The organism is Haloarcula sp. Atlit-7R (genome assembly GCF_003666065.1).
GTDB lineage: Archaea > Halobacteriota > Halobacteria > Halobacteriales > Haloarculaceae > Haloarcula > Haloarcula taiwanensis.
Genome location: NZ_QXIK01000001.1, coordinates 111028 through 164926 on the forward strand (window position 1 = coordinate 111028; position 53899 = coordinate 164926).

A 53899-nucleotide genomic window follows, 5' to 3' on the forward strand; every position below is an offset into this window, starting at 1 on the left:
GGAAGTCCGCGAGGACGTGCGAGACCGCTTCGTCCGGGCCGTACTCCTCGACTTTCTGCTGGTGGTCGAAGTCGACATACCGTTCGACAGTCTCGGCCCGCGACTCGCGCTTGGCTCGGCCGAACTCCAGACTCCGTGGGAAGAGAAGGCGTGTCTCACCGTCGTACAGCGTGATGAACGGGTCCGGCGCGTCAAAGCCCGAGAGATAGTACTGGTCTGACACCTCGGAATCCGCATCGAGAAGGTAGCCATCGACGCCGGCGTCGTCGAGATATGCGTCCAGTGCTGAGAGAGCAGGTTCCATAGTGTCAGATTGGCCCCCATCCCCATATACGTCTCCCACTGCGCCGCTCGGCGGCCCGACATATGGCCACGAATACCATACCGATGCAGTTTGGCCGCTCATTTATTGACGTTCCAGCCCCTCAGTTCTAGTAATGAGTGACTTGTCCGGTGAAGACGTGACCGTTGTCGGTGGCGGCATCGGTGGGCTCTCCGCCGCGTGCTACCTGGCGGACGCAGGCGCGGACGTCTCGCTACTGGAGAAAAACGAGCAACTCGGGGGCCGCGCCTCCCGGCTGGAGGTGGATGGATTCCGGTTCGACATGGGGCCGTCGTGGTATCTGATGCCCGACGTGTTCGAGCGCTTCTTTGCGTACTTCGGCAAGGAGCCCCGCGACTACTACGACCTCCAGCGGCTCGACCCGCACTACCGTATCTTCTTCAAGGACGGCGACCAGATCGACGTGACCGGTAACAACGACGAGATGCGCGAGAAGTTCGAGGCGTACGAACCTGGCGCGGGCGAGGCGTTCGAAGAATATCTGTCGACCAGCGAACGCCACTACGAGACGGCGATGAACAAGTTCGTCTACAAGGACCGCTCGAAGCTCCGTGACTGGGTCGACCTCGACGTGATGACCGCCGCCCCGGTCGGCCTCCAGCTCGTCGGCTCGATGCAGAGCCACGTCGAGGACTACTTCGAGCACCCGAAGCTCCAGCAGATAATGCAGTACACGCTTGTCTTCCTCGGCGGCTCACCTCGAACGACGCCAGCGCTGTACAACATGATGAGCCACGTCGATTTCAACCTCGGCGTGTACTACCCCGACGGCGGCGTCGGTGCAGTCGTCGACGGTCTGGTCGAACTCGGCGAAGAACTCGGCGTCACCTACGAGACCGACGCCGAGGTCGCGGAGATTTCCCGACGGAAGGAGGGATTCCTCGTCGAGACGGTTCATGGCGAGACGACCCACCCCGACGAAGTGGTCGTCAACGCCGATTACGCCCACGCCGAGCGTGAACTCCTCCCGGACCACGAACGCCAGTACGACGACGATTACTGGGACGACAAGACGTACGCGCCGTCTGCCTTCCTCATGTACATGGGCGTCGAGGGTGACGTGGAGCCGCTGGAACACCACACACTCGTTCTGCCGACGGACTGGGACCCTCACTTCGACGACATCTTCGAGGAACCGGCCTGGCCCGACGACCCGGCCTACTACCTCTGTGTGCCCTCGAAGACCGATGACACCGTCGCCCCAGACGGGCACTCGAACCTGTTCGTGCTGGTCCCGATTGCGCCGGGACTGCACGACGGCGACGAGATACGTGAGGAGTACCGCGAGAAGGTGCTGGCCGACATCGCCGACAACACCGGCGTCGACCTGCGCGACCGCATCGTCTACGAGAAGCAGTTCGCCGTCTCCGACTTCGGCGAGCGGTACAACGCCACGGAGGGAACGGCCCTCGGTCTGGCCCACACGCTCCGCCAGACGGCCCTGCTGCGGCCCAACAACCGCTCGTCGGCCGTCGACGGCCTCTACTTCACGGGGTCGTTCACGACGCCCGGCATCGGCGTGCCGATGTGTCTCATCAGCGGCGAACACACTGCAGAGGCGCTCATCGAGGATATCGCCTGAGTAATGCCCGAACTTCCGACCGACCGCATTACCGCCGTTATCCCGCCGGAAGAGACGCTCGTGGGCTACCTGTTGCGCCTCTCCCGGCCGCGGTTCTGGCTGTACCTCGGTGGCCCGGTCATCGTCGGCGTCAGTTATGCGGCCGACGGCCCGGGCGAACTGTTCTCGCCGCTGGCTATCGCGCTGTTTCTGTACTTCACCATCCCCGGGAACGTGTTCCTGTACGGCGTCAACGACATCTTCGACGCCGACATCGACGAACACAATCCCAAGAAAGACGAGGGCCGCGAGGTCAGCTACCGCGGGGACAGCGCTGTCACGGCCATCGTCGTTGTCAGCGGCGCGCTCGCGTTGCTGTTTATGCTCGGGCTGCCGACGCTCGGGGTCGTAGCCCTGCTCGCTTGGATTGCGCTCTCTGTCGAGTACTCGGCCCCGCCGCTGCGGTTCAAAACGACGCCCTTCCTCGACTCCATCTCGAACGGCCTGTACATCCTGCCCGGCGTCATCGGCTACACCGCTATCGAAGGCGTCGCCCCACCAGCGACGGCGGTGGTTGGCGCGTGGCTCTGGGCGATGGGGATGCACACCTTCTCGGCGATTCCCGATATCGAACCCGACCGCGAGGCCGGTATTCAGACGACGGCGACGTTCCTAGGCGAGTCAAACACCTACTACTACTGCGTGATGTGCTGGCTCATGGCGTCGTTCGCGTTCAACTTCACGCACTGGGTCTTCGGCCTGCTACTGCTCGTCTACCCCGGCCTCGTCTTCGGGATTCTCGGCGTCGGCGTCGACATCGACGAGGCCTACTGGTGGTACCCCGCGATCAACACCATCGTCGGCATGGTGTTCACGCTCATCGCGCTGTGGGTGATGCTGTATGGGTAGCGGCAAAGACCGGACGCGACCGGGCTGGACGCTCCCGGAGACAAAGACCGACGCGACCGCGCAGTTCGACCAGTTCGTCACCGAGAACCGGTTTACCATCGCCGTCGTCTTTCCGCTCGTCGGCGCGGTCACCCTGCTTGCCAGCGCTGAGGGACTCCTGCCCGACCCGCTCGCGTTCAACCCCTACTTCGTCCTCTTTGGCACGTTCGTGATGCGATTACCCCTCGTGGCCGGCGTCTTCCCGCTCGTGGACCGCCGGGCCGGGCTGGCGCTGGTCGCGCTGACGCTGTATTCCTACGGCATCGAACTTGTCGGTGTCAGGACCGGGTGGCCCTACGGCGAATTTACCTACGGTGTCGACCTCGGTCCAATGTTGCTCGGTGAGGTACCGTTCGGCCTCCCGGTCTTCTTCTTCCCGCTGGTCCTGAACGCTTACCTGCTCGTCTTGCTGTTGCTCGGCAACAGAGCGGCGTCAACCGCGGTTCGGCTGCTGGCGACGCTTTCGACGGTCATGCTTATCGATCTCGTACTCGATCCGGGTGCCGTTGCCATCGGGTTCTGGACCTACGAGGTGCCCCAGTTCTACGGCGTTCCGTGGCAGAACTACGCCGGCTGGCTCCTGTCGGGCTCGGTTGCCGTCCTGCTGTTCGACCTCGGGTTCGACCGTGCGGGGCTCCGACAGCGGCTCGAAGCGTGTCCGTTCATGCTCGATGACCTGGTGAGCTTTGTCCTGCTGTGGGGCGGTATCAACCTCTTTTACGCGAACTGGGTGCCGGTCGGTATCGCCGCGCTGCTGGGAGCGGGCCTTCTCTGGACGGACCGCTTTGACTTCGACCTCTCGGAAACGCGACTCGGCCGGGCCGTCTGGCGGTGACATCATCGCTCGCCCACCCGTCACGACCGTCGAGACAGGCCAAGCGTTTAAGCAACCGCGTAGGAAGGTGGACGTATGGATCGAATCCCGTTTGGAATCCGCCAGCTCGATTCCATCATCAACGGTGGAGCGCCCGCGGGGAGCGTCGTCCTGCTCTCCGGCGAGGCCGGGGCTGGCTCCCGGGAGTTCATGCACACGAGCGCGCTCATCAACGGGCTCGAGCAGGTAGACACGGAACTGCACGACCTCTACTACGGCGACCGCTCGGCCGACGCCGTCGCGCCGGAGGAAGTCCATTACATCTCCTTTACCGCAAGCGAGACACAGCTGGTCAGCGAGATGCGGCTGGCGATGGACGACAACGTAGTCGAAAAAGGGAGCAAAGCGGTCGAGTTCCACGACCTCTCGGAGCGGTATTTCCATATCAGCCCCGTCCCTCGGGACTGGTACGCAGACGAAACCGCGTCGATTACCGACCTCCGGGCGCGCCACGAGCGAGAGGATCTGCTCGGCACACTCGGGATGGTTCTGAACGAGGTGGCGGCGAACAACCTCGTCATCATCGACTCGCTGTCGGACCTCGTCAGCGCCATGGGTGAGGACATCGAGTGGTCGGACATCAGCTCACTCGTCCAGGGGCTTCAGAAGGCGGCTCATCAGTGGGGCTGCCTGCTCCTCTTGCATATCAATCCCGAGACGCTGTCGGCGGTTCGATACGGGCAACTCGTCGACGCATCCCACGGGACGATGGAGTTCGCGTGGGAGTCCGGCGGCTCCACCCGGGCTCGAACCCTCGTCGTTCAACAGTTCCGTGGCGTCCTCTCACAGATCGAGGACGAGGACATCGTTCAGTTCGAGACGGAACTGGGCGATGCCGGCTTCGATATCAGCGACGTCCGCAAGATTCGATAGCGATAGTCGGCGGGACAGCCGGCAGTAGCTGTCGGCAGGGAGCAACGAGAACGGCGCTTCGGAATCGCTTCAACTCTCGGTATCTGAAATCGGCGGTAAACCCTTATCAGTCTTGTTCGTCAAGGGTGTCGTAATGTCCTCCGAGTCGACTGATGACGGGGGAGTGTACGTCGAGCTATCTGCAGATCTAGACGAGTGGCTGACTGAGCAGGCCGAGACACTCGACGTGTCTCGCGATGCTGTCATGAAGCAACTGCTGGCCGCATACATGACGACGGTCGATTCGGACCGCGAAATGGGCGATCACATCCAGCCGTCGTCGGACGAACTGGATGCCGTCGTCGCCGCGACCGTGGACGAGAAGCTGAACGGCTCAGTCGAAGCGGCGACCGAGAGCGCCGTCAACGCTCGTGTCCCGGACATCGTCGACACGGTAGAACGCCAGCTTGCTGATCGGTTCGAGGCGCTGGAAGCAGACTTCCAGACGAAGATCGAAGACGTCCGCGAGCGCGTCGTACAGGTCAAACGGGAGGCCGACGCCAAAGCGCCTGCCGACCACAGCCACGAGGAGTTCGACCGCATCGATGCACTCACACAGGAGATTGAACAGATAGAGACGGAACTCGCCGCGCTTCGAAGTGACGTGACTGACTCGCTCGAAACGCAGGACGAGCGCATCGCCGACATCGACGACCGTCTCGATGATGTCGAAGACAAGCTCACCCGCGTCGCCTGGGTCGTCAGCGACCTTCGCGACGACCAGGGTGGCCGAGACCAGAATCAAAAAGCGGTCGACCGCCTGAAACGCGCCGCGGCACAGGAGAACATCTCAGCGGCACGGTGTTCGAACTGTGACGAGCAGGTCGAGATCGGGCTCCTGACCGAACCCCAGTGTCCGCACTGCAACACGACGGTGTCGGACGTGCGGCCTGAGGGCGGTATCATCCGCTCGAAGGCGCGGCTGGTGGCCGCAGCACAGCTTGAACCGGGCGAGAACAATGAGTGACGACGAGCCAGACCCCTTCGAAGCGCTCGACTCCGGTGACGACCGCGAGGGCGACCCGTTCGAGCGACTCGGGTCGGGACCTGACGACGCGGACACCTCGACAGACACACGCCAGCCGTCCGACGACGGTTGGCCGGGCAGCGAATCGAGCGACGTACCGGCCGACAGCGGGTCCAACGGTGAACCCGCTGCAACCGATGCTGACGACCTGCTCTCGGCTGTCGACACGGCGGAGTTCCGTTCGGATTCGGCGGCTGAATCGGACAGCCCTGTTTCAGAGTCGGCACCTAGCCCGAAAGACCCGTTCTCGGGGATGGACGACCGCGGCGAAGACCCCTTCGGCAGCGGTGACAGCGCATTCGAGCGGGTCGATGTCGACCACATCGACGCCGACAAGGTGTGGGCAGAAATCGCTGACGACGACGATAGCGAGACCGCGCCAGAGAGCCGTTACGCGGAGGTGTCGAAACATCGCTACTGCGAGCAGTGTGAACACTTCTCCGAACCGCCGAACGCACACTGCACGAACGAGGGGACTGAAATCGTGGAGTTCCTCGACATGGAGACGGTCCGGCTCCTGAACTGTCCGGTCGTCGCCGAGCAACACGAAATCGAGGACGAGCAGTAACGGCTTTTTGCCTCGGTGTCGGACGGGCGTGTATGCAGTTCTGCGACGACTGTGGTTCGATGATGCACGCCGACGGTGACGAGATGGTCTGTCAGTCCTGTGGCGCGCGGGTCGCGAAAGACGAGGACCGGGCGGCCGAGTTCGTCACCACGGACGAACAGAGCGGCGACGAACTGATAGAGACCGAAGAGGGCTCGAACTTCGAGGGCAAGCCGACGGCCGACGACGTGACCTGTGAGGAATGCGGGCACGGAAAAGCGTGGTACACGATCAAACAGACCGGGTCAGCCGACGAACCGCCGACACGGTTTTTCAAGTGCCAGGAGTGTGGCCACCGGTGGCGTGAGTACAACTAGAGCAGCGACTCCAGAATCTGGAGCTCTTCCTCCTCGGATATCTGCTCGGAGTTCATACACGCGTGGACGACTTTGTGGACGAGCTCGGGATCCTGAAACGGATTGGATTGCAGCGAGCCGCCACCGTCCGCGATGGTTTCGACCTGCCCTTCAAGCTCGGCCAGCTGTGCGGAGAGGTCCTCGACAGTCGACTGGAACGTAGTCAGCGTGGTATTCACCTCGCCGGCCGCTGTCTCGACCACCGCTGCCGAGCGGTCGCCGTCGTCGGGCTCGGTATCGGTCTCTGACACTTGTTCGTCCCCGGTGTCGGGGGCGTCCGGTGACTCCGGGGGTTCGCTCTCGGATGCCAGTGCTTCAGTCTCGTCAGAGGACATTGAATCGGTCTGTTCGTCGCTAAACACAGCGTTTGCGAACGTTTCGCGGTTCGCCCAGTCGAACCCGTCGATACCGTTGACACGATTGCTCACAGTCGAGGCAGTCACATCGAGCTTCTCTGCGAGGTCTCGCTGGGACGCGGTGGGGTGTTGCCGAATCGCCCGGAGCGTCTCTCGTTCTGTCGAGGAGAGGTCCTCCGGGGCCGGATGCGACTGCGTCTCCGCGGACGATTCACTCGGAGACTCGTCGGTCTCGTCGGCCTCGGCTGGGTCGCCGTGTTCTTCGAGGACCCGCTCGACCAGTTCCGCTGTCGCGCTCGGCACTTCGGACGCAAGCTCTGCGATGGACGCCTCAGGGTTCTCGGCCGCTACGTCGAGTATTTGTTTGTGACGCATCGATTTGGGGGCCGTTCGGCCGTTCGTTGATTTGCTCATTGATATCACCACATAGGGATGGTACCGCCACCCAATCCCCCGACCTGATATACGTTTGACTGAAACCAATGGAATTGTCAAAAGCTTTTGGTTAGACACAAACATTAATTAATATGTTATTTACGCAGCCAGCGCCTGAATGCTAATGATACAAACTATGCAGAGCGGGGGGACCGATCTATGGGCCGGACAGGGCACCGTTGGTCAAAACAGAACCTGAGCCTTCTGAAGGCATTTATTCAGGGCAACGCAAAGCCATGTACTGTCGTCGTGTTCTGGCACTCTGTGGACTGGCTCTCACCGGTGCAGGATGTCAGGGTGAGACTGCTGACACCGAAACAGTGACGCCGGTCCCGTCGCCGGCCATCAGCGAAACTGACACCGGGCCGCTGCCCGCGGTGACGATTACGGACTCAGTAGTGATGCCCGGCGTCGTGGTCCCGGGAACTGACTCTATCAATGTCCAGTCAGCCGATGGGCAGTACCTCGTGCTCACAGTGACTGTCGAAGGCTCCGGAGTAGACCGCGCCGCGTTCTCGCTCAGATTCAACGGGTCGACGTACAGCCCACAGACCTTCAGGAACGGGCTGTATCGCGACGGTGAGTGGGGCCAACAGTTCACCGAGGCCGGTGGACCACTGGTCTTTGATCTCCCTGAAACCGGCACAGCCAGCGACGCCCGACTCTCCTGGCCCGGCGGGGAGTGGACACCGCCAGAGACTGTCCAGAACAGGCTCAAAGCGCCGCTGCCGTCATTCGATGTCACTCTCGACGGACCGGGGCGCGTCACTGAGCCAGCCGTGCCGACGCTTGAGATAACAGTCACGAACACGGGCGACACCGCAGGTCGGTACGTCCTCGCACTCAACCGAACCGGTCCACGCGTCGCTTACACGCCCGTCGGACGGTTTGACGGTGAGCTGGCGCCGGGTGAAACAGAGAGCATTACACGCGATGGCAAGAGTCCCTACGTCGACGAGACGGAGCCGCGCGAAGTCACGTATCACCTGCGAGCCTCGGAAGACCACAACGACGCGACACACCGAATCAAACCGGTCGATGAGGAAGCTACGACCGAATCATAGAAATCCATCGCATTCGAGAGCCGCCTGTGCGCATCGAGACGACAGCAAACAGTCAGACGCTGGCACAGGAGCGCCGCCTCAGACCCCTTCCAGGTCGGACCGGTACTCGTTGATCGCGTCGTCGGCGTCTTCGATGACACCGGCTACGTCTCCCGCGTCACCGCTACTCAGGTCGTTGAGCGCCGACTGGATGCGGGCGAGCCGACCGTGGTCCGGGCCGCGTTCGGCGGTCGCGAGGGTGTCGAGCTGGTCGGCGAGTTCGGCGAGGCGCTCGCTCGCTTCGTCGCTGCTAGTGTCTTCGGACGCCGATTCGAGCAGTTCGCTTGCGGATGCGAGTTCGTCGCGTGTCATACGTGGAAGTTTACAGATGGGGACTAAAACGGTTCGGCTTACGCGAGCAGAATTCTTATAAATAAACAGCGGCCGGAGGCCGCGCAACGCTTACCCAGTCCCCGCTCCCAGACCGGGCATGGCAAACTTCCTCTTCTGTTCGCTAGATGCGGCACTTGTCGGCGACATCGCCTGGCAGGTCGCTCGAGAGGGCCACGACGTGAAGTACTACATCGAGGCCGACAGCGACAGGAAAATCGCCGACGGGTTCGTGCCGAAGACCGACGACTGGCGCACCGAAGTTGAGTGGGCCGACGTCATTATATTCGACGACATCTGGGTCGGCAGCGATGTCGGCACCGGCGAACTCGCGCGGGAACTCCGAGCCGAGGGCCACGCCGTCGTTGGAGGCACTCCGGACACGGACCGGCTCGAAGAGGACCGCGGCTACGCGATGGCGGTCCTCGAGGAACACGGTGTCAACACTATCGAACATCACGTCTTCGAGGACTTCGACGCCGGCACCCGGCACGTCCAGAAGGACTCCGCACCCTATGTAATCAAGCCGCTGGGCGAGGTCCAGAACGTCAAGCGACTCCTCTACGTCGGCAACGAGGACGACGGCAGCGATGTCGTCGACGTGCTCCGGGCGTATAAGAAGGCGTGGAGCCACCGCATGAAGGGGTTCCAGCTCCAGCGGAAGGTCGAGGGCGTCGAAATCGCCGTCTGTGGCTTCTTCAACGGCGAGTCGTTCGTCGAGCCGATCAACTTCAACTTCGAGCACAAGAAACTGTTCCCGGACAACATCGGTCCTTCGACCGGCGAGATGGGGACCTCGATGCTCTGGGCGGGGCGCAACGAACTGTTCACCGAGACGCTCGGCAAACTGGAGGGCTGGCTCGCCGGCGAGGAGTACGTCGGCAGCATCGACATCAACTGCATCGTCAACGAGGACGGTATCTATCCGCTGGAATTTACACCGCGGTTCGGGTACCCCACAGTCACGCTGCAGGAGGAGTCGTTTGAGTCGGGAACAGGGCAGTTCTTCCTCGATCTGGCGAACGGGCGCGACCCCGGGCTGGAGGTCCACCGGGGGTATCAGATCGCGGTTCGAGTCGTCCTCCCGCCGTTCCCGTTCGACGACCAAGAGACGTACGACGAGAACTCCCGCAACGCCGCAGTCGTCTTCGAATCCGACAGCCGCGATGGCATCCACATCGAGGACGCGAAGCGTGTACCCGTTGAGGGTGCGGAACGCTCGGCTGGCGAGAGAAGCGAGCCGGAAGCGGCTGTTGACGGGCAGTGGCGTGTGGCTGGTGAAAGCGGGATGCCGCTAGTCGTCACGGGGAAAGGCGAAACGATGCAGGCGGCACGGGAGCAGGCCTACGAGCGAATCGACGATATCCTCATCCCGAACTGTTACTACCGCGACGACATCGGCGAGCGCTGGATCGACGGCGACGGGGACCGCCTGCAGGCGTGGGGCTATCTCGGCCCTGCCGTCTAGCGACGTGCAGGATAGCGTTCCCGTGTGACCGAGCTTTGGCACGCGCCGAACGCGGACCTTTATGTGTGTAACACGTACCCATGATTGACGAATGGATGCACAAACTGAACGGTCGCCGCTACACGTCTCGCACACCGACCACGACGACGGCTGGACGGTCGCCGTCGACCTCGACTCGCTTCAGGTTAGCGACGACCACGTCACAGTCGACGTCATTGGAACAGAAGCCATCGTTGCCGTCGACGCCCCGCACCTCCAGACGGAGTTCGACATCGATCTACCGGCTGCCGGGGCAGTCCAGACACTCAGAAACGGCGTGCTCACGCTCTCGCAGCGAAGTTAGCGCTGTCGCGGGCTACTTTTTAGCCATACCCCGCCTTTGTGACAGTCCAGCAACACGATACGACTCCACAAGGGATTTGAGCGTGTTGCTGGAACCGTTCAGTGATGACCACCCCTCCCGACCGGGACCCGCCGACGATTCGGGGCTCGGTGCCACCGCTTCGTGCGTGGATTCGAACGTTTCTCATCGGCCTCTGTATGGGCAGTGCGGACGGCGTCCCCGGCGTCTCCGGGGGGACGATAGCGCTCATCGCCGGCGTCTACGAGCGGCTCATCGCTGCGATTACCGCCGTCACGCCGGGCCGAATACTCCGATTTCTCCGCGCGCTCACGCCGCTGGACGGCGGGATTGACCCCCGCGGCGCGTTCGCGGAACTGCTCGAACTCGACGTCTGGTTCCTCGTCGCGCTGGTCACCGGCGTCGGGACTGCCGTCGTCATCGTGACGCGAATCGTCCACGTCGCCAGCCAGGAGACGCCAGCGCTACTCTTTGGGTTCTTCTTCGGACTCATCGCCGCCTCGGCGGTCGTCTTGCTGCGCAGCCTCACCGTCGAGTCGCCGTTCCAGATAGGGGCCGGCGTCGTCGGCTTCGTCCTCGCGTTCTACGTCTCCGGCGTGTCGACATCGGCCGCGGACGGGGGCGGTCTCATGCTGGTCTTCGTCGCCGGCATGATAGGCGTCAGCGCGATGATTCTACCCGGCATCTCGGGGTCGCTGTTGCTCATCATCCTCGGGCAGTACACCCGGATGTCGACGGCGCTCAGCGAGTTCGTCGACGCGCTCATCGCGCTCGCCACCGGCGGCACGGTCGAGGACGTGACCACGACCGCCGTGCCGGTCGTGACGTTCATCCTCGGCGGACTTGTCGGGTTGTTCACCATCGCCCGCGTCGTCCGACGGGCGCTTGATTACAACCGCCGAGCGACACTGGCTTTCCTCGTCGCGCTCGTCGTCGGTGCACTGCGTGCCCCTGTCGTGGAAGTACAGGAGAAGGTCGGTTTTTCGACCGACGTTCTCATCGCGTTCGTCGCCGCTGGTGCCGTCGGCGCGGCCTTCCTGCTCGCCCTCGACTGGTACGCCGTCGACCTCGACCTCGACAAGGTCTAAGCGGTTCAGAAGCCCCAGGCGCGACGGTACTGCGGCGGTCCCTCGATCTCGTCGGTCGCGTCGAGTTCCCTCGCGGCATTCATCGTAAAGTACGGGTCCCGGAGGTGTTCGCGGCCGACGATGGCCATGTCTGCCCGGTCGTTGGCGACGACGGCTTCGGCCTGTTCGGGCGTCGTGATGCCGCCGACAGCGCCGACGGCGATGTCCGACTCCGTTTCCTCTCGGATCCGCTCGGCGTACCGGAGCTGGTAGTTCGGCCCGGCGTAGTCGGGGCGGGACTCGGGGTGGATGCCGCCGCCGCTTACGTCGATGAGGTCCACGCCGATGTCGGCGAGCCGGTCCGACAGTCGCACGGAATCCTCGACGGTCCACGAGTCGCGGTCGGGGAGCCAGTCCGTCGCAGAGATACGGACGAACACCGGCTTGTCGTCGGGCCAGACCTCGCGGACGGCGGTCGTGATTTCGCGGACCAGCCGCGTGCGGCCCTCGAAGTCGCCGCCGTAGTCGTCTTCGCGGTGGTTCGTCACCGGTGAAAGGAACTGATGCAAGAGGTAGCCGTGGGCGGCGTGGACCTCTGCGACTTCGAATCCGGCGTCGAGCGCGCGCTCAGCGGCGGTGCGGAACGAGCCGATGACAGCCTCGATGCCGCCCTGATCGAGCGCCGTTGTCGGCGGTGCCTCGCCGTCTTCGTATGGCCAGGGGTCGTCACTCGGGCCGACGACTTCCCAGCCGCCGTCGTCGGGCTGGAGCGGGTCGTGGCCATCCCACGGTCGTTCGATGGAGGCTTTCCGCCCAGCATGGGCTAACTGGATGCCCGGCACGCTTCCCTGTTCGGTGATGAACTCCGTAATCGGTTCCAGCGCTGCCGCGTGCTCGTCGCTCCAGATACCCAGATCCTCCGGAGAGATACGGCCACGGGCTTCGACAGCAGTCGCCTCGGTCATGACCAGGCCTGCGCCGCCAACGGCACGCGAACCGAGGTGCGTGCGGTGCCAGTTGGTGGCGAGGCCGTCACGAGCCTCGCAGGAGTACTGGCACATCGGAGACACCATGACGCGATTCGTGACTGTCGTCTCACGGAGTTCCAGCGGTGAGAACAGTGCAGTCATCGATGGGAGTTTGCCGTCGAGACGGATAACCGCACTGGCGGCTGCAAGAGTCGTCGTTAGTTCCGGCGGTTTCCGTCGTCACCTGGGCGTCTCGCCGCCAGCGCCCTACTCGGTCAGCGAGGCACCGGTGTTCCGGGGGGCGACCACGGTGACTGTGCCCTCGACGCCGGCCTCGTCGAGAGCTAGGACGCCAGCCTCCCTGGCCTCGGACTGGTGGGCCGCCGTCGTCAGCCCCCAGACGGTCGGGCCCCACGAGCTCTGGCCGGCCCCGGAAATAATTGGAGCGCTCGACAGCGAGTCGACGAGTTCGCCAGCGGGTGGGCGGTAGACGCCACCCTGCTCGTCGGCGTACCACGCGCCGTTGAGCCGGCCCAGCCGCGCCGCGGCCTGCCCGAAGTCGCTGTGGTCTCTGGTCGCAATCGCGGGGAGGACCCGGCGGGTCAGTAACGTCGAAATCTCGTCAGCGATGCCGGGGTCGGCGCGCTCGACGGCTTGCCGCATGCTCTGGTCTTCTGCGCTCCCGCTCTGTCCGGGGTCGGTGTCCGGGACGACGATGACAAACCGCCAGTGTGCGGGGACGTCATGACGGGCCAGCACCGGCGGCACGTCCCAGTCACCTTCGGCTGGCGGTTCGGCAGTGAACCGCTCCGTCGGGTGGCCGCCGTCGACGACGAACCCGCCCGACTCGAACGCGGCCACGCCGACGCCGCTCCGGCCGCCCCGGCCCAGTTGCGGCGCGTAGGTCCGTGCGTCGGCAGTCCGGTCGTACGCCCGGACGACGGCGATGAGCGTCGCCAGCGAGAGCTGGGTGCCGCTCCCGAGGCCAACGTGTCGCGGGAACCGCTCGTCGACGGAGACGGACGCGCCGGGTACGTCGAGCGCGTCGACGACGCGCCGAACGTACGGCTCAGTCGCCGCGTCGTCGCACCGGACCGTCTCGGCCCGGGACGCCTCGACGGTCAGCCGCGGCTTGTCGAGCGCGAGCCCGACGCCGCCGTAGAGGCGCTCGTGGGCGAGCGAGAGGTTCTGAAAGCCGAAGTGGAGTCGCGCGGCGGTCGTGACCGTCGGCATACGGCGGTGGAAGTCCCCGACGGAAAAGAAGGTACTGTCACCGGTCGGTTTCGCCGTGCTCCGTGTGAGACGGTACCGCGAGTACAAGTTATTTAAGGTTGCCCATGGCCTCGGTGAAATATGAGCAATCAGGAGCAGCAAGAACGTCCGGAAAAAGACCCGGACCTGCGGAGTACCGAGGTGACGGAGGGATACGAGAAAGCCCCCCACCGCGCGATGTTCCGCGCGATGGGCTACGACGACGAGGACCTCTCTTCGCCGATGATCGGCATCGCGAACCCGGCCGCCGACATCACCCCGTGTAACGTCCATCTGGACGACGTGGCCGATGCTGCCTACGACGGTATCGACGACACGGAGGGGATGCCCATTGAGTTCGGCACGATTACCATCTCGGACGCCATCTCGATGGGGACCGAGGGGATGAAGGCGTCACTCATCTCCCGCGAAATCATCGCCGACTCGGTCGAACTCGTCACTTTCGGTGAGCGGATGGACGGCATCGTCACCATCGGCGGCTGCGACAAGAACATGCCCGGGATGATGATGGCCGCTATCCGAACGGACCTGCCGAGCGTCTTCCTCTACGGCGGCTCCATCATGCCCGGCGAGCACGACGGCCGCGAGGTCACCATCCAGAACGTCTTCGAGGGCGTCGGCGCGGTCGCCGACGGCGAGATGACCGAGGGCGAACTGGACGAGATGGAACGCCACGCCTGCCCCGGCGCGGGCTCCTGTGGCGGGATGTTCACCGCCAACACGATGGCCTCCATCTCCGAGGCGCTCGGCTTCGCGCCGCTTGGGTCGGCCTCCCCGCCGGCCGAACACGAGTCCCGTTACGAGGAGGCCCGCCGGGCCGGCGAACTCGCCGTCGAGGTGGTCCAAGAACGCCGCCGCCCCTCGGATTTCCTCACCCGCGAGTCCTTCGAGAACGCCATCGCCCTGCAGGTCGCGGTCGGGGGCTCGACCAACGCCGTCCTCCACCTGCTCGCGCTCGCGGCGGAGGCCGGCATCGACCTCGACATCGAGACGTTCAACGACATCAGCGCCCGGACGCCCAAGATTGCCGACCTCCAGCCCGGCGGCGAGAAGGTCATGAACGACCTCCACGAGGTCGGCGGCGTCCCGGTCGTCCTGAAAGCGCTGAACGACGCCGGCCTGCTCCACGGCGACGAACTCACTGTCACTGGCAACACCATCGCAGAGGAACTCGACCGTATCGACCCGCCGGCCATCGAGGACCTCGACGCGGATTACCTGTACCCGGTCGAAGACCCGATCCACAAGCGCGGGGCTATCCGCATCCTCTCGGGCAACCTCGCGCCCGACGGCGCAGTCATCAAAATCACCGGCGAGGACCACCTCCACCACGAGGGGCCGGTCCGCGTCTTCGAGCAGGAAGAAGGAGCCATGGAGTACGTGCAAGAGGGGCACGTCGAGTCGGGCGACGTCATCTGCATCCGCAACGAGGGTCCCCAGGGCGGGCCCGGCATGCGCGAGATGCTCGGCGTCACCTCGGCCGTCGCCGGGCAAGGCCACGCCGAGGACGTGGCGCTGTTTACCGACGGCCGCTTCTCCGGCGCGACCCGCGGCTTCTCCATCGGCCACGTCGCGCCCGAAGCGTTCGTCGGCGGCCCAATCGCCGCCCTAGAGGACGGCGACACCGTCACTATCGACATCGACAACCACGAACTGTCGGTCGATCTCACTGACGAGGAGATGCAACAGCGCCTCGAAGACTACGACCCCGAGCCGACGTACGACAGCGGCGTGCTGGCGAAGTACCACAGCGATTTCGGCTCCGCCGCCAACGGTGCGGTGACAAACCCCGGCGCGAAGTGGGACTGAGACCGGATCACAGCTTCGGCGCGCGGAACGAACCGCCCGCGACGGCCCCGCTGGACCCGCCCCGAAGATTCACGTCCGCGTGACCGTGATAAGCCCTTCTTTCAGTGCCGCTTCGAACCGCTCGTCAAGCGTCATCTGCTCCCAGCCGTCTGGCCGATTCTCCGCGGCAATCTCAGCGAGCGACTCGACCAGCGACCTGTGGAGGAACCGTCCGTTCTCGCCACAGTCATCGCAGGTCTTGATTATCGACCGAACCTCGAAGTCCCGCTCGACGCCGGCCTGGCATCGGGCACACACGTACGTTTCGGACACACCTGACTATACGCCGTCCGGATACTCGGGTGTTGTGAAACATTTCACCTGGGCGTCATGAACGGCTATGGACTGTTTCTATCGACGGCACTCGTCGACTACCGTACAGTTCTCTGGGCGGGAAATAGCCCCCGTGATGTGTTATTCCCGTATAGCGGCCACTGAGCGCAGTTGCCGGGACGATTCAGACGGCGGCCGGTCGCTGCGGACGGCAGTGTCCGATATAAGTCGTGGGAGCGCATCCCGCTACTACGTCATATTTTATTTTCATCATGACTACTAAACCTATTTACAATCCCAGTACAAACCGTGGGCGTGTTGATGTCCCCGCCGACCGTCCTCCTCATCACCGCCGAGACTGCTGCCGGGAAGCGGTTACAGGCGGCACTTGAACAGGCAGCAATCGACGCCACGGTTGAGACGACCGAGCCCGAATGCGTCGATACGACACTGCTACGTACTGCGGTTGACTGCCTCGTCGTTCCGGTGACGTGTGAGGGTATGGCTGGCGGACATCTGGCGGAGGCGGCTACCGGTCTCTACCCGACCCTCCCAGTAATCATGTACGGCTCTGAGGCAGACCGTGGAGAGCACATTCAGGCGATCGCCGACGACGACCTTGGGTCGCCGGAACTGGCAGCCGCAGTCGGTGAGGCGCTCGAAAACAGTGAGACAATGGCCGCACGGCCGGCTTCCCGGCCGGAGACGATTCTCGCCACGATGTTCGAACGGAACTCCGAACACCTGTACGTAAAAGACACTGACAGGCAGTATTTGCTGCTCAACGATTCCTCGTACGCGCCCCCGGAACTGCTCGGCCGGCGGGACGAAGATGGGCTCCCCGCGGGGGCGACGTATCTGGATGCGGCGCGCGGTGACGACTTACAGGTCATCAACGACGAGACCGACATCCTCGACATCCACGAGTTCTCGCCGTCGATGGGAAAGCACCTCCGGACATCGAAGGTCCCATGGTACGACGAAACTGACGAGCTGGCCGGCCTTATCGGGATCACACAGGACATCACCGACCAGAAGGAACGCGAACGTCTTCTCAGACAGCAGAACGAACGTCTCCGGAAGGTGGCGCTGCTGGCCGCACACGAACTCCGAAACGAACTCCAGGTGTCGACTGGCCACCTCTCGCAGATTGAGGCCGACGACGAGCACATTGGCGCTGTGGAGGAGTCCATCGACCGACTCTCCAGTATCGTCGATAAAGTCGTCTCGCTGGCGTCGAGCGACTCGCCGGAGTTCGAACCCGAGCAACAGTGGCTCTCGACGGTCGCCTGGGACGTATGGAGTTCGCTGTCGCTCGAAGCCGCGTCGCTCGAAGTAACATCAGACAGGCGGGTGTTGGCGGACCCGGAATCAATGCGCCTGTTTCTCGAAATCCTGCTCTCGAACGCCGTCGAACACGGCGGGCCGGACGTGGCGATTCGGGTCGGTGCCACGTCTTCGGGGTTCTTCGTCGCGGACGATGGGCCCGGCGTCGACGTCTCGCCGCCGGAGCGGGTGTTCGAGGCGGGATACGCATCAGAGAAGCAAAACAGTGGGTTCGGACTCTACATCGCCAACCGGATCGCAAAAGAACACGGCTGGTCGCTGTCCGTCGATGACAGCGAGGCGGGCGGCGCGCGGTTTACTGTGACCGACGTGGAACGACCGGACTAGAGTTCGAAAGTCTCGTCGCCGTCGAGGACGTGGACCTCGGCGTCACTGCCGGTGCCCGCCACCTCGTTGACGAAGTCCTGTGTGTCGATTTCGATGGGCGGGAACGTGTCGTAGTGCATCGGGAACGCGTGGTCGACGTCCAGCCAGTCGACGGCGACGGCGGCCTGCATCGGTCCCATGGTGAAGTGGTCGCCGACCGGCACCGCTGCGGCGTCCGGTTCGAGGAACGGCCCGATGACGTCGCGCATCTCCGTCATGAGACCGGTGTCGCCGGCGTGGTAGAACGTCGTCGACTCCGCGTCGCTGACCTGTGTCGGCTTCGTATCGGAAATGATGAACCCGCCCGGCATCCCGCCGCTGGTGCCGTAGCTGGTGTCCATGCCGTTGGTGTGGTCGGCCCGGTGCATCGTGACGAAGGCGTCGCCGATTTCGACGGTGCCGCCGAGGTTCATCCCCATGCCGCCGACGGCGTCGAAGTCGCCGAAGTTGTCCTCGCAGTACTCGACGACTTCCGGCGTCGCCACGAGCCCACTGCCCTCGTAGCGGTCCACGTCGCCAATGTGGTCCGCGTGGCCGTGGGTCAACAGCACGTAATCGGGGTCCAGTTCCTCGGGGTCCGTATCCGTCTTGGGGTTATCGAAGAACGGATCGATGAGCAACTCGGTGTCGTCGACTGTCACGTGCCACGTCGAATGGCCGTACCATGTGAGTTCCATACCGGATGCACGCTACTCGCGGCGTCTACTTAATATTACAGTGAGTGGGCGCCAAACGGCAGAGCCGAACGAACTTACGGCTCGTCGACACCGCTTTCCGGCCGGACCCGTGAGAGCCGCATCGCGTTCCCGGTCACGGCCGTCGTCATCCCGGCGTCGCCCGCGAGCACGGCCGCCCAGATGGGAACGAGACCGAACGGAACAGCGACGGCGAGGCCAGCCTTGACCGCCAGGCTGGCCCAGATGTTCTGCCGGATGACGCCATTGGCGTCGTTCGCCAGTTCGTACAGGTACGGGAGTTTCGAGAGGTCGTCGCTCATGAGGGCGATATCAGCCGTTTCAAGCGCCGTGTCCGTGCCGGCTGCTCCCATGGCGACTCCCACAGTCGCGCTCGCCAGCGCCGGCGCGTCGTTGATGCCGTCGCCGACCATCGCCACGCCGTCGTGCTCCTCGACGAGGTCCTCGATAGCGGCGACTTTCTCGTCAGGCAAGAGTTCGGCCTGGTATTCGTCGACGCCGACTTCCCGGGCGATAGCCCCTGCCGTTCGCTCGTTGTCGCCGGTGAGCATCACCGTCCGCTCGACGCCGAGGTCGCGGAGCCGGGCGATGGCGGCTCTTGCCTCCGGGCGCACCTCGTCGGCGACGGCGATGATACCCTCGATCTCGTCTTCTGTCCCGACGATGACGACCGTCTTGCCTTCGGCCTGAAGTTCAGGCACGGCATCTTCCAGCAGGTCCAGACAGTTGTTGCGCTCACAGAGCTGCTGGGTCGTTTTGGTGACAACACCGCCATCGGTGGTCGCGTGGACATGCGAGAGGTCGAAGCCGAGCTCCTCGAACAGGCCCGGTTTCCCGGCGTAGTGGGGCGTCCCGTCGAGGTCTGCACGGACGCCTTTCCCAGTGATGCTCTCGAAGTCATCGACGTCGGCGCTCTCGACGCCGGTCGTTCCCGCCTCTGCGACGATGGCCTCGCCAATGGGGTGTTCGCTCCGCTGTTCGAGGCCGCGGGCGCACTGCAGGACATCCTCTTCGGTGTTCTCGTTGAGCGGAATCACGTCGGTGACGGTCAGTTCGCCTTTCGTGAGCGTGCCCGTCTTGTCGAAAGCGACCACGTCGACCGCGCCCATCGCTTCGAGGTGGTTCCCGCCCTTGATAAGAACGCCGTTCTTCGCGGCGCTGGTGATGCCGGAGACGACTGAGACAGGCGTCGAGATGACGAACGCGCAGGGACAGGCCAGCACCAGCAGCGTCAGCCCGTGCACGACGGCGGTCGACCACGCTACGCCGAATACGGTAGGGGACGCCAGCGTCACGAGGACGGCGAAGGCGACGACGACCGGCGTGTAGTACGCCGAGAAGCGCTCGACGAACTGCTCGCGCTCGGTCTTGTTTGACTGGGCGTCCTCAACCATCTTGACGATGCGCGAGAGGGTGTTGTCGCTGGCCGCCGCTGTGACCTGCACTTCCAGATACCCCTCCTCGTTGATGGTCCCGGCGTACACCTCGTCACTGTCGGTCTTGTCGACCGGGACGCTCTCGCCGGTGATCGGAGCCTGATTGACTGCGCTGGTCCCGTCGACGACCTCGCCGTCCATCGGAATCTTTTCGCCGGGCCTGATGACGACGACATCGCCGACCTGTACCTCGTCGACGGGGACTGTCGTCTCCTCGCCGTCTTGCAGAACCGTCGCCTCGTCGGGCGAGAGGTCCATCAGCTCTTCCAGCGAGCTCCGCGCGCGGTCCATTGAGTAGCGTTCCAGCAGTTCCGCGACGCTGAACAGGAACGCGAGCGTCGCGGCTTCAAAGTACAGCGCCTTGCCGAAAGCCAAGCTGGCAGTAAGCGCGCCCAGAATAGCGATAGACATCAGCAGGTCGATGTCGAGGTTCCGGTTTCTCAGAGAGTAGTAGCCGCCACGCAGGATTTCCTGGCCGCCGGTCGCCACGGCGACGATAAAAAGGATATCGGCGACGTGCAGCGGCAACCCAAGCACGGCCCCGACCTGCGCGTTCGCGCCGCGAAGCAGGAACTCGAAGAGGAGGCCGAAGGCGACGAACACGCCGCTGACCCAGGTCTTCAGCGCCCGCGGGCTGGTCCAGAGCGACTCACTCTCGTCGGGCCCTCCCGTCGCCGTCTCGTCTTCCCCAGCCGTCTCCGTGACCTCGTAGCCGGCGCTCTCGATGGCCGTCACGAGGTCCCGCTCTGTCACTGCCGTCCGGTCGTACGTGACGACGGCCGTTCCTGTGGTCGGGCGCGTCTCGACGGCTCTGATACCGTCAACCGCCCCGAGCGCATTCTCGACCTTCCCGGCACAGGAGGCACAGTCCATCTCCGGGACGGACAGCTGTGCGACCTGCGGCGTCCGTTCTCCGTCTGTCACTGTCGGAGGGCCGTCGTCACCCGCGCCGACACACGCACCACCATCCGAACAGCTGTCGGACTCCGTCATTACCGGTGCTAGACTACCCGGTCTTATTAATCCAGCTGCTAAATATGGCCCACAAACTGGGATTAGTTAATAAATAAGTGCGGTCTTATTATTAACCCAGCCAGTATCGACCGTGTAGCTGGCATTGCCGGCCGCCACTCACTCGAACGGTGTCGTCCGCGTCGGTTTCCCCTGTGCGTACCGGATCCAGCGCCGCATGTGTCGACCGACGGCCCAGAACAGTACGACAGTCATCGCCAGTAGCGCCGACAGGAAGACGATTCCAAGCCGTATCGGTTCCTCAGTCGGGAGGCCGATGAGCAACACGATCGTTCCGACAAGTGCCATCTCGACACCGCATCGCAGTCCGGGCAACAGGAACCCCGGTGTCGGCGTGTTCGTTCCCGATGAATCCTCTGCCATGCGCCCCCGTATGCTATCGGGACGATTGTAGTTTGTGCCCGCTCTCCGGGTCGAACTGAAAGCCCCAGTCAACAGCAATCAAGCAACCTGGCCACGATAAATTGCCCTGACCGTGCCTTTTTCGCAGCCCAGACCCACGCTCCAGTATGAAACAGTCTCTTACTCGCCGGGCGATGCTGGGAGCCCTCGGGACAGCTGTCGCGGCCACGGCTGGCTGTCAGAGTCTCGGGACAGACAGCACCTCTGGCGGTGACACCGGGGATCAGTCAGGGTCGGCCGACGCACTCGCACAGTCAGACAGTGTCTACACCGACGTGTACCGGGCGGTAGCCGATGCCGTCGTCTCAATCAGGGTGTACGCCGAAGACGCCCGTGGTGGGCAGGGGAGCGGCTTCCTCATCGATGACGGGCATATCGTCACGAACGAACACGTCGTCGCGGGCGGAGACGAATACTACGTCCGCTTCGCAGACACCGGCTGGCGCTCCGCCTCCGTGGTCGGTGCGGACGTGTACAGCGACCTTGCGGTCCTCCGTGTCGGTGCGACGCCGGACGTGACACCGCTCTCGTTTGCCGAGACTGAACCCACCGTCGGGACCGAAGTCGTCGCTATCGGGAACCCGTTCGGGCTGTCCGGGTCAGTGTCTGCGGGTATCGTCAGCGGCGTCGACCGCACGCTCCAGAGCGCGAACAACTTCTCCATCGCAGACGCGGTCCAGACCGACGCCCCGGTCAACCCAGGCAACAGCGGCGGACCATTGGTCACGCTAGACGGCGACGTACTCGGCGTCATCAATTCGGGCGGCGGCGACAACGTCGCATTCGCCATCTCGGCCCCGCTGACTCAGCGTGTCGTGCCGTCGCTCATCCAGACCGGCGACTACGATCACCCGTATATGGGTGTTGGCCTCCGGGGCGTGTCGCCCCGACTCGCCGAGGCAAACGACCTAGACCCAGCCTCTGGCGTGTACATCGACAGCATCCTTGAGGGCGGCCCGGCGGCGGGCGTTCTGCAGGGAAGTGACGGGGAGACGATGATTTCGGAGGCGGCGATTCCCACTGGCGGTGACGTGGTCAGGCAGATGGGCGACACCCCGACGCCGACGCGACAGGCGCTCGGAAGCTTCCTCGCACTGGAGACCAGTCCCGGCGAGACGGTCGACGTTCTGGTCGAGCGCGACGGGGCACAGGAGACAGTCGCACTCACGCTCGGAACCAGACCAGAGCCGTAGGCCGGTTCAGCGGTTGTGGCAGCGCGCGTCACTACGTTCGGAACCAACCCTGTCCGCGACGCCTGCGACCGGCGGTGAGATACCCGACGACGGCAGCCAGCGGAAGTGTCACCGGGAGTCCCGCGACCAGCAGTCCGATACCTGTACTGCCATCCGCGAGTGTGTAGATGGTAACGCCGGCCGCAGTAACGACGAATAAGTCAGCGACGGTCGCCAGCGCGGCCAGTCGAAGGCGAACCGCGCGCTCGGAGACCGTACCCGCGGCCGCCAGGTCGCGGTACCACAGCAGGACGTAGCCGGCAAACAGCGCCGTCAGACCGGCTGAAACGCCCACAGGGAACCCGATGAGCAGCGAGAACTCTATCCCCGGTTCGAAGCCGGCGGTCACTGCGACGGTTGTGACTGCGAACACGAGTGCACCGAGGAGCAAGGCAACGACGATTCGGACGTGCGTGTTCATACGTATCAGCTTGACGACTCAATATAAATAGCCCATCGCCGCCACGAAGCAGTTCGTCGGGCGGCGCTTCGTACAGCGGCCAGTTCCTTCCACCGGCCGGCTTACTCTAACGGCTCGGCAGCGTCCTGTTCGACCAGCGGGTCAGCGTTGTCGGCTGGCAGCGTCACCACGTCGTCGGTCGAGAGGTCGTACTCGCGCTGGTCGACGCCGAATATCTCGCCCACGTCGTCCGTAATGCGCACCGTTCGTCGGTCCACGTCGGCGGCCCCGGACGCATCAGAACCGCCTGGTGACTGCCGGCCGCCGTCGGCCTGTGTCGGGTCCGTTCCCGGTTCGGGGTCGGACTCAGCGCCGGCTTCGGCCGGTGGGACCGGAACGTCGTCTTCGGCCGGCACGTCCGCCGGGTTGGACTGTCCGGCGGCAGTGGGATTGCTGTCCGTGTCTAGCTCGGGCGGCGGCGTCGGTGCGTCGGAGTCCGCCGCTGGCGGCGACTGGTCTCCGCCGCTGCCCATCATGTCAGCCGCGTCGACGCCCGAGTCCGGTGTCGATACCGGCTCGGACTCATTGGCTGCCGGTTCGTTCGCCGTCTGGTGTGGCTCCGGATCGGGGGCCTGTCGCTCATCGGATTTCGGCTCGTCGCCGACCGCGCCGGTCGGGGCCTCGCCGGCGATCACGTCAAGGACGTGACCCCGATTGGATTCGATAGCATCGACCATCGTTTCGAACAGGTCCCGCTCCTCCCGCGTGAGGCCGTCGTCCTCGGTCGGCATGTCCGCCGCGGCCAGTGACGCCATCTTGACTATCTTGCCGACGCGGCGCTCGTAGACGGCCTCGACAGTCTGTTCTGCGGTCTTGATGTCGTCGGTCAGGCGGTTGACCTCGGGGGAGTCGAACGGGTCCTCGGCGCGCTCGGCCGCGCGCTCGCGCTCGGTCCGGAGCTGTTGAATGAACTGTCCGGCGTCCTCGTAGAACGTCTCGCGCAGCTGCTGAAGCTGATCTGTCTGGCGTTCGCGCGATTGGACGGACTGGAGCTCGTCTACGTTCATTCCTTCCCCTTCTCGGCACGCCCGCGGGCCATGAGAAACACGCCCACGTGCTCTGGTACAGTCTGATTACCCGCCTCCAGTGTAAAGCTATCGCCATCCAGTTCGACAAGCCCGCCGTCGGTCACCTCGACGGTGATGTCGTGACCTCGGAACGTCTCCGGGACGGGGTCGACCAGCGGGTCGAACGCGTCGAGGTCCTCGCGGTCGATACGCTGGACTTCCAGCCCGCTGCCGCCGTGTAGCGAGCCAGGCAGGCGGATGAGTCGGTTCGTGTCCGTTGTCACCGGCTCGTCTATCGGCGCGTTGTCCGCCGCGACGACCTCGTGAAGCAGGATTTTCGCCAACTGGTAGAACGCTGGATGCACGTCGATGTTGCCGGCCTCCAGTTGCTCGTAGTTCGACCGGGCGGCGTTCAGCGCCGCCGTCGCCTTCCCCTCGCCGATGCCGTCGTACTCCTGCAGTCGGTCCAGCGCGTCGGCCTCCTCCATCGCTAGCAGGTCGTCGACGACGGCGAGCATGTGGCGGTGGGCGCGAGCGCTCCAGCCGCCTTCCGTTGAGAGCGTCCGCTTCTGGGCCGGGCTGGACCGGCCAGCCGTGCCGGCGACGGCCTCCTCGTCAACGAGTTCGTCGAACTCCAGCCCGATGCCGCGGACGTAGTCGACGATTTCCCGGCGCGCGTCCCGTTCGAGGTGGCGGATGCGCTCGTCGCGGACGTGGACGTGGTAGCCGCGACCGCCGGAGAAGACGACCGTCAGGTCCTCGAAGCCGAAGTCGTCCTCCAGGAAGTCGAGCAGCCGCAACAGCGCGTCCTTGCACTTTTCGAGCATCTCGGCGTAGCTGTCCTCGCCCAGCACGACGCTGGGCAGGTGGTCGGCGTCGAGGTCGAACACGAGGTCCGAGGAGCGCCAGCCCTTCTCTGCCATCGTAGAGGCGCTCGGTTCGTCATAGCGGCCCGCGGAGAAGTAGACGTGGCGGGGCTTCCGCCGGCCGAGGAAGTCCTCAATTTCGCCGAGGTCCAGCAGCGAGCGATGGCGGACCATCGTCTCGCCGGGGCCCTCAGTCCACGGGATGAACCCCCATTCGCGTTCGTTTGCGGCCGGCGGCGGCGTTACGGATGCCTGGCGGTAGTGGTCGCCGAACCGGCCACGGAGGTACGCGCGGGTCCGCTCTTCCATCGGCTACCTGCTTGGGGAGGTCCCTTGAAAAGCGTTCGCTTAACCGCGCAGGAACTTCGACAGTTTGTCCGTAATCGAGTCCTCTCCAAGTTTGAGGTAGTATGCGTCGCCGCCGTCCTCGTAGTAGTTGTCGATGCGCCGTGTAATCTCGAAGCCGATGTGTTTGTAGAAGCCGAGTGCCTCCCGATTCGTCGCCCGGGCGTGGCAGGTCACGCTGCCGTAGTCCTCGGCGACGCGAGCGACGAGTCGCTTGCCGAAGCCGTGGCCCCTGTACTCGTCGTCGACTGCGAGAAAGAGAATGTAGCCGTCGCGTCGAACCGCGGCGAAGCCGATGAGGCGGTCTCTGGAGCGGTCGATGTAGAGATAGGTGGTCGACCGTCGGTAGGCGTCACGAAAGAACCCCCGTCGCTGCCGGAGGACGCCGTCAGCCTCGCGGATGTCCTCCTTGAGCCGCCACGCCGCGTCGACGTGTTCGTCGTCTCCGCGTTCGACGATCTGTGTCTCGATATTGACGCTCACTGCCGTATAAGTAGTAGAGGCGTGGATATAATTCCACCGCCTACAGAGAGGGGTATCTCAACGCCCAGCGCCGCGAACCGGACGAACAGGGTTAGGTGGATAGCACACGAATTCTCAGGTATGGACACACGCGTACCGAGTTTTATCGGCACCGCCGTCCTCACGCTCGCTCTCCTGTCGCGACCCGCGGCGGCACACGTCGACTACGTGACGGACGGGCCGGGCGAGGCCCTTGACGCGGTAGCGTTTGCGATATCCGTGCTGTCTAATCCGGTGAACGCGGCGGTTTTCGGCGTCTCGGGCGTGGCCGTGACTGTCGGCCTCGTAGCGTATCTCCGGGTCCGGCCGACGATTGCGGACATCGTCATCCTCCGGGACGTACTCGTCGGCTACGCGGACCTCGTCCCGTGGATGCTCCGGCTCAGCGTTGGACTGCCACTCGTCGGTGCCGGTTTTCAGGGGTATCTGTTTGCCCCGACAGTGACGTTTAACCCCGCCACGAGCCCGGCTGTCCGCATCCTGTTCATCGGGTTGGGTTTCACGCTCTTGTTCGGACTCGCGACCCGTATCGTCACGGCGGTCGGGATAGTGACCTACGGCTGGGCGCTGAGCGTCGACCTCGGCGTCATTCTCGCTATGGAGTACGTGCCGGCGTTTCTGGCGCTATTGATTCTTGGCGGTGGTCGCCCGAGCGCTGACCACATGCTCCAGCAGGTCGCCAGCACTGACGGGACCTACTACGGCCGCGTCGACCCGGTCCACTATCTCAAGGCTTTTCTCGACTCGGCGACGGCACCGTACCGCGAGTACGTCCCGGTCATCGTCCGGATCGGCATGGGTGTGACGTTCATCTATCTCGGACTGTTCCAGAAGCTCGCCGAACCCGGTCAGGCGCTTCTGGTCGTAGAAAAGTACGACCTCACTGCCGTCGTCCCCGTCGACCCCGGGATGTGGGTGCTCGGGGCCGGCCTGACCGAGATGCTGGTCGGACTGGTGTTGATATTCGGCTTCATGACTCGCGGGGCCGCGGCCGTGTCCTTTGTCCTGTTTACCACGACGCTGTTCGGACTCCCGGACGACCCGGTACTCGCGCACATCACGCTGTTCGGGATGGCCTCGGCGGTGTTCACGATGGGTGCCGGACCGCTCTCGTTCGATGACTGGTTCGGTCGGCCGGCACAGAGCGACCGGGAGACCGTCGTGTCGGCTGACTGAGCAGGCCACAGCAGTCCCGCAGGTCAGTTCGCGCCGTCCCACTGGTCCAGCTGGGTCCGGTTTCCGCTCGCGTTGTGGTATATTCGTATCGTGTCCTGGCCCCTGACCCGCTGTCCGTAGGCGCTCCCGTTGCTCAGTTGCACGATGTCGCCGGGCACAACGGCCGCCGCGGGCTCCCGGCCGGCCACTTCCGCCCAGGTGACCCGCGCGTCGGGCCCCTCGAACTCGACGTTGCCGGCCTCGAACTCGTCGCCGCGCTCGTGGGTGACGATGAGGGCACCGCTGTCCGCGACGTAGTCGTAGCTGAAGTTCGCCTGCGGGCCGCCGCCGTCATCGTCCTCGATGACGAGGACGTTCAGCCCGACAATCGCCGTCACGAGTAGCGTCATTCCGACGAGTACGGCGACGCCGATGCCCTCTGTCATCCCGACCGTGTCAGTGCTGAGCCGTCCCATAGCCGTCTATCACCCCTAATGTGAGACGGCGTTAAATGCTGTTCGACGGCGAGGGGAAGACACATATCGGTTCAACTCACAGCCACCGGTATGATAGACGAGACTGTCGAGGAGATCTCAGAGATGCAGACCCACAGTTCCTCCGTGGTCGCAGTCAAAGCCGCCCAGGCGCTCCGGGACCTGACTGACAGGGAATACCCGACGGTCGATGACTACCTCCGTTCGCTCGACCGCAACAGCAGCGCCCTCCGGCGGGCGAACCCCTCGCATGCCTCCCTCCACACGACCCAGCACCGGATCGTGAACACCGTCTCAGATGCGGAGCCCGACGACGTGGCGGCCGCCAAGGAACTGACGAACGAGGCTATCGACGACGTTATCGACTCGGTCGAGTCGTCGAAAGACCGCGCCGCTGCACGCGCCGTCTCGGAGATTGCCGATGACGACGTGCTGTTGACGCATGACTTCTCCTCGACGGTCCTTGCGGCCATCGACGATGCTATCGAAGTCGGTCACAGCTTCGAGGTGTACGTTACGGAGTCACGACCGCGCTTCCTCGGCCGAAAGATGACGCGCCATCTCTCCGACCGGGACGGGGTTGACGTGACGCTCATCGTCGACAGCGCCGCCGGCCACTTCATGTCAGAGGTCGACCGCGTGCTCGTTGGCATGGACTGCATCGTCGACGACACGCTGTACAACCGCATCGGCACGTATCCGATTGCGACAGCGGCGGCGGACAACGACGTTCCGGTAACGGTGGTCGGGGCTGCCGCGAAATACGTCGACGGGGCCTTCGCCTTCGAGAACGAGATTCGGTCGCCGTCGGAAGTACTCCGGGAGCCCGCAGACGGATTCGAGGTCGCAAACCCGGCTTACGACGCGACGCCGACGCAGCTACTGGATACGGTCGTCACTGACGACGGGATCCACGAGTACTGAGACGGGCCGCTGTACGTTCGTCCGGTAGTCAGCACGGCGGGTCCTAGTAAGAAAAAGCTGGGTCGAAGGTTCTTGTTACTGGCAGTGAAGAAGCCACGTATGGACGACACTGCCCTCATTCGTCAAACCATCCGCCGGTGTACCGCGGTACTTGTTGTAACGCTTGCCACTGTTGGAGTGAGTCTGCAGCGTTCTTCAGAAGCGAGCTACTTGCTCATACTGGCCACTGGCGCAGTGGTGTATCTCGTTGTTGCGTTCATCAAAGTGGATCCGCCTGCTGAGAACACCAGTCATTCCTCCTCGACAGAGGATGAGAGGTAAGTACGCAGTCTACCGCTGCTGGACGACGGCGTCACAGTCCGGACACCGGAGCTCCAAACTGTTCTCGGTTGCTTTGGCTGTCCAGTCGCCAGTCACTGCGCTCTCGTGACCGCAGTCGGGACAGAACAGCGATGTCTTGGACCGTGTCTGTGGTGGGGGGTCTGAATCGACCGCGCTGGTCGTGTAGATTTCGGTGGAGGTCATCAAGGAAAAGAACGCGCTGTAGGCTGAAAAATGTGTCGGCAGAATGTTTGATTGTTCACGCACGATGTGGAATTATCATAGTTTAAATTCCCCGAATTATGGATATTTGTTCTAGATATTGTCCCTTACATGTACATTCGGTCATCTGGGAACTGCTCGGAATCGGCCGCCTCCATCCGCTCTGTGAGCGCCTGGTAGTGGGCTTGGATGTTCACGGCGAAGGCTTCCAGCGGCCCGGTGTCGATGTCGATTGCGTGGGCCGCTCCCAGCGCGGTGAGCAGTCTGATTGCGGCGGCCGCGTCGGGCGCTTGCGGGTGAGTCGGCGTCGTAAACACGCCGGTCGGAAACGACTCATCAATGCCTCGCGCGACTAGCTCCACACTCAGTCCATCGAGAAATCCGTTCCCCATCGGCCTGATGTCGGTGTCGTCGAGATACGAGTCCCGGTACGCTGGCGTTGCGATGTAGAACGGAACGTGGTCTTCCGGGCCGTGTGCGACGGGAGCGCCGGTGAGCATCGTCATGTTCGAAGCATCTAGTTTTCTCCCAGCAGTCGTGATTGCCGCGGCGAGCGCTCCAGCCTGGGCCGGCGGTACGAACCGCTCACCCACGACGACGGCAAACGACGCTGCCTCGTCCGCGTACAGCCGCGTGTGGTGTCTCGGGGTCCCGTTCTCGAAGGGCGTGATGAACGGCGGTTCCGTCGTCCGCAGGTGGCCGACCTTGTGCATCGAGTCTTGGTCGGCGAGATAATCGACGGCGGTGAGGCCAGCCAGCCCGTACTCAGAGACACCGATTACCAGCGTATCGACCGGTTGCCGGTCATCTGAGAGGACCACCGAAATGTCATCGGAAGACATAGTCGGTCAGTCGGAGTGCGAGGGCTAAGTAGTTCGGGAGGGGAATCCTTTTTTCGTGGCGGGGTTGAATCCCTGGCATGCGTTTTGGCCCTGTCTGGCCGTTGCAGACGCCCACTCCGACGCCGACCGAAGCCGCGACGGAAGTGGCGACAGAAGTGGCGACTGACATCGGTGGGTTGCTCCCGTTCTCGATTCCGGTGTGGGCGGCGAACATCGGGCGGTCTCTGATTGTCATCGGGCTGGCAATCGTTGTCTCCCGTCTTCTCGTCCGTCTTCTCGGTCGACGCGTCGCTCAGCAGTTCCGGCGGCCGAGCCTCACCCGAACGGTTCTGCGCGGCATCCGTGTCAGCGTGTACGTCTTCGCGTTGCTGACTATTCTGAACATCTACGGCCTCCAACTGGGTGACATCGCCCTCTCGGTCACCGTGTTCACGGCCGTGGTCGGTGTCGTGCTCGCCCCGATCCTTGGCAGCTATATCTCTGGGGTGTTCCTGCTGGCCGACCAGCCCTACGAAATCGGTGATATGATCGAACTCGCCGACACTGGCCAGCAAGGGTTCGTCGAGGACATCACGCTCAGACACACGAAGGTGTTCACCCTCGACAACACGTTTCTCGTCATCCCCAACGGGGAGATCCGCCAGCGGGATGTCGTCAACTACTCCGCGGAGGACTCACGGACGCGGCTGTCCCTCGATGTGCTGGTCACCTACGAAAGCGACATCGCTGTTGCGCGGACTCTTATCGAAGCGGCGGCCCGGGAAGTGGACAGCGTCATCTCCGGCGGGCCGAACATCCGCGTCGGTGCGGCCCGATATCCCGCCTCGCCGACAGTGTATATCAACAATTTCGCCGACCACGGTGTGTTGCTGACACTCCGGTACTGGGTGACCGAACCGTACAAACTGCTCGCTGTCCGTTCGAAAGTCCAGACAAACGTCTGGCAGCGGCTGGAAGATGCAGACGTCGAGATCGCCTATCCCCACTCGCACCTGTACTTTGACGACACCAGCGGTGAAATGAACGTCTCACTCAATAACGGGTTTGATGCCATAGACGGCATTGACCGGACCCGTACGGCCACCGGTGACTCACCCGTCCCACCACATCAGGACCCTGATGACCTCGCCGACGAGTGACGGCTAGACTGGGCATCCGGCTCGACGGTGACGATTTCGCAGTCGAGTTCCTCGCGGAGGAACTGTTCGACATCGGGGTCGTCGACCAGCCGGCGGATCATCTGTCGCCAGCGACTCGCCTGTTTGCTCCCGATGACGACGATGTCGGCGTCCTGTGCGGCGACCTCGTCGAGAATAGTCTCTTCGACGAGCATCCCCGACCGGACGACGTACCGCGTCCGCGGGACGTGGCCGAACGACTGCTCGACGGCACGTTTGAGTTCTGTCCGGTCGACACGGTGGCTGTTCTGGTATAGGTTTACATGCAGGACGGTGAGGTCCGCGTCTTCCTCGTCGGCGATCTGAATGGCCTCCGCGAGCGTGGCTCGGGAGTTCTCCGAGAGCGGGTATCTGACCGGGACGACGACCTGTGGCATCGGCCGAACGTACCGTGCCGAGGTTTAAATCGCTAGCGGCGAGTGAGTCTCCCATCGACCGCCGGGTCGATGTCCGTCTCGCGGACGTAGTCGGCCAGCGCTTCGTACTGTACGTCGGCGACGCTGACCCGGTGGGACTCGGTGAGGACCGGAAACTCCAGCTCGGTGTAGTAGAGGTAGTTACTCGTCGCGAGCGTGTAGGTCTCGTCGTCGCGGACCGGCTCTCCGTCGACCCGCAGTCGCTCGATGGTTTGTGTCTCATCGTTCCAGATCAGTTCGACGCCGCTGAAATGAGCGTGCCACCAGCTCTGGTCGCCGAACGCGACCTGTTGTCCGCTTCCCTGTCGACACAGCGTCCGGAGCTCCGCGCCCGTCAGTTCGGCGACAGTCAGCGGTTCCTCGAACGGAACGACAGAAATCATATCGGCGACCGTCAGCGCCCCATCGAGCGGAACCGTGTCGTTCCGGAGACCGCCGCTGTTCTGGAGGGCCACATCTGCGCCCGTCGTCCACCGGTACGCGTCCGCGACGAGGTTGCCGAGCCGACACTCGCCGCCGTAGGTCGTCGCCTGCCGTCGGTCGAGAGGCTCGGCGACATGCCCAACGACTTCGTCCAGTCCAGCTGCGGAGAGTCTGTCCTCGATAGCTGCCGCGAGTCGGGCGTCGACAGGGCCGTCGGCGGCCTCGCGGAACTGCGCAGTCGGTTTCGGCCCGGTGAGGTCCACCTCGACAACGGCCTGGCCGTTGGCTCCGGGTCTGGTGAGCAACGTCCCGGCGACGCGGTCGATACGGCGCTCGTGGACGTGCCCGCCGAGGATTACGTCTACGTCGCAAGCGCGGGCCAGTTTCTCGTCAGCCCGCCCCAGGTGTGAGAGCACGACGACGACGGCCGCCCCGTCGTTCCGAAGCGCTGTGGCCGCTTCGCTGACGGCCTCGACAGGGTCGGTGAACGTCAGCGTCGTCGCCTGTGGATTAGCCGAGGCCGTGTCCGGGCTGGTGACGCCGACGAAACCGACCTGCACTCCGTCGACGGCCCGACTCGCCCACGGTCGGGTCACCCGTCGAGCGAACCGCTCGCCGTCCTGTTCGACGTTCGCAGTCAGCCACGTCTGTGGCGACCGTGCCATAATCGCCCGCGTCGCATCGAGTCCGTGGTCAAAATCGTGGTTGCCCAGCGTCTCGAACGCGGGCGTCAGCGCGGTAAAGAGGTCGAGCGACTGCTCGCCGTCGGTGACCAGCGACAGCACCCCCGGACCGGTGTTGTCCCCGGTGCCGACCACCAGCGCATCCGAGCCATCAGCGGCGGCCACTGTCCCCGCGAATCGACCGATTCGCTCGGGTGTGTCGTACGCTTTCTCCACGTCAGAGTATTGAATCAGCCGGGGACTCACACCCACAGTGCAGGGGAACCAGTCACTAATGGTTTCCGCAGTGATTTAGCCGCTGGCCTGTCATGATCACGTATGGACGCACTCGACGGTCCTGACGAGGAGACACTGTATGTCGACCGCAGCGACGGCGACATCGGCACGAAAGGCGCGTTTTACGTCGTCTACCGCGACGCCGACCGCGAGCGGCGCTGGGGCTATTTCTGTAGCAACTGCGAGACGTTCAACAACGCGATGGATTCGATGGGGCGCATCCGCTGTAACGACTGCTCGAACCTCCGCAAGGCCGAGGAGTGGGACGCCGCCCACGAGTGACAGCGGACCCGGGCGACCGGACTGTTTTCCCTTCTGACCGCCTCGGTGAGTCGGACAGTCGCTCAGAGAACCGGTCCCCTGCCAGTACCGATCCACCCGCTCAGCGCAGCCGCCGTCTGTCCCAGTGAACTGTCAGATAGGTGTCTAGTGGGAACGTTTATGCAATAGCCAATGATACTAACTTTCAGATGGGGGCCGTTACCACATCACTCGACGAGCAGGCCCGGTCGATATTCGACGACCTCGGATACACCGTGTCGCGCACTGGCACCGAACTGCGAGCGGAACACGACTGGCGGGTCGTCACGGTCTCAGTGCTCGACTCGCAGGACCCAATACCAGAGAGCGGCAATCTGCGCTGTTTCGTCACACGCACTGGCGAGGCAACACACCTCAGCCGCCGTCTCAATCGGCTAGACGTATCATATGACTGGGCCGTCATTGAAATCACCGAAGATGGCGACTACGAGGTGGTTCGTCACCCCGACGACACAGCCATGTCGGCTGACGCCAACACTTAGGAGTCTCTCCGTTCACCATCCGGCGTGCAAGTCGGTGTCATCAATCGAGCACTCGAACAGCTAGTCACGAACGTCGTCGACGCACTCCCGCGGCTTATAACCGCGTTCGTCTTTCTCGCCATCGCTGCAGTCGGCATCAAGGCAATCATGTTCGTCGTCCAGGCCGTTCTGAAGCGGTCGCTACCCGGCGAATCACCCGTGTACCGACAGTTTCTGTCGGTGATCGTACTCGTGTTTCTGTGGTTCGGCGTGGCGCTCTCGTTCCTCTCTATCGTCGGCCTGACCGTCATCGCCGCATCTCTCGGAACGGCGGCCGGATTCCTCGCACTTGGCGTCTCGTACGCGCTCTCGGAGATGATAAAGGACGCCGTCGCGGGCGTCTATCTCCTCCGCGACCCCGACTTCAACCCCGGTGACACGGTCAAAGCCGGCGACACCACCGGCGAGGTGGCCGCCATCGAACTCCGGAAGACGCGGTTCCGTGTCGACGGTGACACCGTCGTCAGAGCTAACACGGCCATCGAAGAACGCTGGACGAAAGTCAGCGCCGAGTCCTGAACGAGGGCGAGTCCCGCGCTACCCGTTCACACGAGGTGTTTAAGCCTCTCGCCATCATATTCGATGTATGTTCGTCGGGCATGCGCTGTTTGCGTTCGCCCTCGGAGCCCTCGCCGCGTGGTGGCTTGGACTCTCGCGCGAGCGAGCGGTCCAGTTGGGCGTCGTGGCCGGCCTGTTCGCCGCAACTCCCGACGTTGACATCGTCTACGCCCCCTTCGGACTCCTCGTCGGGGCTGCCGAGAACCTGACAGCGGACGGCTTCTGGGAGACAGCGAACGTCGTCCACCGCGGGCCGACACACTCGCTCGTGCTGGGGGTCGTACTCGCCGCCGCGGCCGGCCTCTGGGCAAGTAACTCTCGGACTGGCCGAGCCCTCGTGCTGGCCATCGGCGTCGCACTGACTGTTCTCACGGGCACACTTAGCGGTCCCGTCGCAGGACTCGTGACGCTCGTATTCATCGTAGCCGTGCTTGGTGTCGCCACAGTCGCACAGTCACGCGACATCAGTTCCCGGACGGTGGCGGGGCTGGCCCTACTGGGACTGCTTACCCACCCGTTCGGTGACCTCTTTACTGGCGGCCCGCCCCCGTTCTTCTACCCCTTCGACGTGAGCCTCGTCGCCGAGCGGGTGATACTCCACCCCGACCCGACGACGCACCTCCTGGCGGCGTTCGCCATCGAACTCGCGACGGTGTGGCTCGCCGTGTGGACGTACGCCCACCTCCGCGGATACGTGCTGACCGAACTCGTCCGTCCCCGGGCAGCGCTGGGAATTGGCTACGGGGCAGCTGTCCTGTTCTTGCCCGCACCGACGCTCGAAGAGTCGGCACACTTCGTGTTCAGCGTCCTCGCGCTGGGCGTCGTCGGTGCACCGACTCGGCCCTTCAGTGACGGTGTCGACTGGCTGGAGACAGTCGTGACGGGGCTGGCAGCGGTGACCATCGCCGCACTCGCGTACGCCATGGCATATGGGGCTGTCTGAAACAGTCCCCGCCGATATCGGTCGATAGGGTTTTTCCAGTCCGGGCTCACCAGACAATATGAGCCGAGACGTGGCGCGGTTGCTCCGGGACAGGCGCGTCAACGCCCTCGCGGCGTGGTGCATCGTCGCTATGCTGGCGGCCGTTTCGGTGACAAGTGCCGTTCAGGCCGACCTGTTGTGGGCCGGATTCGCGGCGGCCGTTGCGGCGCTGGCGCTGTTTCCGCCGGTTCTATTGCGCAACCGGGACGCCATGCTCCCCTGGGAAATCCTCTTGCTTGCGGCGTCGCCCGTCGTTGGCCGTCTGTTTGCAACGCTCTCGATGACCGGCAATCTCGCGACCTACCTCTCGGTTGCCGCCATCGCGCTCATCCTCGCCGTCGAACTCCAGCTCTTTACGCCCGTCCGGATGACGCCCCGGTTCGCCGTCGTCTTCGTCGCCATAACCACGATGGCTACCGCCGGCGTCTGGGCCGTCGTCCGCTGGGTAGCCGACCAGTTTCTCGGGACCACCTTCATCCTCGATCCGACGGTGTCCGAACACGTCATCGAGGAAGCGGTGATGTGGGAGTTCGTCGCGTCGACTATCGCCGGCATCGGTGCCGGCGTGGTTTTCGCGTACTACGTCCGCCGGCAGGCCGGGATCAGCCGCGTCCCCGAGGAGGTCCAGTCGGACGTATGAGGGTCCGTGACCGCTTCAGCATCAGCACAGCGACACAGCAACGGCTTTCGCGAGCCCTGTCACTCGCACTCATCGGCCTGCTTGCGGTTGGGATCGAGCGAGGCAACGTCGGTATCATCGTCAATTCGGGCGTCGCCATCCTCGTCACGCAACTCCCGGCGCTGCTGGAACGGGACTACGGCATCGCGCTCGACCCAGCATTGACTCTGTGGATCACCTCAGCGGCGTTCTTCCATGCACTCGGGACCGTTGGTCTCCCGGGGGCCGAGGAGAACTTCTATGTCACCATCTGGTGGTGGGACCACTTCACCCACGCTCTCTCGTCGTCGGTCGTCGCCGCGGTCGGGTACACGACGGTTCGCGCGCTCGACGAACACACCGATGAGATCTTGATTCCCCCGCGGTTCATGTTCGTGTTCCTCCTCCTGTTCGTGATGGCATTCGGCGTCTTCTGGGAGGTTATCGAGTTCTCGATCAGCCTCGCCGCGTCGGCGACCGGGAACGACACGATTCTGACACAGTTCGGGCTCAGCGACACGATGCTCGATCTCGTTTTCGATGGTATCGGCGCCATTATTGTGGCTATCTGGGGGACCGCACATCTCACCGACGCTGTCGGTCACGTCGAGGCACTGTTGAACCGCCAGTCGCAGTGACCTGTCCGTAGTTTTATCACATCGGTGTGTGAACAAATGTCACGCAGATGGTTTTCAAAAAGATCACACTCATCGGAACCAGTTCGGAAAGCTTCGATAAAGCCGCCGACGACGCCATCGAGCGCGCGGAGGCGACACTGGACAATCTCAAATGGGTCGAAGTGGAAGAACTCGGCGTCGAAATCGCCAGCGTCGAAGGTCGCGAGTACCAGGCCGAGGTCGTCGTAGCGTTCGAACTCGAAGAGTAGCTACGTTCGGAAGGACTCGCCACAGCCGCATTCGCTGACCACGTTCGGGTTCTGGACGTGGAACCCGGCCCCTTGCAGGCCGCCCTCATAGTCGAGTACTGACCCTTCGATGTAGTCGATACTGGCGTCGTCGACGAACACGCGAAGCCCGTTGCGCTCGAACACTTCGTCGTCGTCTTCCGGTTCGTGTTCGAACCGCATCCCGTATGAGAGGCCGGCGCAACCGCCCTGTTGGACGTACAGGCGGAGCCCGGACTCCTCGACGTCCATGCCTTCGCTTTCGAGAAGGTCCAGTGCCTCTCCCGCTGCCTGCTCGGTGACGGCTACGTCCTCGCCCCCGAGGTTCGGGTCGCCGTCGTCCGCTGTGCTGCTCATACACAAGTATCCACGCCCGAACGTGTTAACAGTGACGCCGGTGGAACACCGTGGCAAGCGTCAGAGACGGACGGCCACCGGGAACCGCGTTACTCCTCGAACCGTTTGCGGACGCTCTGGGCGTGGGCTTCCAGCCCTTCGGCTTCGGCGAGGGTTGTAATCGTGTCCGAAATATCGTCCAGCGAGTCCTTCGAGAGTCGCTGGACCGTCGTCGACCGGACGAACGTGTCCACGGAGAGGCCGCCGGAGACTCGTGCGCTGCCGCCGGTCGGCAGGACGTGGTTCGTCCCGGTCGCGTAATCGCCGGCCGCAACAGGGCTGTACGGGCCGAGGAACACGGACCCGGCGGAGGGAATCCGTTCGAGGAGCGATTCGTCGTCGTCGGCCTGAATCGAGAGGTGCTCGGCGGCGTACTCCTCGGCGAAGAGGACAGCCTCGCTCATCGAGCGAGCGAGGAGGACGCCGGACGCGTCGTTGTCCAGCGCGGCGCGGATGACCGCCTCGCGCTCCCGGCCGTCGGCCTGCTCGTCAACGGCCTCGACGACTTGCTCGGCGAGGGTCTCGTCGTCGGTGACGGCGACGACGGAGGCGTTCTCGTCGTGTTCGGCCTGTGCGACGAGGTCCGCTGCGACCAGTTCCGGGTCCGCGTCGCCGTCGGCGACCACCATGACCTCGGAGGGGCCGGCGAGGAAGTCGATGGCAACGTCGCCACGGACCTCGGCCTTCGCCGCCGTGACCCAGCGGTTGCCGGGGCCAACGACAATGTCGGTCGCGCTGACGGTTTCAGTCCCGTAGGCGAGCGCCGCGATGGCCTGTGCGCCGCCGACCTGATAGACGGCGTCGGCTCCGGCGACGTGGATAGCCGCCAGCGTGACGGGATTGACCTCCTCGGCCGGCGGGGTGGCGACGGCGACGTGCTCAACGCCGGCGACTTTCGCCGGGATGACACCCATCAGCACGCTCGAAGGGTAGGCCGCTGTGCCGCCGGGCGCATACACACCAGCGCTATCGAGCGGCCGGTACCGACGGCCGAGTTCCCGTCCGTCGAAGTCGTCGCGCCAGTCTTCGGGGACCTGTCGCTCGTGGAACGCGCGGATGTTCGCCGCGGCGTCCTCGATGGCCTCCCGCACCTCGTCGTCGATCTCCTCGTAGGCCCGCTCGGCGGCGTCCGTGATGTCGATGTTGCCCACCGACACGTCGTCGAACTCCTCGGCGAAGCGCCGGAGCGCCACGTCGCCCTCCTCGTGGACCTGCGAGACGATGTCGCGCACGTCGTCTCTGACGGCGTCGACGCCGGCGTCGCGGTGGAAGAAGGCGGCCCGCTCGTCGGGACCCAGGTCGGCTATCGTCCGTACGTTCATACACCCGGTTCGGGACGGGGCAAAAAACGGGTTTCCCTTCTCGTCAGCGTTTTCCGACACTCGGGCGTACACCGGCTATGGCCTCAGTCGACGACCACCGTCGCCGGACGACCGACCTCCCTCCAGCGACGACGGAGTATTTCGCGCCCGAACTGGCGACTATTGACGGCTATCTGGAGACAGTTCCACCGGCTATCGATCCGGCGGCCGGCGACGCCGCAGTCGGCCCGATACACGGGCTCCCGTGGTTCTACATCGCCGACCTGACCGGGTGGCGCGGCAGCACGCTCGCCCGGCTGCTGGCCGCTGAGCAGGACTGTCGCTGCTACGAACTCTCGGCCGGTGCCGCGGACGCGCTCCCGGCCCTGTGGTCCGTGATCGACGAGAGCGATGACGGGCCCGTCGTGCTCCATCTGGAACTACAGGGCGAGGGCGGGCGGATTCCGCGCACGCTACAGGAGGCGCTCCGGCGGGGCTACACGCACACGCCCGACGGCTGGGACGAGCCCGTGAGCGGCGAGCCGTCGAACCTCCACGTCGTCTTCACCGATACGAACCCCTCGAAGCGGCTGGCAGCACCACTACCCGCCGCGACCACGCCGACCACCGGCGCGGTCCTCTCGTATGCGCCCCGCCGGAGCATGCTCCCCGAGCGACCCGACGGGACGACGATGCTCCCGGACCCGCCGGCGCTCCGCGACCGCGAGGCCGAACTGGAGCAGTTCCTGCTGGCCGCCCTCGATGGCTACGGCGACGACGACGCCAGACAGCAGTACGTCGACCGGGCCGTCGAAATTCTCTCAATCACGCACTCGCTCATCGGCAAGCGTGACCTGCTGTTCGACGTGTCGCCGCGGCTGGCGCTGAAATACGGGGGCCTGCTGGACCAGATTTCGGTCGGGGCGGCGACGGACCGACTCGGACGGGACGTGCTCGGGCAGGTGCCACAGAGTCCGGGGAGCGAGGACATTCGGGCGACGCTGCGGGACCTGCTACCGGAATAAGGCGCTAAAACCAATAATCTGAGAGATTGTCGGTTTCTTTGACTGAGACCCGCTGAAAAATCGGAGTGAGGTTGTTTGAATTGCTTAGACGCACTTCGCGTCCAAGTCCCGCGATAGCGCAACACTGGCCCCGTCACCCGAAGCGGTGAGATCGACAGCGACGGCCTCTGCTACCGTCGTGTTCACGCACTCGACAGTCGCCACCACACTGCCCTGTTCGCCGCTACTGAGCGACGCCGGAGCGTCAACGGCCGTAACGTTCAATCGTTGATTGTCCTCGTGACCGGTCACCGCCGTCTTGAGATTCATAGGACTGTCGAACCGGTTCTCGACAGTCAGCAGCGTCACGTTCGCGGTCGTGTTGCGCTCGACTGCGACCGACTGTACGTCGATACCCAACAGCGCATCCTCGTCGTCTGCGACGGTTACTTCTATCGAGCGGTCAGCGGAAACGGCGGTAAACGCCCCCGTCTGAACGACGAGTGTCATCGACACCGCAAGCGCACACAGCGCAACCGACACGGAACTGAGCTTCACTTGTCGCTCACCCCCGGCGGCTTCTCGGTCCCACCGAGCCGGAGCCGCGAATACGTGACGTACGTGTGGATGGTGGCCGAGACCAGCAGCGTCACCACGATGAACGCGGCACAGGAGAATTCGGGAATCGACGCCAGCGGCCCCAGATCCGCCCACGCACCTGTCAGCATGACAATCCCGAGCCCCGCGAGTCCCAGATAATAGAGACTCCAGGGGATGTCGGCTCCCGGCACCACGTCGAGGTACACCTCCAGATCGGCGACATTCTCGTCCAACTGCACCGTCTCCCGCGTCGCGTCGTACTGCACGAAGCCCCTGTCGTCCATCTTCGGGAGGTGGTGCTGATGCAGCGCCGTCTTCACGCGCTTGGTCTCCGCTGACGATAAGTCCCGAGTGGACTTGTCGTTCTCCCACGCCGCCACCTGTTCGGCCACCTCTCTGAGGTAGACTTCTCGGTCACGTTGTTTTAAATAGTGAAATACGTACCGCCGACGCCTGTTGCTGAGTATCTCGAATACTTGGTCCTCCGTGGGCCGCTGATTTCGGTCCTGTCCTCCACCGCCCTGGGAAGTATCGACTACTGTCTCGCTCATACATACTGCCACCACGCAGTTCCCGCAAACTGTGAAATGTTATGACACCACATAGTTAATAAATATACACTTATTGATAAGGTGACGCTATCATTTAGCCAACACCCTCAGTTCTGCGGGCCTGGCGAGTAAGGCCTGATTAGAATCCTGCAAACACCGATTGCACACCGCAAACGATGATTGCAGCGGCGCAATCTGTCTCTGCAGTGTGGCCGCTGTGTATACCAAAGGGGTGATAGGTTATTGCTGCAAGTGAGCGCACCTCAGGCGTGGTGTCGGTGACGTGACTGGTCGAACGGGTGTGCACACGGAGACAACACAATGCAACGACGCAAATTCCTCGTCGGAATGGGATCGCTCGCCGCCGGTTCGGCGGCTGCAATGGGTACTGGTGCAGTTGACAGAGTGACTGCAGGACGGGATGTAAGCATATCCGTTGTTGGTGATGCTAGTGCCGAAGTCCAATTAGTGGCTACGAGTAAATATGCTAGCTATAATAATGATGATGCTCTTGAACTTGACCTGCCAGATCTAAACCCAGACGCAGACTTAGAATTTTACGACCTATTCACGATAAGGAATGCCAGTAACCAGTCACTCGGAATTTTTGTTGATAATGCTGGGGCTGCGGCTAGCAATGACCGAGAGGAACCACCAGTTAATGCGAATATGTACGATGAAGTAAAAAATGCTCTGGGTACCGCACAGCATGGGTGGTTTGATGAGGACAGAAATGCTGGAAAAATCAATCAAGGAGAAGCAATGCCGAGTGCCTATAGAAGTGGAAGCACCAATGATACTACCAAAGGTTGGAACCCTGCAAGCGATCCGTATATCCTTCGCCCAGGCAAAGAATTAACGCCGGATTGGTACATATTTGATATACCTGGTTCAGGTGCGAGTGTCTCTGCTACTCTGGATGTTTGGGCCTTCTCGCAGGAATTTGCCCAAGTAGCTGAGAAGGGTCCATAAAATATAGCAGTATATTTTATTGATTGTATAGATGCCCAGCAGATACTGGTTTGTGAGATTATTTTATAGATTGTTGCTCTTTTTTGTCGTAGTACTTATTATTGGACAAATTTTCGATCATCCAGTCCTGCTTAGCTTCGTTGAGACTGGCAGCATGGAACCGACATTAAATGTCGGGGATGGATTTGTCTCTATACCATCATTTGTAATCGGACCAGTTTCAGAGGGTGATGTTGTCGTCTTCCGCGCAGAGGAAATCCAAGGTGGCGGCCTGACAACCCACCGAATCGTTGGGGAGACTGATCGCGGATATATCACAAAGGGAGACGCCAATCCGTTCACGGATCAAGACAGCGGTGAACCACTAGTCAAAGACGAACAAATAGTCGCAGTCGTCTGGCAACCAGGCGGCAAGGTGCTGGCAATTCCCGGTATCGGAACAGTTGTCACTGGGACCCAGGATGTCTTGCGGACGGTACAGGGGACACTCGCTGCTGCACTCGGAACCCGCTCGCTGCTCGGCGTCCAGGGGCTGGCCTACCTCATCTTCGCGCTCTCGATACTGTTCTATGGGGTCGATACGTGGCGGGACAGCAGCCGGGACCGGACCTCACGGGAGCGGTTCCGCGACACCGGCACGAGCGCACACCTACTTATCGCTGTCTTCACCGCTATCATCGTCCTCAGCGCGACAGCGGCGATGGTCGGCCCCGCCGGTTCCCAGCAGTTCGGCGTCGTCAGCGCGGAAAGCGATTCACCGGGACCGCGTGTCATCGAACAAGGGACCAGCGAATCGGTGACCTACCCCATCGGCAACGGCGGCGTCGTTCCGGTGGTCGTCTTCCTCGAACCGGGGAGTGACACAGTCGGTGTTCAGCCCCGAGAGCTGTCGGTCCAGTCGCGGTCTGTCCAGAACACCACACTGACGCTTTCCGCACCGCCGGAGACCGGCTACTACCGCTACTATCTCACAGAGTACAGATATCTAGCGCTGTTGCCACAGAGTACGATACGCGCGCTGTACCAGGTCCACCCCTGGGCGCCCATCGTCGTCATCGACGCCATGCTCGGGATTCCATTCTACCTCGTGGGCGTGTCGCTCGCTGGCTCCGGACGAGTGCGTGACCGGTCGCGTGAGAGGGAGTCGTCATTCGGGGTTCGACTCCGTAGAGGAATCCAGAATCTGTATCGGTAGTCTTCCGTCCCCGAGGTATTGGAACCATAACAAAACAGGTTCCCTTTCCGAATCATGCCATGGCACGGAGGTGGCTCCGGGTTCGGGAGATACTCGACGCGCAGTTCCTCGGTATCGTCGCGGTGCTAGTCATCGTCACCGCGGCGGGTGGGTGGCTGACCTATCAGGGGCACGTGAATCTGGGAACCACGACCGAGCAGGAAATTGTGTCAGTATGGGAAACAAACGGGACATTCACACACGCGGCGGCCGTCAGCAACGAGAACCCGGTGTACGATGTGGGAACGACGCTACGGGCACAGCCGCTGTATCTGGACTCTATCACACCGATACTGAATGGCAGTTTCGTGTTCCAGTATACTGCCAGTGAGAGCGGGGCTTTGGATTTGCGCGTAAGCCAGCAGTTCAGGAAGCGGAAGGTTGTAGAGCGTGATGCCGGCACAGCAGAGATCTGGCAGACTACGACAGGCTTCGGTAACAGAACGGCCGAAGACGTGGAGCCGGGATCGACCGTCCAGATCCCGTACGCGGTCAACGTGACGCAAGCACGAAACGAGTCACAGCAGATCGACGACCGGCTGGATAATCCACCGGGAGAGCTACAGATGAGCGTCTTTACCACGGTAACTATCACGGGCACGGTCAACGGTCAGGAAATCTCACAGACTCGCGAATATACCATGCCTATCACACTAGAAAGCGGTGGATACAGCGTCAACGCAACAGGGGCAACAAATCAGGAGGAGACGACTCGCCCCGTCGAGGTACCACAAGAACCGGGGACCCTCCAGTCGGTCATGGGACCGCTCCTGTTCGGTATCGGATTCGTCGGCCTCGTGGGGCTGTTTGCAGCCCGGGCTCGTAATGCGCTATCACTCACCGACGCCGAACGGGAGCGACTCGCGTTCGAGGACGACCGAGACACGTACGACGAGTGGATCAACAGAATCGAACTGCCGGGCGAGACCGCTGACCTGCCGCGGGCAGAAGCGGACTCTCTCGGTGATCTGGTCGACTTCGCCATCGACACCAATAACAGCGTCATCGAGAATCCGGACGACGGCGTGTTCTTCGTACTCCACGACGGGTACCGATACGCGTACGAACCGCCGGCGCTCGACGAGCCAGAGGGTGACCAGACAGATCGGAGTGAACCTGATGGTGCCGATGCGAATAGGGGAATGTTCACCCCGAACGAACTGACCGATGGCGAACCGGACGCGAACGCGCCCGGAGAAACCAGTCCCGATGACGCGGATCACAGCGGTGAGTAAGGACCCGTTACACCACACAATACTGGAAACATGTTACTGGGGTTGTTACACCTTACCAGTCATACGACAGCTGTAAGCCGCGCCAAACGCGAACAACATCGCCGAGAGCCCCAGGCCGTACAGCGAGACCCCGATCGGGGCGTTGAACCGACCGGGTGCATCCCACTGTGACGGATATGTCGTGACAAACAACAGGACGGCGGCGCTACAGATGGCCGTCCCGCCTATTGCGACAGCCGTCGTTCTGTGGCTGCCGAGGAGCATCGCGACAGCACCGAGGACGAACACGGGAATTCCCAGGCCGGCGGCCACGATAGCGAGTTCGCGGACAGTGTAGAACTGACTTGTTCCGTACGTAGCGGTCTCGTTCCAGAGGAAGACTCCCCAGCCGACCACGGTCAGTAGCAGTCCCCCCATCGTCAGCCCAGCGCCGGCGTATACGTCGACCTCCGAAACCGCCTCCAGAGAGCCGATGTAGCGCTGATAGCAGTCCAGTAGCATGTTGTCGGGCTTCTCTGTCGCCATACTCTCACTGAGACCGACTACCATACTTGTTATTATTCGAATACTTACAGTAACAGTGGATTTCACCCACGCCCATCAGTTCAGTTCGGCGACGCCCGGAACTCTGTCGAGTTCAGTTCGCGTCGCTGACGATTTTGACGACCGCTCCCTCTTCGAGTTCCGTCTCGTCGCTGATACGGCGGTTCTCGCGGGCATCGACGGCGTGGATGTAGCCGTCGCCGATATCCGAGTGGACGGCGTAGGCGAGGTCCGTCGGCGTCGACCCGCTGCGCAGCAGGAACGCGTCGGGGAGGACGTTCCCCTGACCGTCGGTCCAGTGGGTCTCGTTCTGGACGGGATACGCTGTAAAGTGGTCGAGCAGGTCGTAGACGGCGGTGTCGAGCGCGCCCTGGACGCCGGTGCCGCCCCACTCCTCCATCACGTCGCGGATGCGGTTCAGGCCCTCGCGTTGCTGGTCGCTCACGTCGCCGACGATGTCGAAGTCCGGGTCACCCGGGTCGTAGTCGATGACGCCGGCCTGCGCGGCGTTGCGTAGCGCGAGTTCGCCGTCGGCCGTCGCCGGCACGACCACGTCGGCGGCCGCCTGCAGGGCCTCGATGTTCTCCTCGGGGGCGATGTCGGCCTTGTTCGCGACGACGACGAGCGGCTTCGTCCGCTGGCGGATCTCCGTCGCCAGCGCCTCACGGTGCTCGTCGGTCCAGGCGATAGGGTCCTCGGGGTACTCCAAGTCCCGCAGGGTGCGGGCTACGTCCAGTTCGGAGGCCCCGACGCCGGCCAGCATGTCCACGAGCGACTCGTCGAGCTTGAAATCCGGCGACCGGGACTGCCGCTCGATGGACTCCCAGTTGCGCTCGACGATGCTGGCGAGCCACAGGTCCATCTCCTCCTCGATGAAGTGAACGTCCTCGACCGGGTCGTGCTCGCCGACCTCGACGGGTTCGCCCTCGGCGTCGGTGCCGCCGGAGGCGTCGACGACGTTGAGAATCACGTCGGCGGTCGACAGTTCGTCGAGGAACTGGTTCCCGAGGCCACGGCCCTCGTGAGCCCCGGGGACGAGGCCGGCCACGTCGATGAGTTCTACCGGGACGTACCGCTTGCCCGCCCGGCAGTTGTCGTCGCCACAGCGCTCCTCCCGGTCGAGACAGGGACAGTCCGTGCGGACGTGGCTGACCCCGCGGTTGGCGTCGATGGTCGTGAACGGGTAGTTCCCAACGTCCACGTCGGCCATCGTCGCCGCCTTATAGAAGGTAGACTTGCCGGCGTTCGGTTTGCCGGCCAGCGCGATAGAGAGCATGTCAGCCCCTACCAGTGGCCGTCGAAAGGGGGTTTCGGTTCGGCCTTACGGGCTGACCCACTCGCCGCGCTCGTCGCTGCGCGCTACGGCGTCGAGGACCCGCTGTGCCGCGAGCCCGTCGGCGAAAGAGGGCTCCTGCGTCCCGCCCTCGGCGACGGCCGTGAGGAACTCGTAGTTCTCGTGGACGAACGTGTGCTCCCAGCCGATGACGTGGCCGGGGGGCCACCAGTGGTCGACGTAGGGGTCGTCGGCGTCCGTGACCAGCACCTGCTGGAAGCCGCGGTCGCCCTCCGTGAGCACCTGCAGTTCGTTCAGCCGTTCGAGGTCGAACTTGATTGCGCCCTTCGACCCCTCGATTTCGATGTTGTGGGCGTTCTTGTGGCCGTTGGCGACCCGGGACGCTTCCAGCGTGCCCATCGCCCCGTTCTCGAAGGCAATCTGGGCGCTGTAGGCGTCGTCGACGGTCACCGGACGGGTCTCGTCGCTGCCCTCCACGGGACGTTCGTCCGTGAACGTCCGGAGGTGCCCGCTCACGTCCGTTATCTCGCCGGCGGCGTCGCCGAGCAGGAACCGGGCCAGGTCGACCGTGTGGGAGCCGAGGTCGCCCAGCGCCCCGCTGCCGGCCATCTCCTCGTCGTTGCGCCAGGACCACGGCGCGTCGGGGTCGACCAGCCAGTCCTGGAGGTACTGGCCGCGGAAGTGGTGAATCTCGCCGAGTTGGCCGTCGTCGATGAGTCCCTTCGCGTACTGGATAGCCGGGACGAACCGGTAGTTGAACGCCGCACCCGCGGGGACGTCGGCGTCAGCGGCCGTTTCGGCCATCTCCTCGGCGGTGTCGAGCGTGGGCGCGAGCGGTTTCTCACAGAACGTCGGCGTCCCGGCCTCCAGCGCGGCGATGGACGGCTCGGCGTGGACGTGGTTCGGGCCGAGGTTGTAGAACACGTCTACCTCGTCAACGATATCCCGCCAGTCCGTTGCAGTCCGGTCGAAGCCGAACTGGTCGGCCGCGTCGGCCAGCGCGTCCTCGTCGCGGCCGACGAGCACGTCCTTGTTGACGGCGGGCGCTTCGGGGAAGAACATGGGCAAGCGGTCCAGCGCGTTGGCGTGGGCCTTGCCCATGAACTTGTAGCCGAGCATGCCGATATCGAGGGTCATACACGGCTGTTCACCCGGGACCGAAATAACGCTCAGGGTGACGGCAGGGCGGCGGACCGCCGCGAGGGAAAAGCCAAAACCGGATGCGCGTGTTGATACTCCATGGCCACTGAAACGACCGTTCGTATCGAGGATATCATGTCGACGCCGTTAGAGACGATTTCTGCCGACGAAACCGTCAAAGCGGCCGCGACGCAGATGCAAGCGCAGAACATCAACGGCATCTTCGTGCCGGGGGCAGAGGCGGGCATCATCACCACCACCGACATCGTTGATGCCGTCGCAAGCGGGAAGGACCTCTCGTCGGCGACCGTCGGCGACGTGATGACGTCGCCGGTCGAGCGGGTGACGACCTCGCTCGAACTGGGCGAGGCCGCCGCCATGATGACGACTTACGACATCAAGCACCTCCCGGTCATCGACGAACACCAGGACTACGTCGGCATGGTGTCCTCGACGGACATCACGCAGGCGCTGTCCTGAATTGCGGCTCTTTTCGGCGCCGCGTCGCCGGCTATATGAAATCGTCCAGCCCGGCCGCGTCACCGCCGTTGTCGCCCGTGCCGGGAAGCGCGTCGGCGATAGCCGAGGTGAACGAAGAGAGGCCGCGGGTCTGGTACCAGACTGTTCCGGGGCCGGTGAAGTCCATCACGAGGCCCTCGCCGCTGAGCAGCGTCGACTTCAGCCCGCCGACGCGGTGGGCGTCAAAGTTGACTGACTCCTCCCAGGCGACGACATGGTCGTTGTCGATTGTGTAGGACTCACCGGCGTCGAGTTCGACGGTCTCCAGTCCGCCGAAGGCCTCGATAAGGACGTTCCCGGTCCCTTTCAGCGCCAGCGGCGTGATGCTCGCGCCGGCCAGCAGCGACTGGATACCGCCGAACTCCGAGTCGATGTCGATGGCGGGGTCGGCCGCGAGGAAGGCCCCGTCGACGGCGTACAGCGTCTCGCCGGCGAGTTCGTGGTGGTGGACGTCGCCGGGCGTCGGCGGCGCGAGGGTGACGATGCCGGGACCGCCCTGGGCCGTGAACTCGTTTGCGAGCAGCGATTCACCGCCAAGCATCGATTTCGCGGAGCTAAGAAGGCCGTCCCGGCTGGTTGTGGTTTCGATGTCGATAGTCGGCGAGTGGCTGACCATCGCGCCGGGTTCGGCGAGTATCGACTCGCCGCTGTCGAGGGCGGCGCGGACGTGCGTGTACGAGGGCTTGTGTGTAAGTTCGATATCCATAGAGTGTCACTGGATACGGGAATCCGGTCGTATTATCTCACAGACACTATATAAGCCTACGTGCCGAGAAAGCCGCGTCGCTCGTTGTACCGGTCACTCAGCCCAGTAAGCGTCGCCGGGCCGAGTCTCGAAGACAGCGCGGTCGAGTACGTCGACCGCTTTCTCCAGCCCCTCACGTGCGCTGGTCAGCGAGTCCTCGTGTTCGATAGAGAGCGCTCCGTCGTAGCCGACCATCCGCAGTGTCGACACCACGTCTTTCCAGTGGGACTCGTCGTGCCCGTAGCCGATAGAGCGGAACAGCCACGACCGGTCTGCCTCGTCCGTGTACGGCGCAGTGTCCAGTACGCCCTTCTCGCGGGCGTTTGACTCGTACACTTTCGTGTCCTTGGCGTGGACGTGGTGGATGGCGTCGTGCTCACCGAGCAGGCGGATCGCCTCGGTCACGTCGATGCCCTGCCAGTACAGGTGCGACGGGTCGAAGTTCGCGCCGATGCGGTCGTTCGTCCGGCGGCGCAGTTCGAGCAGGCCGCGGGGCTCGTAGACGAGCATGTTGGGATGCATCTCGATGGCGACGTCCACGTCGTGTGCGCCGGCGTGGGCCGCGAGGTCCGACCAGTACTCGTCGGCGACGCGCCACTGGTACTCGTGGGCGTCGGCGTGTTCGGTCGGCCACGGCGCGGTGATCCAGTTCGGAACCTCGTCGTCGGGGCCGCCGGCAGGCAGCCCGGAAAAGCCCGTGACGGTGTTTACGTCGAGCTGGTCGGCCAGCCGAATCGCTTCCCGGAGTTCCCGGTCGGCCTCAGCGGCGCGCTCATCGTCGGGGTGGAGCGGATTGTTATGTGTCGCCAGCGCGCTCACCCAGAGGTCGTGGTCGTCAAGGAGCGCCCGCAGTTCGGCCTGCTTGTCCTCGTCGTCGAGGTACGCTTGCCGGTCAAGGTGGTCGTCACCGGGGAAGCCGCCACACCCCAGTTCGACTGCATCGACGCCCAGGTCGCTGAGATACGCCAGTGCCTCGTCGAGGGACTGTCCGCCCAGAGGGACCGTCAGTACGCCGATATCCATACCCAGCGATACAGCCGGTGTCAAAAAAAGCGTACTGCCGACGCGCTGGTCTCGCTGTCCGGCCAGCAAGCGATACAGACCGGAAAGAGAACACCGAGGGGACAGGTCGGCGTAAAGGATTAACGCCGGGAGTGCGGTGGTTCTGTCATGATTGTGGCCGTACTCGGAACCGGACAGCGGGGGCGGGATATCGCACAGCGGTGTGTCCGTGCGGGCCACGAAGTGCGTCTTCGGGGAACAGATGCGACGGACGTGATGGACCGAGTCGACGAGATTCGGCGGGCGCTAAACGATGACGTCTCGGCCAGTATCGACGGAACCACCGGGCTCGAAAGCGCCGTCAGCGGCAGCGACATCAGCATCGACGTAACCGACGGCGGGACGGACAGCCACCGAGAAGTGGTCGCCGAAACGGAGACCATGGTCGAAGATGAGACGCTCATCGCCGTCAGCGACACGTCGCTGTCGGTGACTGCGGTCGCGACCGGCCTGCGGAGCCCGGACCGGGCCGTCGGTCTCAACCTTGTCGACCCGCCGGACGGCGCTATCGTCGAGGTCGTCATCGCCGAACAAACGACAGCGGCGACCCGCGACAGAGTCACTGACTTCGTCGAGAGTCTGGACGCCTCACCGGTCGTCGTCCGCGACACGCCGGGGTTTGCCTCGCTCCGACTCGAGCTCGCTACCATCGCCGAAGCGATCCGGATGCTCGAGGACGGCGTCGCCGGCGTTCGTGATATCGACCGGACGTTCGAGCGTGGCGGCTCGGACCGTGACGGGCCGCTCGTTCGCGCTGACCAGCACGGACTGGAAACGGTGTTGACGGCCCTAGAAGACCTCGCCGAGCGGCTCGACGAGCGGTTCGAGCCGCCGGCGCTGCTCCGTCAAAAGCTCGCGGATGGACAACGCGGTGCAGTCTCCGGCGAGGGGTTCTACGTCTGGGAAGACGGCGAGCCGACGACCGGGGCCGCCCCGGACCCGGAGGTACCAACGCGAGACAGCGATCCAGATCTCAGATGAGCACGCAGGAGGACACCCCGGCCGAACCGGAGAGAGAGGACGATGAGTTCGCGACCCTGTTCGACGAGCTGCAGGAGTTAGAACAGCTTGTTGACTCCGAACACGAGCGCCAGCAGGTCCGAGATGCGATGCGCGCGGCCGCCGATTCACAGGACCACGAGCCTGCGACCTTCGGCCGGGTCGTCTGGGGCTTCGGCCGGTCCGACCTCGCGGAGGCGCTGCTCGGCTCGCTGCTGTTCGGGATTCCCATGGCCGTCGAGGGCGGGACAGTCGACGCCGGCCGTCACATCGCCCAGCATCCGCTGTATCTCGCGGCGACGGTCGTCATCGCCATCGGGCTGGTCATCTCGATTCTGTACGTGGCCGACTTTCAGGATGTGCGAGTGGCGAACCCGATTTTCGGGCTGATTCCCCGGCGACTCGTCGGCGTCACCGGAACAGCGCTAGTCGTCTCCGTGGCCCTGCTCACGGGGTGGGGGCTGGTCGAGTGGTCGGCGGACACCGCAGTCGTCTACGAATCGGCCTGCATCTGTGCCGTGGCGTTCGTTCCGATGGCGATCGGCGCTGCGCTCGGGGACATTCTGCCCGGGAACTAGGGCCATGGCAGTCTCTCGCGGTGGCGGTCGCGTTTGGCAATCGTTAAAAGCCGCGGTCGGATACAGAGAGGTATGAGCGAGAGCCAACAGAAACAGGCGCGCAAGTGCGTCTCGTGTGGCATCAACATCGCCGGCACGAACGCCGCCGCGTTCAAGTGCCCGGACTGTGGCCAGCAGATCTACCGCTGTGCCACCTGCCGGAAGCAGAGCAACCTCTACAAATGCCCGGACTGCGGCTTCATGGGGCCATAACAATGGGGAAAGTAGCAGCCAAGATCAAGGTCATGCCGGAAAGTCCCGAAGTCGACCTCGACGACCTGCAGGAGCGTCTCGAGGGCGTGCTTCCCGAAGGAACGAAGATCAACGGGTTCGAGCGCGAGGACGTCGCCTTCGGTCTCGTCGCGCTGACGCCGACGGTCATCGTCCCCGACGACACTGGCGGCACGGAAGCCGTCGAAGAGGCCTTCGCGAACGTCGATGATGTCGAGTCGGTCTCCGTCGAGAGCACCGGTCGCCTGTAATCGACTCGCCGCCGTCGTTTTCTAGTTGAGTCTGTAGCGACTGCAAGAGCACGACCAGCGACAGTCGCGGAACGCACGTTTTATTAGGGCGACCGGATTAGCGAGGAGCAAGAATGCCTAGTTCAAACGGACCCCTCGAAGGAACACGAGACAAGCTCAAGAACAAGCCCCGTGACCGCGGCACCTCGCCGCCACAGCGCGCCGTCGAAGAGTTCGACGACGGCGAGAAGGTTCACCTCAAGATCGACCCGTCCGTGCCCAACGGGCGCTTCCACCCACGGTTCGACGGTCAGACCGGGACCGTCAAAGGGAAGCAGGGTGACGCGTACAAGGTCGACATCGTCGACGGTGGCAAGGCGAAAACCATCATTGTCACCGCTGCGCACCTGCGCCGGCAAGAATGACGATATTCAAAGAGAAAGTCAGCGAGGAGTTCCTGACGGTCGCAGAGACCAAGGAGATACTCGAAGACCTCGAGATGGAGCGGGCCGCGGACGAGGACCGCGAGATGCGCTACGAGCTAAAGCGGGCCATCGAGCACGTCAACCGCTTTGCCGTTCTCGACCCCGAGGAGTCGCTACAACTGGTCGAAGACCTCGAAGAACTCGAGAAAGTCGACACGCCGACGGCCTACAAAATCGCGAACCTGCGGCCGCTGGACCGCGACGAGCTCCGGGCCGTGTTCGCCCAGGAGCGGTACACGCTTGACGGTGACGAACTCGACGAGATACTCAACATCGTCAAGCAGTACGCATAACGAGGAACTCGTCAGCTCGGTTCTCGGCCGCTCTCTCTACGTTTACAGACGAGCAGCCACGCGAACAGATTCGTTCCCGTTGCCGCCAAACGGACACGAAGGGAGCGCCGGCGTCCCGTGAAGCGGTTCGGGGCATCCACCGGCATTAAGTATGCTGTGCTCGTACTGCCTGACATGACTGAATCGGAGAGCGGCGGCGACACTATGATGGCAGCTGTCCTCGATGTGCTCCCGCACGGACGGCCCGGCGACGACCGGCCGCAGCACCAGAAGGAGCCGCTCGCGTACGCGCTCGACATCGATGAGTTCTATATTTACGAGTTGCAGCTTGCGGACAAGGACGCTGACATCGCCTTTGGCGACCGCGTTGACTTGACGGAGTTCGGCCGCGTGACGGAAGTCGAGTTCGAAGATATTCCGAGCGGCGCCCGTTCGGAACTCGACTACGCCGTCGAGGAAGTCGTCGAGGCAAACGAGCAGCGGTTCGTCGACTTCTACAACGACGCCCAGCCGATCACGCTGCGGCTCCACCAGCTGAACCTCCTGCCGGGAATCGGCAAGAAGCTCCGGAATACGATTCTCGACGAGCGAAAGCGAAAGCCCTTCGAGAGCTTCGACGACCTCGAAGAGCGCGTCAACGGCCTCCACAGTCCAAAGGAGACGCTTGTCGAGCGGATACTCGAAGAGCTACAGGACGACGACCTGAAGTACCGGCTGTTCGTCCGGCGCGAGGAGCAGTCCTCATAAGCCTGTCAGCTGCAAGCAGCGAACCCGACAGCCGACAGTATAAGGCGACCCTTTTCTACCGCGACCCGCTACGGCTCGCTAATGACTACGATCGAGACAGGGAGTCGGGACCCCGACGCGCTCGTCCGGCGGGCCGGCAAACGGGCCGACACCCGACAGGACCAGCACTTTCTCGTCGACGACCGGGTGCTGGACCGGATTCCCGAGTACGCGACCGAGGCCGATATCGACACCGCGCACGTGCTGGAGATCGGCGCGGGCCCAGGGGCGCTGACGGACCGCCTGCTCGCGGCGGCCGAGCGTGTGACCGCAGTCGAGCGCGACCCGGACTTCGCGGCGCATCTCCGCGAGGAGTTCGCCGAGGAGGTCGCGGCGGACCGGCTCACTGTCGTCGAGGGCGACGCGCTCGACGTCGACCTCCCCGAGTTCACCGCCAGCATCTCGAACCTGCCCTACGGCGCGTCCTCGGAAATCGCGTTCCGACTGCTGCCCGAAGGACGGCCGCTCCTGTTGATGTTCCAGCGGGAGTTCGCCGAGCGGATGGCCGCCGGCCCGGGAACCGACGACTACGGGCGGCTCTCGGTGACAGCGGGCCACTACGCGGACGTGGAAGTCGTCGAGACGGTCCCGCCGGAAGCGTTCGACCCTCAGCCACGGGTCACCAGCGCGCTCGTCCGGACGACGCCGCGGACGCCGGACTACACCGTCCCCAGCGACGACTTCTTCATGGACTTCCTGAAGGCAGTGTTCACACAGCGCCGGAAGACGATGCGAAACGCCGTCCGCAACACGGCCCACATCTCCGGGCTTGGCGATCCCGACGCGGTGGTCAAGGCGGCCGACGAGGACCTGATGCGCGCCCGCGCCGGGAAGCTCACGCCGGCCGACTTCGCCACGCTGGCGACGCTCGCCTACGAGGTCGGCCAGCCGGAGGTCTGAGATGGGCGAGGAGCCGAGCGACGCGGCCGACGCTGGCGGGGACGGCGACCGCCCCTCGCTGGCCG

66 protein-coding genes (2 of these 66 running past the window's edge) are annotated in these 53899 nt (G+C 63.6%); 39 read left to right on the forward strand and 27 right to left on the reverse strand.

What is annotated here, in order from left to right:
* On the reverse strand, nt 1-304 hold the beginning of the coding sequence (locus D3D01_RS00575; protein WP_101349697.1) for a Xaa-Pro peptidase family protein. Its footprint begins 872 nt before the window's first position; only the first 304 of its 1176 coding nucleotides appear in the window; it begins with the start codon at nt 302-304; its stop codon lies beyond the left edge, outside the window.
* A gap of 133 nt (nt 305-437) precedes the next feature.
* Between D3D01_RS00575 and crtD the strand changes: the two genes are divergently transcribed.
* The 7 genes from crtD to D3D01_RS00610 all read left to right on the forward strand — a co-directional run bounded on the left by crtD (nt 438) and on the right by D3D01_RS00610 (nt 6589).
* Nucleotides 438-1925, forward strand: a complete 1488-nt coding sequence (crtD, locus tag D3D01_RS00580) for a carotenoid 3,4-desaturase (protein WP_121510897.1) — start codon at nt 438-440, stop codon at nt 1923-1925.
* Nucleotides 1926-1928: 3 nt separating this feature from the next.
* The gene (locus D3D01_RS00585) at nt 1929-2813 is read left to right on the forward strand and encodes a prenyltransferase (protein WP_101349695.1); all 885 of its coding nucleotides are present in this window, start codon (nt 1929-1931) and stop codon (nt 2811-2813) included.
* Entirely contained in the window at nt 2806-3687 is an 882-nt protein-coding gene (cruF, locus tag D3D01_RS00590; RefSeq protein WP_121510898.1) for a bisanhydrobacterioruberin hydratase, read from the forward strand. The genes D3D01_RS00585 and cruF overlap by 8 nt, the downstream gene beginning before the upstream one ends.
* Before the next feature lie 75 nt (nt 3688-3762).
* Nucleotides 3763-4599: an HTR-like protein gene (locus tag D3D01_RS00595; protein WP_121510899.1), complete on the forward strand. Its 837-nt coding sequence runs from the start codon at nt 3763-3765 to the stop codon at nt 4597-4599.
* A 133-nt stretch (nt 4600-4732) separates the two neighbouring features.
* The gene (locus D3D01_RS00600; protein WP_121510900.1) at nt 4733-5605 is read left to right on the forward strand and encodes a hypothetical protein; all 873 of its coding nucleotides are present in this window, start codon (nt 4733-4735) and stop codon (nt 5603-5605) included.
* A complete protein-coding gene (locus D3D01_RS00605) occupies nt 5598-6233 on the forward strand; it encodes a hypothetical protein (RefSeq protein ID WP_121510901.1) in 636 nt (211 codons plus the stop codon). The genes D3D01_RS00600 and D3D01_RS00605 overlap by 8 nt, the downstream gene beginning before the upstream one ends.
* A gap of 32 nt (nt 6234-6265) precedes the next feature.
* Nucleotides 6266-6589 carry a transcription factor S gene (locus D3D01_RS00610; RefSeq protein ID WP_101349690.1) on the forward strand — a complete coding sequence of 108 codons (324 nt, stop codon included), beginning with the start codon at nt 6266-6268 and terminating at the stop codon, nt 6587-6589.
* On the opposite strand, the gene D3D01_RS00615 is transcribed toward D3D01_RS00610, so the two are convergent.
* Nucleotides 6586-7359, reverse strand: coding sequence for a winged helix-turn-helix domain-containing protein (locus tag D3D01_RS00615; protein WP_121511307.1), 774 nt, complete (start codon nt 7357-7359; stop codon nt 6586-6588). The two genes, D3D01_RS00610 and D3D01_RS00615, sit on opposite strands and share 4 nt — an antisense overlap.
* A 296-nt stretch (nt 7360-7655) precedes the next feature.
* On the opposite strand from D3D01_RS00615, the gene D3D01_RS00620 reads away from it, so the two are divergent.
* Nucleotides 7656-8483 (forward strand): hypothetical protein, encoded by an 828-nt coding sequence (locus tag D3D01_RS00620; protein ID WP_121510902.1) that lies wholly within the window; start codon nt 7656-7658, stop codon nt 8481-8483.
* 78 nt (nt 8484-8561) lie between these two features.
* Here D3D01_RS00620 and D3D01_RS00625 read toward each other — a convergent pair whose 3' ends face one another.
* Nucleotides 8562-8834 (reverse strand): hypothetical protein, encoded by a 273-nt coding sequence (locus D3D01_RS00625; RefSeq protein WP_101349688.1) that lies wholly within the window; start codon nt 8832-8834, stop codon nt 8562-8564.
* Nucleotides 8835-8952: 118 nt separating this feature from the next.
* Here D3D01_RS00625 and D3D01_RS00630 point away from each other — a divergent pair, with 118 nt between their 5' ends.
* The 3 genes from D3D01_RS00630 (at nt 8953) to D3D01_RS00640 (ending at nt 11769) form a co-directional block, all read left to right on the forward strand.
* Complete coding sequence (locus D3D01_RS00630; protein WP_121510903.1) at nt 8953-10320, forward strand: phosphoribosylamine--glycine ligase; 1368 nt, start codon at nt 8953-8955, stop codon at nt 10318-10320.
* A gap of 91 nt (nt 10321-10411) precedes the next feature.
* Nucleotides 10412-10663 carry a hypothetical protein gene (locus D3D01_RS00635; protein WP_053968449.1) on the forward strand — a complete coding sequence of 84 codons (252 nt, stop codon included), beginning with the start codon at nt 10412-10414 and terminating at the stop codon, nt 10661-10663.
* A 104-nt stretch (nt 10664-10767) separates the two neighbouring features.
* Nucleotides 10768-11769, forward strand: a complete 1002-nt coding sequence (locus D3D01_RS00640; RefSeq protein ID WP_121510904.1) for a DUF368 domain-containing protein — start codon at nt 10768-10770, stop codon at nt 11767-11769.
* Nucleotides 11770-11774: 5 nt separating this feature from the next.
* Here D3D01_RS00640 and D3D01_RS00645 read toward each other — a convergent pair whose 3' ends face one another.
* Complete coding sequence (locus tag D3D01_RS00645) at nt 11775-12878, reverse strand: NADH:flavin oxidoreductase/NADH oxidase (RefSeq protein ID WP_121510905.1); 1104 nt, start codon at nt 12876-12878, stop codon at nt 11775-11777.
* A gap of 105 nt (nt 12879-12983) precedes the next feature.
* Complete coding sequence (locus tag D3D01_RS00650) at nt 12984-13949, reverse strand: beta-ribofuranosylaminobenzene 5'-phosphate synthase family protein (protein ID WP_121510906.1); 966 nt, start codon at nt 13947-13949, stop codon at nt 12984-12986.
* A 120-nt stretch (nt 13950-14069) separates the two neighbouring features.
* Here D3D01_RS00650 and ilvD point away from each other — a divergent pair, with 120 nt between their 5' ends.
* Complete coding sequence (ilvD, locus tag D3D01_RS00655; RefSeq protein ID WP_121510907.1) at nt 14070-15797, forward strand: dihydroxy-acid dehydratase; 1728 nt, start codon at nt 14070-14072, stop codon at nt 15795-15797.
* A gap of 69 nt (nt 15798-15866) precedes the next feature.
* On the opposite strand, the gene D3D01_RS00660 is transcribed toward ilvD, so the two are convergent.
* Entirely contained in the window at nt 15867-16109 is a 243-nt protein-coding gene (locus D3D01_RS00660) for a hypothetical protein (RefSeq protein ID WP_053968454.1), read from the reverse strand.
* Nucleotides 16110-16430: 321 nt separating this feature from the next.
* Here D3D01_RS00660 and D3D01_RS00665 point away from each other — a divergent pair, with 321 nt between their 5' ends.
* Complete coding sequence (locus tag D3D01_RS00665) at nt 16431-17783, forward strand: hybrid sensor histidine kinase/response regulator (protein ID WP_121510908.1); 1353 nt, start codon at nt 16431-16433, stop codon at nt 17781-17783.
* Here D3D01_RS00665 and D3D01_RS00670 read toward each other — a convergent pair.
* The 3 genes from D3D01_RS00670 to D3D01_RS00680 all read right to left on the reverse strand — a co-directional run bounded on the left by D3D01_RS00670 (nt 17780) and on the right by D3D01_RS00680 (nt 21348).
* Nucleotides 17780-18499: a metal-dependent hydrolase gene (locus D3D01_RS00670; protein WP_101349681.1), complete on the reverse strand. Its 720-nt coding sequence runs from the start codon at nt 18497-18499 to the stop codon at nt 17780-17782. The two genes, D3D01_RS00665 and D3D01_RS00670, sit on opposite strands and share 4 nt — an antisense overlap.
* Nucleotides 18500-18573: 74 nt before the next feature.
* Nucleotides 18574-20946, reverse strand: a complete 2373-nt coding sequence (locus D3D01_RS00675) for a cation-translocating P-type ATPase (protein ID WP_121510909.1) — start codon at nt 20944-20946, stop codon at nt 18574-18576.
* 138 nt (nt 20947-21084) lie between these two features.
* The gene (locus D3D01_RS00680; protein WP_053968458.1) at nt 21085-21348 is read right to left on the reverse strand and encodes a hypothetical protein; all 264 of its coding nucleotides are present in this window, start codon (nt 21346-21348) and stop codon (nt 21085-21087) included.
* A gap of 146 nt (nt 21349-21494) precedes the next feature.
* On the opposite strand from D3D01_RS00680, the gene D3D01_RS00685 reads away from it, so the two are divergent.
* Nucleotides 21495-22580: a S1C family serine protease gene (locus D3D01_RS00685; RefSeq protein ID WP_121510910.1), complete on the forward strand. Its 1086-nt coding sequence runs from the start codon at nt 21495-21497 to the stop codon at nt 22578-22580.
* Nucleotides 22581-22611: 31 nt separating this feature from the next.
* Here the strand turns inward: D3D01_RS00685 and D3D01_RS00690 are convergent, their stop codons facing one another.
* The 4 genes from D3D01_RS00690 to D3D01_RS00705 form a co-directional block, all read right to left on the reverse strand.
* On the reverse strand, nt 22612-23040 hold the full coding sequence (locus D3D01_RS00690; protein ID WP_101349678.1) for a hypothetical protein: 429 nt from the start codon (nt 23038-23040) through the stop codon (nt 22612-22614).
* A 101-nt stretch (nt 23041-23141) separates the two neighbouring features.
* Nucleotides 23142-24086, reverse strand: coding sequence for a DNA replication complex GINS family protein (locus tag D3D01_RS00695; protein ID WP_121510911.1), 945 nt, complete (start codon nt 24084-24086; stop codon nt 23142-23144).
* Nucleotides 24083-25261 (reverse strand): DNA primase small subunit PriS, encoded by a 1179-nt coding sequence (priS, locus tag D3D01_RS00700; RefSeq protein WP_121510912.1) that lies wholly within the window; start codon nt 25259-25261, stop codon nt 24083-24085. The genes D3D01_RS00695 and priS overlap by 4 nt, the downstream gene beginning before the upstream one ends.
* A gap of 39 nt (nt 25262-25300) precedes the next feature.
* Nucleotides 25301-25780 (reverse strand): N-acetyltransferase, encoded by a 480-nt coding sequence (locus tag D3D01_RS00705; protein ID WP_004516592.1) that lies wholly within the window; start codon nt 25778-25780, stop codon nt 25301-25303.
* 120 nt (nt 25781-25900) lie between these two features.
* On the opposite strand from D3D01_RS00705, the gene D3D01_RS00710 reads away from it, so the two are divergent.
* Nucleotides 25901-26995, forward strand: a complete 1095-nt coding sequence (locus D3D01_RS00710) for a DoxX family protein (protein WP_121510913.1) — start codon at nt 25901-25903, stop codon at nt 26993-26995.
* Nucleotides 26996-27018: 23 nt separating this feature from the next.
* Here the strand turns inward: D3D01_RS00710 and D3D01_RS00715 are convergent, their stop codons facing one another.
* Complete coding sequence (locus D3D01_RS00715) at nt 27019-27450, reverse strand: type IV pilin (RefSeq protein ID WP_121510914.1); 432 nt, start codon at nt 27448-27450, stop codon at nt 27019-27021.
* A 90-nt stretch (nt 27451-27540) separates the two neighbouring features.
* Here D3D01_RS00715 and D3D01_RS00720 point away from each other — a divergent pair, with 90 nt between their 5' ends.
* Together D3D01_RS00720 and D3D01_RS00725 are read left to right on the forward strand one after the other, a co-directional pair.
* Nucleotides 27541-28392, forward strand: a complete 852-nt coding sequence (locus tag D3D01_RS00720; RefSeq protein ID WP_121510915.1) for a translation initiation factor eIF-2B — start codon at nt 27541-27543, stop codon at nt 28390-28392.
* A gap of 99 nt (nt 28393-28491) precedes the next feature.
* Entirely contained in the window at nt 28492-28713 is a 222-nt protein-coding gene (locus D3D01_RS00725; protein ID WP_121510916.1) for a hypothetical protein, read from the forward strand.
* Nucleotides 28714-28722: 9 nt separating this feature from the next.
* On the opposite strand, the gene D3D01_RS00730 is transcribed toward D3D01_RS00725, so the two are convergent.
* A complete protein-coding gene (locus D3D01_RS00730) occupies nt 28723-28917 on the reverse strand; it encodes a hypothetical protein (protein WP_101349671.1) in 195 nt (64 codons plus the stop codon).
* A gap of 125 nt (nt 28918-29042) precedes the next feature.
* Entirely contained in the window at nt 29043-29777 is a 735-nt protein-coding gene (locus D3D01_RS00735; protein ID WP_121510917.1) for a proteasome assembly chaperone family protein, read from the reverse strand.
* 77 nt (nt 29778-29854) lie between these two features.
* On the opposite strand from D3D01_RS00735, the gene D3D01_RS00740 reads away from it, so the two are divergent.
* Nucleotides 29855-30916 carry a mechanosensitive ion channel family protein gene (locus D3D01_RS00740; protein ID WP_121510918.1) on the forward strand — a complete coding sequence of 354 codons (1062 nt, stop codon included), beginning with the start codon at nt 29855-29857 and terminating at the stop codon, nt 30914-30916.
* Here the strand turns inward: D3D01_RS00740 and D3D01_RS00745 are convergent.
* Entirely contained in the window at nt 30886-31332 is a 447-nt protein-coding gene (locus tag D3D01_RS00745; protein ID WP_101349668.1) for a universal stress protein, read from the reverse strand. The two genes, D3D01_RS00740 and D3D01_RS00745, sit on opposite strands and share 31 nt — an antisense overlap.
* Nucleotides 31333-31364: 32 nt before the next feature.
* Nucleotides 31365-32723 (reverse strand): bifunctional UDP-sugar hydrolase/5'-nucleotidase, encoded by a 1359-nt coding sequence (locus D3D01_RS00750; protein ID WP_121510919.1) that lies wholly within the window; start codon nt 32721-32723, stop codon nt 31365-31367.
* 72 nt (nt 32724-32795) lie between these two features.
* On the opposite strand from D3D01_RS00750, the gene D3D01_RS00755 reads away from it, so the two are divergent.
* The 7 genes from D3D01_RS00755 to D3D01_RS00785 all read left to right on the forward strand — a co-directional run bounded on the left by D3D01_RS00755 (nt 32796) and on the right by D3D01_RS00785 (nt 36679).
* Entirely contained in the window at nt 32796-33035 is a 240-nt protein-coding gene (locus D3D01_RS00755; RefSeq protein WP_121510920.1) for a DUF5816 domain-containing protein, read from the forward strand.
* Nucleotides 33036-33223: 188 nt separating this feature from the next.
* Entirely contained in the window at nt 33224-33556 is a 333-nt protein-coding gene (locus tag D3D01_RS00760) for a hypothetical protein (protein WP_101349666.1), read from the forward strand.
* A 24-nt stretch (nt 33557-33580) separates the two neighbouring features.
* On the forward strand, nt 33581-34114 hold the full coding sequence (locus tag D3D01_RS00765; RefSeq protein ID WP_121510921.1) for a mechanosensitive ion channel domain-containing protein: 534 nt from the start codon (nt 33581-33583) through the stop codon (nt 34112-34114).
* Between the two features lie 67 nt (nt 34115-34181).
* Nucleotides 34182-35096, forward strand: coding sequence for a metal-dependent hydrolase (locus tag D3D01_RS00770; protein ID WP_121510922.1), 915 nt, complete (start codon nt 34182-34184; stop codon nt 35094-35096).
* 58 nt (nt 35097-35154) lie between these two features.
* Nucleotides 35155-35775: a hypothetical protein gene (locus D3D01_RS00775; RefSeq protein ID WP_101349663.1), complete on the forward strand. Its 621-nt coding sequence runs from the start codon at nt 35155-35157 to the stop codon at nt 35773-35775.
* Complete coding sequence (locus D3D01_RS00780) at nt 35772-36431, forward strand: hypothetical protein (protein WP_121510923.1); 660 nt, start codon at nt 35772-35774, stop codon at nt 36429-36431. Before D3D01_RS00775 ends, D3D01_RS00780 begins: the two co-directional genes overlap by 4 nt.
* A gap of 47 nt (nt 36432-36478) precedes the next feature.
* Nucleotides 36479-36679, forward strand: coding sequence for a dodecin (locus D3D01_RS00785; RefSeq protein WP_004516608.1), 201 nt, complete (start codon nt 36479-36481; stop codon nt 36677-36679).
* Here D3D01_RS00785 and D3D01_RS00790 read toward each other — a convergent pair whose 3' ends face one another.
* Both D3D01_RS00790 and hisD read right to left on the reverse strand, forming a co-directional pair.
* Nucleotides 36680-37054 (reverse strand): iron-sulfur cluster assembly accessory protein, encoded by a 375-nt coding sequence (locus tag D3D01_RS00790; protein WP_053968479.1) that lies wholly within the window; start codon nt 37052-37054, stop codon nt 36680-36682.
* An 89-nt stretch (nt 37055-37143) separates the two neighbouring features.
* Nucleotides 37144-38415 (reverse strand): histidinol dehydrogenase, encoded by a 1272-nt coding sequence (gene hisD / locus D3D01_RS00795; RefSeq protein ID WP_121510924.1) that lies wholly within the window; start codon nt 38413-38415, stop codon nt 37144-37146.
* Nucleotides 38416-38492: 77 nt separating this feature from the next.
* Here hisD and D3D01_RS00800 point away from each other — a divergent pair, with 77 nt between their 5' ends.
* Complete coding sequence (locus D3D01_RS00800; RefSeq protein WP_121510925.1) at nt 38493-39419, forward strand: hypothetical protein; 927 nt, start codon at nt 38493-38495, stop codon at nt 39417-39419.
* A gap of 84 nt (nt 39420-39503) precedes the next feature.
* On the opposite strand, the gene D3D01_RS00805 is transcribed toward D3D01_RS00800, so the two are convergent.
* Nucleotides 39504-39956, reverse strand: coding sequence for a hypothetical protein (locus D3D01_RS00805; protein ID WP_147439891.1), 453 nt, complete (start codon nt 39954-39956; stop codon nt 39504-39506).
* Nucleotides 39953-40549 carry a hypothetical protein gene (locus D3D01_RS00810; protein WP_121510927.1) on the reverse strand — a complete coding sequence of 199 codons (597 nt, stop codon included), beginning with the start codon at nt 40547-40549 and terminating at the stop codon, nt 39953-39955. Before D3D01_RS00810 ends, D3D01_RS00805 begins: the two co-directional genes overlap by 4 nt.
* A 321-nt stretch (nt 40550-40870) precedes the next feature.
* Between D3D01_RS00810 and D3D01_RS23375 the strand changes: the two genes are divergently transcribed.
* The 3 genes from D3D01_RS23375 to D3D01_RS00820 are packed head-to-tail and all read left to right on the forward strand — an operon-like array spanning nt 40871 to nt 43990.
* Entirely contained in the window at nt 40871-41521 is a 651-nt protein-coding gene (locus D3D01_RS23375; protein WP_147439892.1) for a hypothetical protein, read from the forward strand.
* A 31-nt stretch (nt 41522-41552) separates the two neighbouring features.
* Nucleotides 41553-42716, forward strand: a complete 1164-nt coding sequence (locus D3D01_RS00815) for a signal peptidase I (protein WP_121510928.1) — start codon at nt 41553-41555, stop codon at nt 42714-42716.
* 59 nt (nt 42717-42775) lie between these two features.
* On the forward strand, nt 42776-43990 hold the full coding sequence (locus D3D01_RS00820) for a DUF5305 domain-containing protein (RefSeq protein WP_121510929.1): 1215 nt from the start codon (nt 42776-42778) through the stop codon (nt 43988-43990).
* 45 nt (nt 43991-44035) lie between these two features.
* Here the strand turns inward: D3D01_RS00820 and D3D01_RS00825 are convergent, their stop codons facing one another.
* The 3 genes from D3D01_RS00825 to D3D01_RS00835 all read right to left on the reverse strand — a co-directional run bounded on the left by D3D01_RS00825 (nt 44036) and on the right by D3D01_RS00835 (nt 46964).
* Nucleotides 44036-44539 carry a hypothetical protein gene (locus tag D3D01_RS00825; protein ID WP_121510930.1) on the reverse strand — a complete coding sequence of 168 codons (504 nt, stop codon included), beginning with the start codon at nt 44537-44539 and terminating at the stop codon, nt 44036-44038.
* A gap of 88 nt (nt 44540-44627) precedes the next feature.
* Nucleotides 44628-45809: a redox-regulated ATPase YchF gene (locus tag D3D01_RS00830; protein ID WP_121510931.1), complete on the reverse strand. Its 1182-nt coding sequence runs from the start codon at nt 45807-45809 to the stop codon at nt 44628-44630.
* Nucleotides 45810-45854: 45 nt separating this feature from the next.
* Nucleotides 45855-46964, reverse strand: coding sequence for a Gfo/Idh/MocA family protein (locus tag D3D01_RS00835; RefSeq protein WP_121510932.1), 1110 nt, complete (start codon nt 46962-46964; stop codon nt 45855-45857).
* 102 nt (nt 46965-47066) lie between these two features.
* Between D3D01_RS00835 and D3D01_RS00840 the strand changes: the two genes are divergently transcribed.
* The gene (locus D3D01_RS00840) at nt 47067-47447 is read left to right on the forward strand and encodes a cyclic nucleotide-binding/CBS domain-containing protein (protein ID WP_004962786.1); all 381 of its coding nucleotides are present in this window, start codon (nt 47067-47069) and stop codon (nt 47445-47447) included.
* A 31-nt stretch (nt 47448-47478) separates the two neighbouring features.
* Here the strand turns inward: D3D01_RS00840 and D3D01_RS00845 are convergent, their stop codons facing one another.
* On the reverse strand, nt 47479-48192 hold the full coding sequence (locus D3D01_RS00845; RefSeq protein ID WP_121510933.1) for a TIGR00266 family protein: 714 nt from the start codon (nt 48190-48192) through the stop codon (nt 47479-47481).
* A gap of 93 nt (nt 48193-48285) precedes the next feature.
* Nucleotides 48286-49254, reverse strand: a complete 969-nt coding sequence (locus D3D01_RS00850) for a sugar phosphate isomerase/epimerase (protein WP_121510934.1) — start codon at nt 49252-49254, stop codon at nt 48286-48288.
* A gap of 147 nt (nt 49255-49401) precedes the next feature.
* On the opposite strand from D3D01_RS00850, the gene D3D01_RS00855 reads away from it, so the two are divergent.
* The 9 genes from D3D01_RS00855 to D3D01_RS00895 form a co-directional block, all read left to right on the forward strand.
* Entirely contained in the window at nt 49402-50274 is an 873-nt protein-coding gene (locus D3D01_RS00855) for a 3-hydroxyacyl-CoA dehydrogenase family protein (protein ID WP_121510935.1), read from the forward strand.
* A complete protein-coding gene (locus tag D3D01_RS00860) occupies nt 50271-50870 on the forward strand; it encodes a DUF2391 domain-containing protein (protein WP_101349654.1) in 600 nt (199 codons plus the stop codon). The genes D3D01_RS00855 and D3D01_RS00860 overlap by 4 nt, the downstream gene beginning before the upstream one ends.
* Before the next feature lie 72 nt (nt 50871-50942).
* On the forward strand, nt 50943-51122 hold the full coding sequence (locus tag D3D01_RS00865; RefSeq protein WP_004516620.1) for an HVO_2753 family zinc finger protein: 180 nt from the start codon (nt 50943-50945) through the stop codon (nt 51120-51122).
* A gap of 2 nt (nt 51123-51124) precedes the next feature.
* Nucleotides 51125-51391, forward strand: a complete 267-nt coding sequence (locus D3D01_RS00870) for an elongation factor 1-beta (protein ID WP_004593354.1) — start codon at nt 51125-51127, stop codon at nt 51389-51391.
* Nucleotides 51392-51504: 113 nt separating this feature from the next.
* The gene (locus D3D01_RS00875; protein ID WP_101349653.1) at nt 51505-51795 is read left to right on the forward strand and encodes a 50S ribosomal protein L21e; all 291 of its coding nucleotides are present in this window, start codon (nt 51505-51507) and stop codon (nt 51793-51795) included.
* Nucleotides 51792-52148 (forward strand): RNA polymerase Rpb4 family protein, encoded by a 357-nt coding sequence (locus D3D01_RS00880; RefSeq protein ID WP_121510936.1) that lies wholly within the window; start codon nt 51792-51794, stop codon nt 52146-52148. Before D3D01_RS00875 ends, D3D01_RS00880 begins: the two co-directional genes overlap by 4 nt.
* Nucleotides 52149-52322: 174 nt before the next feature.
* Nucleotides 52323-52895 carry a DUF655 domain-containing protein gene (locus D3D01_RS00885; protein WP_101349651.1) on the forward strand — a complete coding sequence of 191 codons (573 nt, stop codon included), beginning with the start codon at nt 52323-52325 and terminating at the stop codon, nt 52893-52895.
* Between the two features lie 81 nt (nt 52896-52976).
* Nucleotides 52977-53834 carry a 16S ribosomal RNA methyltransferase A gene (locus tag D3D01_RS00890; RefSeq protein WP_121510937.1) on the forward strand — a complete coding sequence of 286 codons (858 nt, stop codon included), beginning with the start codon at nt 52977-52979 and terminating at the stop codon, nt 53832-53834.
* A 1-nt stretch (nt 53835) separates the two neighbouring features.
* A protein-coding gene (locus D3D01_RS00895; RefSeq protein WP_121510938.1) for a HemK2/MTQ2 family protein methyltransferase crosses the window boundary here: on the forward strand, nt 53836-53899 show its 5' portion. 557 nt of this gene lie beyond the right edge of the window; the window shows 64 of its 621 coding nt (coding positions 1-64); it begins with the start codon at nt 53836-53838; its stop codon lies beyond the right edge, outside the window.

Bases quoted from the DNA above. Each gene is read 5' to 3' on its own strand.
- D3D01_RS00710 (WP_121510913.1), top strand. From the start codon at position 25,901: ATGGACACACGCGTACCGAGTTTTATCGGCACCGCCGTCCTCACGCTC.
- D3D01_RS00680 (WP_053968458.1), bottom strand. From the start codon at position 21,348: ATGGCAGAGGATTCATCGGGAACGAACACGCCGACACCGGGGTTCCTG.
- D3D01_RS00870 (WP_004593354.1), top strand. From the start codon at position 51,125: ATGGGGAAAGTAGCAGCCAAGATCAAGGTCATGCCGGAAAGTCCCGAA.
- D3D01_RS00720 (WP_121510915.1), top strand. From the start codon at position 27,541: ATGATAGACGAGACTGTCGAGGAGATCTCAGAGATGCAGACCCACAGT.
- D3D01_RS00810 (WP_121510927.1), bottom strand. From the start codon at position 40,549: ATGAGCGAGACAGTAGTCGATACTTCCCAGGGCGGTGGAGGACAGGAC.
- D3D01_RS00650 (WP_121510906.1), bottom strand. From the start codon at position 13,949: ATGCCGACGGTCACGACCGCCGCGCGACTCCACTTCGGCTTTCAGAAC.
- D3D01_RS00595 (WP_121510899.1), top strand. From the start codon at position 3,763: ATGGATCGAATCCCGTTTGGAATCCGCCAGCTCGATTCCATCATCAAC.
- D3D01_RS00755 (WP_121510920.1), top strand. From the start codon at position 32,796: ATGGACGCACTCGACGGTCCTGACGAGGAGACACTGTATGTCGACCGC.
- D3D01_RS00695 (WP_121510911.1), bottom strand. From the start codon at position 24,086: ATGAACGTAGACGAGCTCCAGTCCGTCCAATCGCGCGAACGCCAGACA.
- D3D01_RS00665 (WP_121510908.1), top strand. From the start codon at position 16,431: ATGTCCCCGCCGACCGTCCTCCTCATCACCGCCGAGACTGCTGCCGGG.
- D3D01_RS00785 (WP_004516608.1), top strand. From the start codon at position 36,479: ATGGTTTTCAAAAAGATCACACTCATCGGAACCAGTTCGGAAAGCTTC.
- D3D01_RS00840 (WP_004962786.1), top strand. From the start codon at position 47,067: ATGGCCACTGAAACGACCGTTCGTATCGAGGATATCATGTCGACGCCG.
- D3D01_RS00725 (WP_121510916.1), top strand. From the start codon at position 28,492: ATGGACGACACTGCCCTCATTCGTCAAACCATCCGCCGGTGTACCGCG.
- D3D01_RS00875 (WP_101349653.1), top strand. From the start codon at position 51,505: ATGCCTAGTTCAAACGGACCCCTCGAAGGAACACGAGACAAGCTCAAG.
- D3D01_RS00820 (WP_121510929.1), top strand. From the start codon at position 42,776: ATGGCACGGAGGTGGCTCCGGGTTCGGGAGATACTCGACGCGCAGTTC.
- D3D01_RS00610 (WP_101349690.1), top strand. From the start codon at position 6,266: ATGCAGTTCTGCGACGACTGTGGTTCGATGATGCACGCCGACGGTGAC.
- D3D01_RS00815 (WP_121510928.1), top strand. From the start codon at position 41,553: ATGCCCAGCAGATACTGGTTTGTGAGATTATTTTATAGATTGTTGCTC.
- D3D01_RS00730 (WP_101349671.1), bottom strand. From the start codon at position 28,917: ATGACCTCCACCGAAATCTACACGACCAGCGCGGTCGATTCAGACCCC.
- D3D01_RS00625 (WP_101349688.1), bottom strand. From the start codon at position 8,834: ATGACACGCGACGAACTCGCATCCGCAAGCGAACTGCTCGAATCGGCG.
- D3D01_RS00715 (WP_121510914.1), bottom strand. From the start codon at position 27,450: ATGGGACGGCTCAGCACTGACACGGTCGGGATGACAGAGGGCATCGGC.
- D3D01_RS00600 (WP_121510900.1), top strand. From the start codon at position 4,733: ATGTCCTCCGAGTCGACTGATGACGGGGGAGTGTACGTCGAGCTATCT.
- D3D01_RS00630 (WP_121510903.1), top strand. From the start codon at position 8,953: ATGGCAAACTTCCTCTTCTGTTCGCTAGATGCGGCACTTGTCGGCGAC.
- D3D01_RS00775 (WP_101349663.1), top strand. From the start codon at position 35,155: ATGAGCCGAGACGTGGCGCGGTTGCTCCGGGACAGGCGCGTCAACGCC.
- D3D01_RS00860 (WP_101349654.1), top strand. From the start codon at position 50,271: ATGAGCACGCAGGAGGACACCCCGGCCGAACCGGAGAGAGAGGACGAT.
- D3D01_RS00690 (WP_101349678.1), bottom strand. From the start codon at position 23,040: ATGAACACGCACGTCCGAATCGTCGTTGCCTTGCTCCTCGGTGCACTC.
- D3D01_RS00865 (WP_004516620.1), top strand. From the start codon at position 50,943: ATGAGCGAGAGCCAACAGAAACAGGCGCGCAAGTGCGTCTCGTGTGGC.
- D3D01_RS00845 (WP_121510933.1), bottom strand. From the start codon at position 48,192: ATGGATATCGAACTTACACACAAGCCCTCGTACACGCACGTCCGCGCC.
- D3D01_RS00670 (WP_101349681.1), bottom strand. From the start codon at position 18,499: ATGGAACTCACATGGTACGGCCATTCGACGTGGCACGTGACAGTCGAC.
- D3D01_RS00605 (WP_121510901.1), top strand. From the start codon at position 5,598: ATGAGTGACGACGAGCCAGACCCCTTCGAAGCGCTCGACTCCGGTGAC.
- D3D01_RS00760 (WP_101349666.1), top strand. From the start codon at position 33,224: ATGGGGGCCGTTACCACATCACTCGACGAGCAGGCCCGGTCGATATTC.
- D3D01_RS00880 (WP_121510936.1), top strand. From the start codon at position 51,792: ATGACGATATTCAAAGAGAAAGTCAGCGAGGAGTTCCTGACGGTCGCA.
- D3D01_RS00615 (WP_121511307.1), bottom strand. From the start codon at position 7,359: ATGCGTCACAAACAAATACTCGACGTAGCGGCCGAGAACCCTGAGGCG.
- D3D01_RS00790 (WP_053968479.1), bottom strand. From the start codon at position 37,054: ATGAGCAGCACAGCGGACGACGGCGACCCGAACCTCGGGGGCGAGGAC.
- hisD (WP_121510924.1), bottom strand. From the start codon at position 38,415: ATGAACGTACGGACGATAGCCGACCTGGGTCCCGACGAGCGGGCCGCC.
- D3D01_RS00640 (WP_121510904.1), top strand. From the start codon at position 10,768: ATGACCACCCCTCCCGACCGGGACCCGCCGACGATTCGGGGCTCGGTG.
- D3D01_RS00825 (WP_121510930.1), bottom strand. From the start codon at position 44,539: ATGGTAGTCGGTCTCAGTGAGAGTATGGCGACAGAGAAGCCCGACAAC.
- D3D01_RS00735 (WP_121510917.1), bottom strand. From the start codon at position 29,777: ATGTCTTCCGATGACATTTCGGTGGTCCTCTCAGATGACCGGCAACCG.
- priS (WP_121510912.1), bottom strand. From the start codon at position 25,261: ATGGAAGAGCGGACCCGCGCGTACCTCCGTGGCCGGTTCGGCGACCAC.
- D3D01_RS23375 (WP_147439892.1), top strand. From the start codon at position 40,871: ATGCAACGACGCAAATTCCTCGTCGGAATGGGATCGCTCGCCGCCGGT.
- D3D01_RS00620 (WP_121510902.1), top strand. From the start codon at position 7,656: ATGTACTGTCGTCGTGTTCTGGCACTCTGTGGACTGGCTCTCACCGGT.
- crtD (WP_121510897.1), top strand. From the start codon at position 438: ATGAGTGACTTGTCCGGTGAAGACGTGACCGTTGTCGGTGGCGGCATC.
- D3D01_RS00675 (WP_121510909.1), bottom strand. From the start codon at position 20,946: ATGACGGAGTCCGACAGCTGTTCGGATGGTGGTGCGTGTGTCGGCGCG.
- D3D01_RS00645 (WP_121510905.1), bottom strand. From the start codon at position 12,878: ATGACTGCACTGTTCTCACCGCTGGAACTCCGTGAGACGACAGTCACG.
- D3D01_RS00800 (WP_121510925.1), top strand. From the start codon at position 38,493: ATGGCCTCAGTCGACGACCACCGTCGCCGGACGACCGACCTCCCTCCA.
- D3D01_RS00770 (WP_121510922.1), top strand. From the start codon at position 34,182: ATGTTCGTCGGGCATGCGCTGTTTGCGTTCGCCCTCGGAGCCCTCGCC.
- D3D01_RS00855 (WP_121510935.1), top strand. From the start codon at position 49,402: ATGATTGTGGCCGTACTCGGAACCGGACAGCGGGGGCGGGATATCGCA.
- D3D01_RS00850 (WP_121510934.1), bottom strand. From the start codon at position 49,254: ATGGATATCGGCGTACTGACGGTCCCTCTGGGCGGACAGTCCCTCGAC.
- ilvD (WP_121510907.1), top strand. From the start codon at position 14,070: ATGAGCAATCAGGAGCAGCAAGAACGTCCGGAAAAAGACCCGGACCTG.
- D3D01_RS00745 (WP_101349668.1), bottom strand. From the start codon at position 31,332: ATGCCACAGGTCGTCGTCCCGGTCAGATACCCGCTCTCGGAGAACTCC.
- D3D01_RS00635 (WP_053968449.1), top strand. From the start codon at position 10,412: ATGGATGCACAAACTGAACGGTCGCCGCTACACGTCTCGCACACCGAC.
- D3D01_RS00830 (WP_121510931.1), bottom strand. From the start codon at position 45,809: ATGCTCTCTATCGCGCTGGCCGGCAAACCGAACGCCGGCAAGTCTACC.
- D3D01_RS00585 (WP_101349695.1), top strand. From the start codon at position 1,929: ATGCCCGAACTTCCGACCGACCGCATTACCGCCGTTATCCCGCCGGAA.
- D3D01_RS00835 (WP_121510932.1), bottom strand. From the start codon at position 46,964: ATGACCCTCGATATCGGCATGCTCGGCTACAAGTTCATGGGCAAGGCC.
- D3D01_RS00885 (WP_101349651.1), top strand. From the start codon at position 52,323: ATGACTGAATCGGAGAGCGGCGGCGACACTATGATGGCAGCTGTCCTC.
- cruF (WP_121510898.1), top strand. From the start codon at position 2,806: ATGGGTAGCGGCAAAGACCGGACGCGACCGGGCTGGACGCTCCCGGAG.
- D3D01_RS00685 (WP_121510910.1), top strand. From the start codon at position 21,495: ATGAAACAGTCTCTTACTCGCCGGGCGATGCTGGGAGCCCTCGGGACA.
- D3D01_RS00780 (WP_121510923.1), top strand. From the start codon at position 35,772: ATGAGGGTCCGTGACCGCTTCAGCATCAGCACAGCGACACAGCAACGG.
- D3D01_RS00740 (WP_121510918.1), top strand. From the start codon at position 29,855: ATGCGTTTTGGCCCTGTCTGGCCGTTGCAGACGCCCACTCCGACGCCG.
- D3D01_RS00890 (WP_121510937.1), top strand. From the start codon at position 52,977: ATGACTACGATCGAGACAGGGAGTCGGGACCCCGACGCGCTCGTCCGG.